Here is a 57,671-nt window from a genome sequence, read left to right on the forward strand (position 1 = left end):
ACGACCACCCGAATTCAATAAACGACCACCCGAATTCAATAAACGACCACCCGAATTCAATAAACGACCACCCGAATTCAATAAACGACCACCCGAATTCAATAAACGACCACCCGAATTCAATAAATGACCACCCGAATTCAATAAACGACCACCCGAATTCAATATATTTATTGCATAAATTCTCAAAACCTCACCCCAAACCTGATTTACTAAGGTTTTAGCTTTAGTTTTACCCCACCCTAACCATCACTGCGATTAAGTAGGTAATCTTTGGGATTTAAGAAGAAATTCGACTTGTGTGTACACGGTAGCCGCTTGCGGGGAAAAGACTAAGAATTATTACAAGAGGTTCAGCTATTCTTGAGATAGCCACTCTTTTCTTTTTACTCGATATTACATTTAAATTTATTAAGAAAAGTTAATGAAAGCTGGACAAATTGATACAGAAGTGGCAAGGCTAGAAGCCCTCCGTCAGTATCAAATTCTTGACACCGAACCGGAAGAAGCTTACGACAATCTTGCTCAGTTAGCAGCATTTATTTGTGGTACGCCCATATCCTTGGTAAATTTCATTGATGAAAACCGTCAATGGTTTAAGGCAAAAGTAGGTTTAAATGTATCAGAAATGCCCCGGTATATTGGGCTATCCTACCTTTGCCAAGAGCGGCGTAATGTCGTAGTGGTTCCTGATACCCTAGCTGATGAAAAATTAGCAAATAATGCGGTAGTAACTGGCTATCCCCATGTGCGGTTTTATGCAGGTGTACCCCTAATTACCCCGCAAGGAGATATGCTGGGAACTCTGTGTGTAATTGACCAAGTTCCACGGGAATTGAACCAAAAACAAGTAGAGGCGCTTGTGGCTTTGAGCCGCTTGGTAATCGACCAATTAGAACTCAGGCGTCATGTAAGTGAGGTATCTCAAGTTACCGAGAAGCTCGTGGCGTATGAGCAAGCTGCACACGCCGAGTCAGAATTGGCCAGAATCCGCATTGCTAATTTGCTCGAAAGCATCACTGATGCGTTTTTTGCCTTAGATAAAAAGTGGCGATTCACCTACATTAATGGTCAAGCAGAATTACTGTTGCAAAAAACCCAGAGTGAATTATTAGGTCAAAGCATCTGGGAGGTATTTCCAGAACTCATAGACACAACATTTCATTGTGAGTATCACAGAGCAATATTAGAACAGGTGAGTGTGGAATTTGAGGAGTTTTATCAGCCACTAAACTGCTGGCTTCAAGTCCACGCTTATCCTGCAAAAGACGGCTTGTCTGTATATTTTCAAGACATTACTGAACGACGGCGAACAGCAGAAGCACTACGAGAGAGTGAAGAACGCTGGCAATTAGCATTACATGGTAATAATGATGGTATTTGGGACTGGAACCTTAAAACTAATGAAGTGTTCTTCTCAACTCGGTGGAAGGAAATGCTCGGTTATAAAGACCACGAAGTTTCCAACGGTTGGAATGAATGGACAAAACTAATCCACCCGGATGAGCGAGATTGGGTACTTCAAGCTTTCCAAGACCACTTTGCCAAGAAAATACCGTTTTACGTCTGTGAATATCGAGTCCAATGCCAAGACGGCAGCTATAAATGGATTCTAGATCGAGGACAGGCACTTTGGGACGCATCGGGTGATATAGTGCGGATGGTAGGTTCCTATACTGATATCACAGATCGCAAGCAGGCAGATGAGGAATTAAAGCGGCAGAATTTGCGATCGCAATTATTTGCTGAAATCACTCTGAAAATTCGAGAATCTTTACAAATAGACGAAATCCTCCAAACCACAGTTACTGAAGTACAAAAACTACTACAAGCTGACCGAGTTTTAATTTTTCAACTAGAGTCTGATGGTTCGGGAACAGTAGTGCAAGAGGCGGTGCTACCTGGTTGGCCGGTAATTTTGGGAAGAAATATTTTTGACCCATGCTTTAAGGAAGAATACATAGAAAGATATCGCCAAGGAAGAGTCAGTGCCATTGAAGACGTTGAAACCGCTCACATTCAACCATGCCATCGAGAATTTCTTCAGCAGTTTGCTATCAAGGCTAACCTTGTAGTGCCAATTCTCGTTAGGGACAGCATTTGGGGCTTGTTGCTGGCTCATCAGTGTGCTGCACCTCGACGGTGGAATAACTTTGAGACGGAGTTGTTAAAGCAATTAGCTAACCAAATTGGGATTGCTTTATCTCAAGCGCAACTATTAGAAAAAGAAACCCAGCAAAGTCAGGAACTCGCTCGTTCTAATGCAGAATTGGAACAGTTTGCCTACGTAGCTTCCCATGACTTGCAAGAGCCATTGCGGATGGTAACGAGTTATTTACAACTACTAGAGCGAAGATACAAAAATCAACTAGATGCTAATGCCGATCAGTTTATCAACTACGCAGTAGATGGGGCCCGGCGGATGCAGACCCTAATCAATGATTTGTTAAATTATTCTCGCGTCAGCACCCGTGGACAGCCCTTTATGCGAGTAAATTGTAGCGTTGTCTTAGAACAGGCGATCGCTAATCTGCAAATTGCGATCGCTGACAGTAAAGCAATTATCACTCACGATCCTCTACCTGAAGTAATGGCTGATGCTACCCAATTGATACAAGTATTTCAAAACCTGATTGGCAATGCGATCAAATTTTGCCGTCATCAGCAGCCACAAATTCACATCGGCGTAGCGAAGCCAAATGCAAATCCAGACGGGGAAAGTTTAAATGTTATCCCGTCGGTAGATGAATGGTTGTTCTGGGTACGCGATAATGGTATTGGTTTGGAATCCCAGTATGCTGAACGTATTTTTATAATTTTTCAGCGATTGCACGGTAGAGATAAGTATCCGGGTACTGGAATTGGTCTGGCAATTTGTAAAAAAATTATAGAACGCCACGGCGGCCGGATCTGGGTTGAGTCGAAACTGGGTGAAGGCTCGACTTTCTACTTCACAATTCCAGATAGAGCAGGTAAGCAATCGTGGGCATCATAACACCGATTATGCCTATTGAGGTTTTGTTAGTAGAGGATAATCCTGGCGATGCCCAACTCACACGCATCGCTCTGGAAGATAGCAAAATTTCGATTCACTTGAATGTGGTCGAAGATGGGGTGGAGGCAATGGCATTCTTGCGAAAGCAGGACAAATACGTTAAAGTAGCCCATCCAGATATTGTGTTGCTCGATTTAAATCTCCCCAGAAAAGATGGGCGGGAAGTACTGGCAGAAATTAAAGGAGATGAAAACCTCAGACGAATTCCTGTAGTAATTTTGACGACTTCCCAAGCTGAAGAAGACATCCTCAAAGCCTATAATTTATGTGCAAACTGTTATATAACTAAGCCAGTAGATTTCGATCAATTCGTTAAAATTGTACAATCAATAGAAAATTTTTGGTTTGCGATCGTAAAACTGCCACCGGAGTAGTGGAAATGGCAGGTAAAAATATTAAAGTCTTATTAGTAGAAGATAACCCTGGCGATGTCTTCTTATTACAAGAGTTTTTAAAGGAAGTTACTACAGTTGTAGTTGATTTAATGCCCGTTGAGAGACTTTCGGAAGCACTCAACTACTTAGCTAAAGAACTTTTTGATGTAATTTTGTTAGACCTCTCGCTGCCAGATAGCCAGGGACTAGAAACCTTTGTCATCGCTCACCATCAAGCAAAAGCCACTCCGATAATTGTGCTAACGGGTATAAATGATGAAACCCTCCCAATTAGAGCAATGCAAGAAGGGGCGCAAGATTATTTGGTCAAAGGGCAAGTAACTGGCGACTTGCTGGTGCGCTCCATGCGTTATGCCATCGAACGGCAACGGGCAGACAACGCACTGCGACAGAGCGAGGAACGATTTCGGGTAGCCTTGAAAAACTCTCCCATCTTCGTCTACAACCAAGATTGCGAGTTACGGTACACCTGGGTTTACAATCCCTCCAATGGATTGACTGTTGAAGAAATGTTGGGCAAACAAGACTTGGATATTATCCCAGTTGAAGATGCTCAACGTCTCACCACAATTAAACGTGGAGTATTAACCACTGGCATAGGAACGCGAGAGGAAGTATCAATAACAATCAAAGATACAACTCGATATTACGATTTGACAGTTGAGCCATTGCGGAATGAGTCGCAAGAAGTTGTTGGCGTCACATGCGCCAGTATTGATATTAGCGAACGACAAGCCGCACTACGCGAACAGCAAGCTGCGCTACGCGATCGCAAATTGGCAGAAGAAAAAATCCGCGAACAAGCAGCATTACTTGATGTCACCACAGATGCCATTTGCCTGCGAGATTTAAACAATGAAATTATCTTCTGGAACAAAGGCGCAGAAACACTTTACGGTTGGAAAGCTACAGAGGCTTGGGGCCAAAATGCTAGTGAGCTTTTGTATGACGAATTTTCACCAGAAATCGAAGCAGCTCTTTTACAAGTTGTTAGTAAAGGAAAGTGGCAGGGAGAGTTAACTAAACTTACCAAAACTGACAAGGAAATCCTTGTTGCTAGTCGCTGGAGTCTGGTGTGCGATGAACAAGGGAAACCCAAATCAATTCTCACCGTTGACACAGATATTACCGAGAAAAAACACCTAGAAGCCCAATTGTTTCGCGCCCAACGCCTGGAAAGTATTGGCACTTTAGCTAGCGGCATTGCTCACGACCTCAACAATATCCTGACACCGATTTTGGCAGGAGCGCAATTGTTACCACTCAAATTTCCTAATGCAGATGAGCGAACTCGCCATCTACTAGAAATTTTGGAAATTAACGCTAGACGCGGTGCTGATTTAGTCAAACAGGTGCTGTCCTTTGCGCGGGGTGTAGAAGGGAAGCGCATCACTTTGCAACTCAGACATCTGATTGTGGAACTAGCCAAGATTCTCAAAGAGACATTTCCCAAATCTATAGAAATCAGCACTGATGTACCGCAGGATTTGTGGATGGTTTCTGGAGATAGCACACAACTGCATCAAGTGCTGATGAACCTCTGCGTTAACGCCCGCGATGCTATGGGCAATGGCGGTAGTTTGACTATCTCTGCTGAGAATTTGCTGATTGACGAAAATTATGCTCGCATGAACCTGGAAGCCAAAGAGGGGCCTTACACAGTGATTACTGTCTCCGATACTGGAACTGGGATTCCTAGAGAAATCTTAGATAGAATTTTCGAGCCATTCTTTACCACAAAAGATGTGGGGCAAGGAACAGGGTTAGGACTTTCCACCGTGCTGGGGATAGTTAAAAGCCACGGAGGTTTTGTGGACGTGTATAGCGAACCAGGAAGTGGGACTAGCTTTAAGGTTTACTTGCCAGCAGTGGGGGGAATGGAAACATTTACTCCAGAAGAATTGCCACCACAGACAGGACATGGAGAATTGATTTTAGTTGTGGATGATGAAACTGCCATTCAAGAGATTACGAGAACATCACTAGAAGCTCACAACTATAAAACCCTAATTGCCAGTGATGGCATTGAGGCGATCGCGCTGTACGCTAAAAATAGGGACAAAATTAGTGCTGTACTAATGGATATTATGCTGCCCTCGCTAGATGGTTTAACAGCCATCCGTACCCTACGAAAAATCAACCCCCACGTCAGAATTATTGCCAGCAGTGGACTTATGTCTGACAATAAGCTCAGTGCAGTAGCTGCTATTGGTGTCAATACGTTTTTGTCGAAGCCTTATACTGTTAACGAATTATTGCTTTCTTTACATAAAGTACTATCGTAACTCAATTAATTACGTAAATATACTGTCATTTGTAAGTACAATAGGCTGCTTTATTGATGTGGGTGCAAATTGCTTGGATTTGATATGATTGAGCATCGCATCGGTTAAGGCACTTCTCTTACCGATACTGGGAACTAGGTACTGGGGACTGGGAAGAGTTTTCCTAACCCAATGCCCAATGCCCAATGCCCAATGCCCCATGCCCAATTCCTTATACTATGCCTCGGTTTCTTAGGTTAATCATCAATATAGTAGTCTTAAGTGCATTGTTACTTATATCACAGCAAGTTTGGGCGCAAGTTTGGCGTCCGGTTCGCGGTGGTATCCCTTTCGGTATCAGTGGTATGGCTTTGATAGAGCAACAAAGCAATACGCTAGATTTTCTGATTGCCCATGACAACAAACAAAAAAACCAAGGTCGTTTAGCAATCATCAGCATTAAGAGTAAAAACCAACCTGAATATTTCCCATTAAGCTGGCCAAATAACATAGAATTGCCCATCGACTTAGAAGCTTTAACATCTGTTCCAGAAAAAACAAAGTTCTCTTTTATCGCTTTAAGCAGTTCTGGAAAAGCTTATTACATTAGGTTAGAGCCTGCCAATAAGACCATCTCTATTATCAAGGAATTCAATTTACCAGGAATTATTCAAGGAAATAATTTTGAATCATTTGGATTGCAAAATATAGACGGCAAATTAGTTGCTATCTGGGGACATAGAGGTGAAGGAGAACAACCAGCAACTATTTTTTGGGGAATGTTTGACTTAGCTAAATATCAAATTACTCTCGCAGGTTATGCCAATCTAAAAGTACCGTTTCCATCTGGCAAAGTTCGTCATATTTCAGATATTAAGGTAGACCCCGTAGGAATTGTATATATCACCTCAGCAAGTGATGCTGGAGATGATGGCCCATTTCAGTCAGCTGTGTATGTCGCTGGTTACCTGGGATTGCGTGGTAACAAAATTGCATGGCGGCAAAATCCTCAACTTGTTCCCCTCTACCGCTCTAATTACCACAAAATTGAAGGTATGGAACTTATTTCCGGTGCAGAAGGCGGTGTGATTGTTGGTACAGATGATGAGAATTTGGGTTCCTATATATACATTGTGGGTGGAAGTAGCTGAACTATCTCCAATGATTATGAGAATAGGCGGACATTCTGTCTGCCTAACCACTTTTAACTTGTTGAGGGTGCGATCGCACTTCTAAATTTAAATAAAATTAGTTTTATAAAATTAATGTTTCGAGCTATCTTCATTCCCCACAGCGTTTCCAGTTTCAAATTCCGAATGGAATTTATCAGGAGTCATACCTTCAAGCAACTCATCAAGGGTATACTTTTTTCTTTTTTGTGGTGTAATTATAATATTATTACCTTCCACACTAAGGTCTATAGCTGTCCCTTCCGTTACATGTGCTTGTTCAGCTACCGCTCTTGGAATCCGAATAGCTAAACTATTTCCCCATTTAGCAACAACTGCGGTCATAGCTATCTCCAAAAATTTTGTTAGCGATCTACACGCCCGAACTTTAGATTTTTGGAGTGAAACACTTTTAAAAATTTTTCTAAAGTATATGCATTGAAGATACATGTTTGATTAGCGGCTGTCAACGTCCCCTTGTAGCTTTATTTGCGATCGCCTAGCAACTTCCTTAAGGAGTATCAAGGGTTACAGTGCGATCGCAACTTGGTTTAGGTTGACCATTATCTTATCGATAACGCCCACTCATTAATTACCCCTACACATTAAATCTGAACAACATTACATCCCCTTCCTGCACAACATACTCTTTCCCTTCACTGCGAACCAACCCTTTCTCCTTGGCAGCATTCATCGAACCTGTTGTTACCAAATCTTTATAAGCGACAGTTTCGGCGCGAATAAATCCCCGCTCAAAATCACTGTGAATTACACCGGCAGCTTGAGGTGCAGACATTCCAGCATTAATTGTCCAAGCGCGGGTTTCTTTGGGGCCACAAGTGAAATATGTCCGCAAGCCTAGAAGCATATAAGTTGCCCGAATCAGTGATTTCAAACCGCCTTCTTCCACACCTAAAGACGCGAGGAAATCTGCTTTATCTTCCTCTGGTAATTCCACTAATTCAGCTTCAACTTGAGCCGAAACTATCACAACTTGGGCATTTTCAGTTGCTGCAATTTGCCGCACTGTTTCGACAAAATGATTACCAGTCGCCAATTCATCCTCAGATACATTCGCGGCGTAGATAATCGGTTTATAAGTGAGCAGTTCTAATCCTTTAATAATTTCTGTTTCTTCTTCATTCAAGCTTACCTGACGCACCGATTTACCTTCATTTAAAGCCGCAGCTAATTTTTCTAAGACTGTGATTTCAAACTGTGCATCTTTGCTGGTACGAGCTTGTTTGCGAGTGCGGTCAATTCGCCGCTCAATTTGTGCTAAATCTGATAAACCCAGTTCTATATTAATGATTTCAATATCTCGTGCTGGGTCAACAGAACCAGCAACGTGGATAATATCGTCATTTTCAAAACAACGTACCACATGGACGATCGCATCAACTTCCCGGATGTGGGACAGGAATTGATTTCCTAATCCCTCACCCTGACTTGCACCTTTAACTAAACCGGCAATATCTACAAATTCAACCCGCGCCGGGATAGTTTGTGCCGAACTGGCAATCTTAGCAAGAACATTTAACCGTTCATCCGGTACTGCGACAACGCCGACATTCGGTTCAATCGTGCAAAAAGGGAAGTTAGCTGCTTCAGCTTTGGCATTAGCAACTACAGCATTAAATAAAGTAGATTTTCCGACGTTGGGAAGTCCGACAATTCCGGCTCTTAGCATTTTGGATTTTAGATTTGAGATTTTGGATTACATTACCAAGTTAATCTAAACAGGTTCCGGTATGGTTTGAGGAATCGGCCCTGGAACCGTCTGAGGAATGGGAGCAGGTACTGGTTCTGGTACAGGCCCCGGTAACGGTTGAGGAATCGCTGGCCCTGGTACAGGTTCGGGACTAGGTAGCGGATTCGGCTCAGGATTGGGACTAGGTAGTGGACTTGGGCCAGGAGTAGGAATTTGTGGTTCGGGTATAGAAATCGCTGTGGGATTAATCATGGTAAATCTAAATTAAATTATTCAACCTTCCCACGCTAGATGACAACCTCATCTGTTGACATCTCCCCAAATAGCTATACCCACGAACACATCCTTTAATAATCTACCCCTCTTCTCATTCTCTGCGTCCCTCCGCGCTTCCCTTTGCGCCCCTCTGCGTTTAAAATCCAACCTCAATCCGCCACCATTTGTACTAAACTACTCCCCCTCCACCTTTTCTACCACCTCTGGCACTGGATCATAACCACCTGGATGAAACGGATGACAGCGCAAAATCCGCCGAGTTGCCATCCACCCACCACGCAACACTCCAAATCGTTCAATAGCTTCAATAGCATACATCGAACAAGTTGGTTGAAAGCGACAAGTTGGGAGAAACAACGGCGAGATAAACATTCGGTAGCCCCGAATCAGCCAAATAAATAATAATTTCATTGCAGCTACCCAAATCTTATAAATTAGTAACAGGGGTAAAAATTTTCATTTTGTTGCATCTTTGTTAATTACATTTTCTGACTTCACCTCAATTCCGGTTTTATGGCTGCAAATTGCGATAGCTGCAATTTGGGTGTTACTCATCCTCCTGATTGCATGGGTGGTAAACCGCTTTGCCGACAAGCCAGAAATCGTGCGGAAGATAGTTCATATTGGCACTGGTAATGTGATTTTAATCGCTTGGTGGCTAGATATTCCCGCAAGCGTAGGGATTACAGCTTCTATTTTAGCGAGTGCAATCACCTTATTATCCTACCGATTGCCCATTCTTCCTGGTATTAATAGCGTTGGACGCCAAAGTTTAGGGACGTTTTTTTACTCTGTCAGTTTCGGTATTTTAGTTGCCTGGTTCTGGTACTTGCAACAACCCCAGTACGCAGCATTAGGAATTTTGATCATGACTTGGGGAGATGGACTAGCAGCCTTAATTGGGCAACGCTTTGGGAAACATAAGTATAAAGTTTTTGGGACAGAAAAAAGTTGGGAAGGCTCCCTAACTATGATGATCGTTAGCTATGTCGTCAGTAGTTTGATTTTAGTTGGAACTCAAGGAAACAGTTGGCAAACTTGGGCAGTATCACTGTTAGTAGCAGTTATCGCTACGGCTTTAGAAGCTGTTTCATTTTTGGGTATTGACAATTTGACAGTTCCCTTGGGCAGTGCAGCCCTTGCTTTCTTTTTATGTCAGTTAGTTTTGAGTTAGTAATTGCCTTGAGTACTATTCCTAACGCTCTTTTATTACTCTGAAAAAATAAAATATTTGTAGGTTGGGTTGAACAAAGTGAAACCCAACAGAATCAAGGATTCTTGGTGTTGGGTTTCGTGACTCAACCCAACCTACCCCTAGATTTATAAAAACTAATAGACAACAAAGGTTTCTGATTTTTATCTCGTGAGAGTCATAGAAGAGTGCTAATTGAGCAAATAAAAGACAGTGCCAAAAATTCATCGTTAGTTAATAAATATTGTGCTTCTCAGTTGAGTCCAATACGGGTAGGTAAGTTTATAGAAAGGACTTTAGTCCTTATTTTATAAGCACTAAAGTCCTTACTACAAACACTCAAAACTAACTTAGACATGTACTAGGTGCGAAACTGATTTACTGGTTTAGCAGTCCGATCGCCATTTCAAGGTGCATCTTAGCCTTGTGCAAGTTAAGCAGGCTCTCTTGGTCGTATCTGTCAGGGTAGCTCATAGCCTTTCCCTCCATTGTTACCTTAATCAGGGCTGCTTGCTCATCTGTGGGTGAATTCATCTCATCTACCACACCTTCAAGGAATTGAATAACGCTAAAGCCTGGTGACTTCAACCCTCTTCCCTGCCTTATTTGAGCGAGTGCTATCTGTGGGAATGCCATCAAGGTAACAATCCAACTGGTCTTGTACCCTCCGTTCCCAGTAGGCTTCAATCCGTAACGCCTACACAAGTCTCTCAACTCAGCAATGGTTTTGATTTCGAGTTCTGACCTTGTGAACATAAAATAGAGTTACCCATTTGTAAAAGTGGTATCGGTGAGTTACAAGTTTTCCAGGCAAGTACTCACCGATTAATAACTCTATTCCGTTGTTAACATCGACTTCAAGCTATATTTACGTTTATACATAAATGGCTAAAGCTAAGGGTAAACCTGAAAATTTTGGAAACCAACCAAGCAAGGAATTAACCGAACAATTAAACTTTCGAGTCACCAAGGAAATGAAGGAAGAGGTAAAGGCTAAGGACGACCCTCCTGAGTTCTGTCGCCAAGCTATCCAAAAAGCACTGAATGAAGATAGGGAGAAGTAGTTAAAAGTTATTGTTTTCGTATCGGCTCAATCAATAAAAAATAAATCTTTTTGAATATATTCAATATCACCCATTACTTAAAAATTGAGCCGAGTCCATTACCGCGATCGCTCCAAAATCCAATCGAGTAAAATCGGATTGACTAACTCCGGCGCTTCATCCTGCGGACAATGCCCTACTCCTTCTAAAGGAATAAACTTTTCTACTTGCGGAAAGTTAGCTAATTCTCTCCCTAACTTAATTGGTTCCCACGGATCAGCCGTTCCCCACAAGATAATCGCAGGACATGCTAACAGTGGTAAAAGGTCTTCAGGTAGTGGCCCTGTGGAATAAGAAGTAAAAGCAAGGAAAACAGCGACAGCCCCCGGATCGCTTGCTGGTGAAGTGAGAATATCTACCAACTCATCTGTCACCATCTCAGCATTCGCATAAGCTTGCAGTAGAATTTTCCGCACCGTTTTCGGTTTGGCGAGTTGATTGAAAAAGAAATCGCCAACTGGTTTAATAGATAACAGACGTTGTAGCACAGGCGCTCCGAAACGACGAGATAAAGGTAAAGTTACCCGTTTGCGATCGTGCAACAGCCGTAAAGAACAGTTGAGCAAAGCAACTCCCAAGGCAATATCTGGGTTGCTTACTGCTGCTTGCATGGCTACAATACAGCCAATAGAATTTCCGACTAAAAAAGCTGGCTCACCCACTACTTCGCGGCAAAAATCTGCCACTTGCTGTCCCCAAGTTTCTAGTGTATAGGCAATTTTTTCACCAGGTTGAGGTTTTGCGGAAGCACCAAAACCAATCAAATCGATCGCATAAACACGGCAACTTTGTGCTAACACAGGAATATTCTTTTGCCAATGCCACCAAGAAGCGCCAAATCCATGCACAAGGACAACAGCTGGCCCAGTGCTTCCTTGGGTTTGATAGCAGATAGGAAAATCTTGCCAAATCCAGGTTTTTGTAGAGGTAAGTGCTGTTTTTGAACTTGAGGTTGTCATGGTAAATTTGATGATAGAAGGGTAAAAGCCTTTCAGCAGCAAGACGCAAATAAAATTGTTTTAGATTTGAATAAAATTTATCAGATTTTCAAACTAAATCCTTTGCTCTAGTGATAGCTTAGACAGACACCACGAAAACTTCTAGGCTGATAGTTTTATCCAGCATAGAGAGTTTCCGTCTTGTTGATAGAGGTAATTTACTCACAATTTAGATTATGTCAGTATTAGAAATCATAACTTCTATAATGTGAGTAATATTTTCGCTATTTTTTAGATGTGAGTGAATTAGGATCACTGCTAGATTCAGTAGTTTCACAATTTACGATCGCAAATTTGGTATATAACATTGTCGAATATGAGGCATCGGCTAAGGGGTGGTTTGCAACTGGAAACTGACGCTGAATTTAACAATATTTTTCTTGTTCCTAGTTCTGCGAGCCAGAAATCATGAATCTACTAGAAACAATCGATACTCCCGTTGGGAGCTATGCACCCGATTTTGAACTGCCAGGAATTGATGATCAAGTACACCATCTCAGGCGTTATCTTGAGAAGTTCCAAGCAGTGGGCGTTATTTCCATGTGTAACCACTGTCCTTATGTAGAGTGGTACATAGACAGGTTAAAAAACATTCAAACCAAATTTGCCCCGAAAGGCTTCACATTAATTGGTATGAATGGTAGTGATGGTAATCACGGCACTAGGACAAGCTTTGAAAATATGAAAGCTTTTGCCCAGCGTCAGGATTTGAACTTTCCTTACCTGTGGGACTCGACGCAAGATGTAACCCGGAGTTTTGGTGCTACAAAAACACCAATGGCATTTTTAATAGATAGTAATGGTATAGTACGATACAAAGGTAAAATTGACGATCATCCCCAAGATCCATTATCGGTGGGAGAGGATTATTTGAGAACTGCGATCGCTTCTCTGTTTCTTGGTCAAGAAATAGATATACCAGAAACAGAACCAATAGGTACTACATTGATTTGGCGTAACTAGACATAGATAGTCCCTGTAACTGCTATCTTAAATTGGAGGCAATTGCAACTTTTTTGATAAAGCGGAACTTCATGGGAACGAATTACCGACGGGTTTTACTCAAACTGAGCGGTGAAGCCTTAATGGGCAACATGGGCTATGGTATTGATCCCGAAGTGGTCAAAGGCATAGCACAAGAATTAGCAGAGGTGATAGCCACTGGTACTCAAATCGCCATAGTTGTTGGCGGCGGCAATATTTTTCGTGGCGTTAAAGCAGCGTCGGCGGGGATGGACAGGGCAACCGCTGACTATATTGGGATGATTGCCACGGTAATGAACGCCATGACGCTGCAAGATTCGCTAGAACGCATAGGAGTACAGACGCGGGTGCAAACTGCGATCGCTATGCAAGAATTAGCAGAACCGTATATCCGTCGTCGTGCCATCCGCCATCTTGAAAAAGGGCGGGTGGTAATTTTTGGTGCTGGTTCTGGAAATCCCTTCTTTACTACAGATACTACTGCGGCATTAAGAGCCGCAGAAATTGATGCAGAAGTGATTTTTAAAGCCACCAAAGTAGACGGAGTGTATGATGCTGATCCTCACATTTATCCTGACGCCAAGCGTTACAATAGCCTTACCTACGCGCACGTTTTAGCGAAAGATTTGCGGGTGATGGATAGTACTGCGATCGCCTTGTGTAAAGAAAATAATATCCCAATTCTGGTATTTGACCTAACGGTGCGAGGTAACATCCACCGAGCAGTCTTGGGAGAATCGATCGGTACCCTTGTGGGAGGTTCTTGTGATATTAGCTGACGCGAAAAGTAAAATGCAAAGTTCTGTTGATTCAACTCAACGAGCTTTTAACACGATTCGCACTGGTCGCGCCAATGCGAGTCTATTAGATAAGGTATTAGTGGACTACTACGGTTCGCCCACGTCCTTAAAATCACTGGCAAATATTAGCACGCCAGATGCCTCGACAATTCTGATTCAGCCCTACGAGCGTAATACCCTAAACATTGTTGAGAAGGCGATTTCCCTCTCAGATGTAGGTTTAACCCCCAGCAACGATGGTTCTGTAATTCGGCTGAATATTCCGCCTTTGACAAGCGATCGCCGTAAAGAATTTGTCAAAATGGCATCTAAATATGCTGAAGAGGGTCGTGTTGCTATTCGCAACATCCGCCGCGATGCCATAGACGCGATTCGCAAGCAGGAGAAAGCCGCTGAAATCTCCAAAGATGAATCAAAAGACCAACAAGATAGCTTGCAAAAACTGACAAACGAGTACACTGCCAAAATAGACTCACTTTTGGCAGAAAAAGAAAAGGACATCTCGACTGTTTAAAGTCTAAAGTCTGAAGCATAAAGGCTGAAGGATGATGGTTAAATTCTTCAGCCTTTATCATTTATTAGGGTTTTTAACAAAAATTGATCAACTATCTCAATAGAAAATCACTAGTTCAGGAGCAAAAATTCAGCCTTATGTACGACTGCATCATCGTCGGCGCTGGGCCAGCTGGTGGAACAGCTGCATATCATTTAGCCAAACAAGGTCGCTCAGTATTAGTGTTAGAAAAAGAATCCCTACCAAGATATAAGCCTTGTGGGGGTGGTGTATCTCCAGCGATCGCTCAATGGTTTGACTTTGATTTTAGCCCAGCGATTTCTGTAAAAGCCGACTCCCTTCGCTTTACCTGGAAATTGGGCGACCCTGTGGAAGCAAAAATCGCAACAATTGAACCAGTCTGGATGGTGCGACGAGATATTTTTGACCATTTTCTCGTGCAGCAAGGGCAGAAGCAAGGGGCTGAACTACGAGATAATACTGAAGTCACGGGTATTGAGTTTCAAAGCGACTATTGGCAAGTTAACACAGCCAATGGGCCAGTTACAGGTCGCTACTTAATCGCGGCTGATGGTGTCAAGGGACCAATGGCAAAATGGCTAGGCTTCAAAGACCGTAAACGCCGTTTAGCAGGAGCTTTGGAAGCAGAAGTTCTCGCAGATGTCAAGGACAAATCCACAATTCACTTCGAGTTTGGCTTAGTGAAAAATGGTTACATGTGGAACTTTCCGAAGGCGGACGGTTATTCAATTGGTGTCGGTACGTTTATCGGTGGACAACCTCAAGACTTTAAAAAGATTTTAGATGAGTACGCGCGATCGTTTGATCTAGATATCAAAACTAGCAAGCAGTATGGTTATCCCCTTTGCTTGTGGGATGGCAACCAACAGTTGCATACTCAAAATGCGGTTTTGGCTGGGGAAGCTGCTTGTGTAGTTGATCCCATGACAGCAGAAGGCATTCGTCCGTCAATTTTTAGCGGTTTGATGGCAGCAGGAGCCATTAATCAGGCTCTTTCTGGTGATACCAACGCTTTAGAAAAATATAGTGAAGCCATTAATGAAGAATGGGGTACTGAGATGGCTTGGGCGCAAAAATTAGGTGGAGCATTCTATCGCTTTCCTGGCATTGGCTACAAAGTTGGTGTTAAGCGCCCCTCGGGTGCCCAAATCATGGGTAAGATTCTATGTGGAGAACTACGCTATGGCGACGTTGCCGGTCGCGCTCTCAAGCGTTTAATTCCTGGTTTTGGAGGTTAAATATTAGGGATTAGGTAACGAATTTCTAGTGGACAAGACGTACACCCCAAAAAAAATTAATCATCTCTTGTGGGGTGGGCGTCTCGCCCGCCCTATTTTCACTTTATTTTTGAATTGTTAATTATGGTTAAAAATACCTAGAGAAAAGCCAGATAATCACACCAGTTCCCAATACACAAATAATTCCCGCCAAACCAGCTAGGGGTTTTTTGTTCTTACCTGTGAACCAATCAGAGACTTTACCTGTATAAGTAATTAATTCTGCTGTGTCTATGGTAGCGATCGCCCATATCCATCCCGCGTGCAGTCCCCAAGCTAAACCCAAATTATTGCGATCGGCAAAGCGTGCCAACACCAGCACTATTCCCATCAGCCACAATCCAGGGAGTTGAGGTGCGGTTTCGCGTTGCTCCCAAACTAGGTGTAGCAAGGCAAATATCAAGCTAGAAATTGCTGCTGCTACCCAAACGGAATAATCTTGTGCTAATTCAGTAAACAGGAAACCGCGAAAAACTAACTCTTCTATCCCACCGACTAATAACGCTATCAAGAAAATCGGTAGCAAGATGGGTAGTAGTAACTTGAAATTCGTCTTTTCAAAAGAACACCAACCTAATCCGAATTGCCCACTAAATACAAAAGCTAGGCTCATCACTCCCAAAGCAAAACCTAGTGCTAAAGAACCAAGAGTTGAAAGATTCCCAACAAAGCCGTAATCGGAAAAAGATTTATTGGTAAGCCAAGTAACTCCCCATAGAATTAGGGGAGCTAATAGATAGAGTGACACCAATAACGGCATCTTTTGCTCTGGCTGCAAAGCTTTAGGGGGTTGCCAATTGAGCAATATTGCTGATACTGTTGCCACTGGCAACCAGCAAACTATCCAAAAAATAAAAAATGCCATCACTACAACTAGTGCTGGTGCATTTTCCATAAACGCCAGTAAAGCGTTGACAGGAGACTCAAAGTAAGTTATCAAAATAAACAAAAAAAACACGATAGACTTCTTGCACTATAGATTTCTTGCTGATTAATCAAGACTCTACTAAATTTGGTGACTTTTGCAAGGGGTCTAATCGTATTCTTCACTTGTGACAAAATTTTCTTCTAAATAGAGCTACTAGTACATCTCGGCGTAAATAAGCTACCCATTTGAAACGTCTAAAACCCTTATGCAATGGTAATTACGAATTACGTTAGCGAAGCGGTAGCGATAGCGCAGCGTTAGCGAGTCATCGAGCGTCGGAACGAGCGTCATTACGAATTACGAATTACGCGAAGCGGTACTAGTTTGCTGTCGAGGTAAGGACAAGTTATCATCACCTGAAACTTATCCCTACCATCAGCAAATTTACTCTTCGTCTTCCAAATCTTCGTCCGATTCGTCGGAGTCTATATCTTGTGAGGTTAGTTTTTTGTCACTTTCACCGAGTTGAATCAGGTGAATATGTTTGTATCCCAACCTAATTTCAAACTCATCTCCAGCCTTTAAGCCCATTGCTTTGGTATATGTGGCACCAATCACAATCTGACCATTTTGATGGACACTAACGCGATATGTCGGTTCACGACCACGACCATCTTTAGGTGCTTCTGGACTTAGAGGAATCCCTCTAGCCGATAGCAAAGCGTCATAAAAATCAGTGAGATTGACACGAACCTGGTTATTCTTAGTAACAGTGTAATAGCCGCACTGTTTAGCTCTTTCTCGGCGTGGTAAAGTGGAAAGTTCTTTTACTTTAGCAAGTAGTGCTTTTCCGGTTAATGGCGCTGTTGCAGTTTCAGTCATTATGCTCAAATTATCCTTACTCTCTCCAAACTGATAAATGATGTAGTCAAATGCTGGCATTTGGCTTTTTAGCATTTGCATAGAGCTACTTAGGACTCTAGTGTAACGGGTCAATTCCTGCCGATAGGAGCCAAAAGCACTTCTATATATGGTTGTCCACAACCAATTAGAGGTCATAGTTGCCATAGAAATTCATTTTGCTGATTTCACGGCACTTTTAACCATTATTCGCCATCAGAAATGAAATTATTTTCTCTTTTGGCGCTACTGTAGCGGTGTAACTTTCAGCCACCTTTACAAATTGGGTTAATTCTACTCCAAATAAGTCGTAGATCCCAAAAAATGCAGGTTTTCCACTTCTAGTGCTTGCCCTTTTGGCCAATGAGCAGGTAGAGTTTTCTCTACTCGTCCTCTTAAGCTTAGGACAGCATAGTATTTCAATAGAGTCCTATGGGCATAAGCCCTTTCGTCCTGCCAGTAGAGACGCGAATTTTCTTGTCTCTACATTACGAATCAACAAAGCAGTAGTAGCCGCGCTGATACGGCTATTTATTCTGTTTTGTGTCTTCGTAATTTTATATTAAATACTAGCATGGACTAATAATAGCAAAATAGTTGTTTAATTTTGAATTAAAGTTGCTGGTAAATTTTTATTTAAATTCCTGGACTTAAAGCTTAGAAAAAGCAGTGAGGATTTTCCTAACCCTTTATTACAAGCGTGAGTATTGCCATCTGCCTTTTATAAAAATTTATCTAATTTAGACGAGCAGTTTTGACCAATGTGTTAAATTCAAGATTTTCTTGATTGAGAGGAGGCAAAAATCTAAAAGTCTCACGCATCCGGGATTCCCGGTACAATAACTTTTATTTTAAAGTGGTGAGGATTTTTCCTCAGTTTATTATCTTTTGCTCAAAAGCAGTCAGATAATTTTGTACGTCTGTCTATGGGAAGAATAAATCTCTTAACATATACCTAACGCTTGATTGCCACTACTATATATTGAACATGCCCTTTTACACTTATATATAATCAAAAAATTCCGTCAAGCGGTAGCTTCTGCTAAATTTTCTAGTTAGTTGCTCTGACTCAAGTTGACATCAAGACGTGTCGCTAACCTGACATGCATTTAATTGGGATATGATCGCTAGGTCAGAGATGAAGGTAAACTGCTCTTTCCTTTACATTCCTAAACAGGTAAATTCAATGCAAAGCTATGATTACATTTTTGGCGTTTTATCTGAGAATTTGACACAAATCTTGCCTATAGCGCTGCTACAAGTAAAGTTTGAATGGTTATCGTTAAACTAGAATCAGTCGCTCTTTCATAGTCAGCCTATTAACACCAGGCTTTGAATGAACAGCAAAAAAGTATAGCTCACTTTTCAGAACTACCTGCCTTGACTCATGATTTTTGAGGCTGGTGAAGCAATTTTAAAATTTTGGTTAGTCGTCATGGAAGTTATTTTTAAGATCATTCGACAGCAACAAAATTCCTCCCCTGTTGTGCAAACCTACCTTATAGAGGCAGAACCAGGTAATACAATTCTGGATTGCCTCAATCATATTAAGTGGGAGCAAGATGGAACTTTGGCGTTTCGCAAAAATTGCCGTAATACAATTTGTGGTAGCTGTGCTATGCGAATTAATGGGCGTTCGGCTTTAGCTTGTAAAGAAAATGTTGGCAGTGAACTTGCCAGATTACAACAAATACCATCATCCCAAACTAAAGTAAATCCCATTCCCGAAATCACGATCGCTCCTTTGGGGAATATGCCTGTGATTAAAGATTTGGTTGTAGATATGAGCAGCTTCTGGAATAATCTAGAAGCAGTTGCTCCTTATGTGAGTACGGCAGCACGACAAGTACCAGAAAGAGAGTTTTTGCAAACACCACAAGAGCGATCGCGCCTCGATCAAACTGGTAACTGTATTATGTGTGGTGCTTGTTACTCTGAATGCAACGCCCGTGAAGTTGATCCAAACTTTGTTGGCCCCCATGCCCTTGCCAAAGCTTACCGGATGGTAGCAGACTCCCGCGATAGCGACACTGAAAATCGTTTAGCAAGCTACAACGAAGGTACTAAAGGCGTATGGGGTTGTACCCGTTGTTTGTACTGCGATTCAGTTTGTCCAATGGAAGTTGCACCATTAGAACAAATTACCAAAATTAAACAAGAAATTCTCACCCACAAACAAGCCAGTGATAGTCGCTCAATTCGTCACCGAAAAGTATTGGTGGATTTAGTTAAAGAAGGTGGTTGGATTGATGAACGTCAATTTGGTTTACAAGTTGTTGGTAACTATTTTAAGGATTTAAGAGGATTACTCAGTCTTGCACCCCTCGGTTTGCGGACGATCCTCCGGGGTAAGTTTCCCCTATCATTTGAACCTTCTGAAGGGACGGAACAAGTGCGATCGCTCATTGAATCTGTGCAACAGGTAGAAAACAAAAGTTAGGAGAGGCGATTAATCGCGTCTGTACAGGAGTTAGGAATTTTAACTTCTAACTCCTAACTCATAACTCCTAACTCTATTTCAACGTGGTTCTTGAGGTATATTCAATGGCTGTCCATAACGGTCGTATACTAAAACATCCCACTGCCCGTTGTTACTGGATTCAAAAGCAATCCTACTACCATCAGCGCTAATTGTAGGGTTGCGGACTTCAGATTGTAGGTTATTAGTCAAATTTCGGGATTGGCGTGTTTCCCTGTCGTAGAGAAAAATAGCCGATCGCCCCTGACGGCTAGCACCAAACACAACATAACGACCATCTTGTGAAACGCTAGGATGAGTTGCGATCGCATCAAAGGAATTTAAACCTGGCAAATCAACCAAATCACGAGTCACCGTATCAAACATATAAACATCTTGGCTACCGCGTCGGTCAGTAATAAAAACAATGTATCTCCCAGAAATCTGGGGGTTTAATTCCGACGCTAAACTATTGAGACTCCGCCCCCCCGGATCAAAGGGATAACTCAAAAGGCGAGGGTAGCCAAAACACCCAGTCAATAAACTTAAGGATAAAAAAACAGGTATAAAAAAAACACGTTTCATATAATTTAGTCATTAGTCATTAGTCATTAGTCATTAGTCATTAGTCTCCTAACTCCTAACTCCTAACTCCTAACTTTCTCCCCTACGGAGGTGAACCTACGGTTGCACCATTAGGAATATCTAACTCAATATTTGGCCCTCGGTCTAGGACTTCAATATCCCACTGACCACGACTAGCGGTTTCAAAAACAACATAACGTCCATCTGGGCTGATATTTGGTTTTCTGACCCAGCCGCGATAGGTTGGTGTGACGATTTGCGACTGTTGCGTAGCGCGATCGTAAAGCGCCACCACTGGTCTACCTTGGTCGCTAGTAAGATAAGCAATGTAACGCCCTGTATAGCTCAAGCTAGGACTTTCAGCAATTGTCTCCGCTCGGTTTATGCCTGGTGTGCTAATAAACAGTTGCCTCTCCACATCGAAAACCAGTAGCTGCTGATTACCATTCCGATTAGATACAAACGCTAAAAAGCGCCCATTTCCACTCAAAGCAGGTTGCTCCTCGGTGTAGCGACTGTTGAGGGAAGTAGGCCCTATAGGAATATTGTTAGAACCACAAGATGCAAGCAAACTAGTTAAACTAAAAACCAGGCTCCAATGAATTGGTCTTTGGAGCCAAAATGTAGGCGTAAATTTTTCCACCTCAACTGTTTTCCGTCGCCTTTAAACCTACTTCCACATCAACTCTTTTAAACATCGTCATCAAGATCGGTCGAATTATCTCGCCCCTCACTTGGCATTTCAACCGGGTTGTATGGCACATAATCAGTTGGGATCGCCTCATCATCTTCGCGCGGTCTTCGAGGAGTTGAGTCAGTTGGTGGACGACGCCTTCTTGGTCTGGGAGCAACATCATCTTCACGATTTTCTGGACGCCCAGACCCGTTATTATTACGGCGAGAAGGTTTTCTGACTTCCCCTTCCGAACTTTCCCAATCATCAACTTGCCTAGATGAAGAACCCCAATTTTCTTCTTCAGAGCTTTCAGAAGGGCGATTCACAGGACGGCCAGAAGTCCGCCGCCGCGTTCTATCAGCTGGAGCCTGTCTTTCACTACTGCTGCTGTTGCGGCGTTCTGAACGGCGGGGGGGTTGCTCTTCGTAGTAATTATCACGAGTGGAAATCTCATCCCTGCTACCCCGAATCCGGGCACGCACGGGGCGTTCCTCCTCGTCTTCATAAGGCAATGGATCTAAGTCTGCATCCATTTCAGCTTGATACTTTCTGCGATCGTTGTACGAATAGCGATCGCTAACCGGTCGGTCTTCGTCCACAATCGGAGTGTTACGCTTTGCTTGCTGGGTAGCTATACTCCGCAGACGAATACTTTCAACTGCAAAAAACACAGTTGTGCCAACTAAAAGCAATTGACCAAATTGTAGAATCGGGTCTAACCGCCATCCTTGAAACACGAGAATGAAGCCGCAGAGCAAGCCGACTGCTGCAAAAAAGATATCTTGATCTCGTGACAATTCTGGACGCACAGTGCGGAGAAAATACAGTGCTGCCCCAGCCACAGCCAGGAAAATTCCTAGAATACTGGCTGAGTTTGCCCCAAAATTTACCTGAGCCAGAAAACTGGCTGAGTTCAGCCCAAAATTTATCATTGCTATTTTCCCAATATCAAATCTATGTTAGCGAGTCACAATTAAAATCACTACTGTAATTAGAGACGATATATTGAAGCTTCAAAGCCTCTGGCAAAGAAGCTCTGAAGCTGTTCACCGAAAAATTAAAAAACCTATGTCTGTCAGCTACAACTGCCACTAGCGGCAAACACTGCTGCTTTTAGTGCAATTATAAATACCTGACAGACAATCGGTTATGAGAGTTGAATTAACTCTCACAAGCATTATGAACGCTGGATTTTATCTTTTTGGCTAATGAAAATTAGACCAACCGTAGCGGGGATTACAACAATTGCAGTACCCCATAGCAGACTCCAAAGAAAATTTGCTAAAGAAGGCGTCATACTTCTAAACCTTTTTTTACACACTTCATCCTAATTTTAATAGTGTATTACTTTCTTGAGAAGCCTCTAACTCTGAACTGCCAAACTTGGTAACTGCTGTGAGCGAGTTTGCTTTTGTATTGCACAAGGAAATGGCATCATTTGGTTAAAATGATGATAAGAGTGCTTTACAAAGCTTCAAATTTTGTGGCGTTAGCGAAGCGCGGCTTGCCGTTCGCCTAAGTTTTTCTTTCTTTACGATAGATAGTATCTTAAACCAATGACTGGTGTTGACCTGACTGCTTGGATTCTTGGCCCTGTGTTAGGGCTGATGACATTTTTATTTATATTTCGGATCATTCTCACTTGGTATCCGCAAGTGAATCTGAATCGTTTGCCCTTTAATTTAATAGCTTGGCCTACCGAACCATTTTTAGTGCCATTGCGAAAACTGGTACAACCTATAGGCGGAGTGGACATTACACCTATTATTTGGGTTGGTATCTTCAGTCTGGTGCGAGAAATATTACTAGGTCAACAAGGATTGCTGACTATGCTATCTCGTATTAATTAGGGATGGGGCATTGGGAATGGGGCATTGGTTATTAATTTTTGTCCCTCACTCCCTCACTCCCTCACTCCCTCACTCCCTCATCTCCCCACTCCCTACTCCCCTAGCCGTTCATCTCCTGGACAAAACTTGTATAGACATTACCCTGCAAAAATTGTGGAGTTTCCATAATTCTTTGATGAAACCCAATGGTGGTGGGTAGTCCAGTGATGGCACATTCCCGGAGTGCGCGTTTCATGCGGTTAATGGCAGTGGGTCGGTCTGGGGCCCAAACAATTAACTTGCCGATCAAAGAATCGTAGTAAGGCGGGATTTGGTAATCTGTGTAAACGTGGGAATCAATGCGAACACCAGGGCCTCCAGGGGGGAGATAGCCACTTATCCGTCCCGGAGAAGGGCGAAAGTCGTGATCTGGGTCTTCAGCGTTGATCCGGCACTCAATCGAATGACCCCGCAAAACTACTTGCTCTTGGGTAAGTTTAAGTCTTTCCCCTTGGGCAATCCGAATTTGTTCGGCAACCAAGTCTATTCCAGTAATCATCTCTGTTACAGGATGTTCTACTTGAATCCGGGTGTTCATTTCCATAAAGTAGAATTTACCGGATCTATCCAAGAGAAACTCGATAGTACCCGCCCCACTGTAATTAATGAATTGGGCAGCTTTGACAGCAGCTTGTCCCATTTTCTCACGCAGGTCTTGGTCGAGAGCCGGACTTGGTGCTTCTTCTAGTAGCTTTTGATTCCGGCGTTGAATTGAGCAATCCCGTTCGCCTAAGTGGATGACATTACCGTAGTTATCCGCCAAAATTTGAAATTCGATGTGGCGGGGACGTTCAATAAATTTTTCTATGTAAACGCCAGAATTACCAAATGCTGCTCCTGCTTCGCCTTGGGCTGCTAAGAAAAGTTTGACAAATTCATCTTCAGAACGAACTAGGCGCATACCCCGTCCACCACCCCCGGCTGTGGCTTTGATCATCACTGGATAGCCGATATCCTTGGCGAATTTTAATCCTTCTTCCTCGGATTCTACCAACCCCTCAGTACCTGGTACTGTTGGAACTCCAGCTTTTTGCATGGTTTCTTTGGCAGTGGATTTATCCCCCATCAGCTTTATAGCTTCTGGAGTTGGGCCGATAAAAGCAATATGATGGTCGGCACAGATTTCCGCAAACCGGGCATTTTCTGCCAAAAAGCCATAGCCTGGATGAATCGCAGTCGCATTGCGTGTCAGTGCGGCAGCAATAATATTGGGAATATTCAAATAACTTTTACTGCTAGCAGGTTCGCCAATGCAAACCGCTTCATCAGCAAGTTGGACGTGGAGAGCATTCCGGTCAACGGTGGAATGAACCGCGACTGTCGCAATCCCCATTTCTTCACAGGCGCGGAGAATACGAAGGGCGATTTCTCCCCGATTGGCAATTAATATTTTGTCAAACTTCATTTTTTAGTTTCGATATCATTACCAGTAGATTGACATTTTCTCTGATCCAACTTGAAACGACGCCTTCGCATTATTTCAAATTATCACAGGAGATTCGCCACCCTGATTCTAAGCAAACTTCCATATTGCAGGCTTGCTGCCTCTACGGGTCTTACTAGACTAACAACATTGCTGCTGTAAGTCTTAGCTAGCTTACCAAACTGGGTTTTTGCGACGCCGATAGCGAACGCGAGTGCGTCTCCAAGAGTTGCGTTAACGAGTATTCGTACCCCTACGGGGATCTTGCTACGCGCAGCGTCTCGTAGAGAGCGTCATAGCCCGTCGTAGACATCGCCTACGGTGGATCGCACCGCACCTCCCACAGTCGCTCTACTCTTTTTAATATCACTTGTGCAGATGCTAGATTTCTGTCAGTCTGATACAGCCTTGAGGAAATTTATATTTTTGAGAAATATAACTTTAGATATCACCTTACTATAATTATTTTCTTATGCTATAGTCTATCTTTAGACAAGCCGTGCGGATGTGGCGGAATTGGTATACGCGCACGCTTGAGGTGCGTGTGGGCAATGCCCTTGCGAGTTCGAGTCTCGCCATCCGCATATTTTGTTGATTAGTCAAGGGTCAATAGTCAAGGGTCAATAGACCTTAGACTGTTGACCCTTAAATCTAGAGGGTCATTAGTCATTAGTCATTGGTCATTGGTCAAAGGACAAAGCGCAAAATCTCTTCTTGCGAAATTAGACGCTTTGCGGCTTGCCCAGGCATCAGAAATTTGTAACAGAGGACAAATGACAAATGACAAATGACTCTATGGTTTTTTATGCTTTTATAGAGATACGTGAAGTTTTGTAAAAAGCATTGACTATTACTTTTACGCCGACAAACAACTTAACACTGCCAGCAGCTTGGCATCGCCTCACTCCGATTTGGCAAGGAGGGGAGGAAATAATTCAAAAAAGTTTACCTCATACTCAGCTAGCACCTGCTTGGCAGCTAATGCTTTTGGGTGACGGCTCTCCAACACGTCACCTAGAATTGCTTACAGGTGAGCCTGTAGAAGTAGATGTCATTGATATGTCATTGATTGGCATGGACTTAGATGGCGCTCCTGATTTAATTCAAGCTGTTCCAGGGCCGCGATTACGGCGGCAAGTGTGGCTGCGTACCGCTTCTGGTCAGCGATTAGCCTATGCTACCTCGTGGTGGGAAGCTAGTCATGTAGATGAGTATTTGCAAAATCGTTCATTACCAATTTGGGCGAGTTTAGCTCGTCTTCGCACAGAACTGTATCGGGATGTTCGAGGAATTTACTATGGTGACTCATCGGCGCTAGAGTCTGGTTTTGATGTAACTGGGCCTTTTTGGGGTCGCCATTACTTGTTTTGGCATCATGGACAGCCATTAACCTTAATTTATGAAGTTTTTTCGCCTTATTTAACTAAATATTTGGGAGCTATGCAATTAGATTCCAAATATCAGTAAGAAGGCATAATGTGGTGCGATGGCGTAGGCGATCGCTACCGAGCAAAACCAAGTAGCTCAAATCATACAATGAAATTATCAAATCTGGTAGTAGTGCCGTTAAACTAATAAGTTTTCGGTGAAGGTTTGTCGTTGTTAGGCGATCGCATCCTCTCTAAAATAGAGTCATTCCCCAAGTTCAACCATGATTCCACTCAAAACCCAACTCACCCTCGAAGAATTTCTCGCACTTCCCGAAGGAGATATTACCTACGAACTCATTGATGGAGAAGCTGTTCCCAAATTCAAAAACGATGAGATGGCACCAAAATTTTTTCATAGTTCTATAACAGGTGCATTATTTATACTATTGTCTACATGGGCGCAAGGAAAGGGGCGGGTTGTAATTGAATGGGCAATTAAGCTAACACGAAATCAACAAGACTGGGTTCCTGTAGCAGATTTGACTTATGTTTCTTATAATCGTCTTTCTGCTGATTGGTTGCAAGATGAGGCTTGTCCTGTTCCACCCGAATTAGTCATTGAAATTATCTCTCCTGGTCAAACTTTCGGAGAAATGACAGAAAAAGCCACTGATTATCTAAAAGCTAAAGTTCAACGAGTTTGGATTATTGATTCTAGAGCAAAAACTATTACTATTTTTTATCCTGATATTCTCCCTCAAACCAAACGCGGTACTGATAGTTTAGAAGATTCTTTATTTGAAGGGTTGCAAATTACACCTAAAGAAATCTTTCAACAAGCAAGAATTTCCTACTGATGTTAGCAACAAAGACACGAGGAAAGGTTTAATGAATACTGTTGTGCTAAATCTAGAACCGATTGCTCATTTAAGCGATGAGCAATTTTATCAATTGTGTATTGCCAATCGTGATTTAAGCCTGGAAATGAATGCAACCGGAGAATTAATAATTGTGCCAAATCTAGAACCAATTGCTCATTTAACTGATGAGCAATTTTATCAATTGTGTATTGCCAATCGTGATTTAAGCCTGGAAATGAATGCAACCGGAGAATTAATAATTGTGCCACCAGTAGGAGGAGAAAGCGGAAATCAAGAAGCAGATTTAATTACAGACTTAAATAATTGGAATCGTCAAGCAAAATTAGGGAAAGTTTTTAGTTCTTCAACTATCTTTATACTTCCCAACGGTGCAAAACGTTCCCCTGATGCTGCTTGGGTAAAATTGGAGCGGTGGGAAGCTTTAACGCCAGAACAACGAAAAAAATTTCCGCCACTTGTACCCGACTTTTTGATTGAACTGCGATCGGAGACAGACAGCCTTGCACCGATTCAAGAGAAAATGCAGGAATACATTAAAAATGGTCTACGCTTGGGTTGGCTGATTAATCCTCAAGATCGTCAAGTTGAAATTTACCGATTTTTGAAAGCTGTAGAAGTTGTACAAATGCCAGCGATTGTTTCTGGAGAAGATATATTACCTGGATTTGAGTTGCAAGTATAGGAAGGTTGCAAATTACACCTCAAAAAATCTTCCAACAAGCAAGAATTTCCTACTGATGTTAGCAACAAAGACATAAGGAAAGGTTTAATGGATACTGTTGTGCTAAATCTAGAACCAATTGCTCATTTAACTGATGAGCAATTTTATCAGTTGTGTATTGCCAATCGTGATTTAAGCCTGGAAATGAATGCAACCGGAGAATTAATAATTGTGCCACCAGTAGGAGGAGAAAGCGGAAATCAAGAAGCTGGACTGATCGCTGATTTAGAAATTTGGAATCGTCAAGCTAAATTAGGGAAAGTTTTTAGTTCTTCAACTATCTTTATACTTCCCAACGGTGCAAAACGTTCTCCTGATGCTGCTTGGGTAAAATTGGAGCGGTGGGAAGCTTTAACACCAGAACAACGAAAAAAATTTCCGCCACTTGTACCCGACTTTTTGATTGAACTGCGATCGGAGACAGACAGGCTTGCACCGATTCAAGAGAAAATGCAGGAATACATTAAAAATGGTCTGCGTTTGGGTTGGCTGATTAATCCTCAAGATGCAAGAGTTGAAATTTACCGACTTTTGAAAGCTGTAGAAGTTGTGCAAATGCCAGCAATTGTTTCTGGAGAAGATATACTACCTGGGTTTGAGTTGCAAGTATAGGTAAATGATAAGCCTGACGGTATAGCAAAGCTATATCGCATTGTCCCAAAAAATACTGCACTTGTGAGGTGGGGCGATCGCGTACCCACCCGCCGTAGGCGATCGCATATCGCAACCACATAAAGCCAAGTCGCTGAAATTGAGTTGCAGTTTTGCCCAGTTAGTTATATTCTCAAATTGCTTGGAATAACAGATTTACTTGCGGAAACTTTCCGACAAAAGAATTAATCTCAGGGAAACGTCCTACGAAATTCAAAAAAGCGTGTTAAAAATGGTAACTGAACTAAAAACATAGCTTTTAAAAGACTAAAGAAAGTTGATTACCGAAGTATCATCAACATCTAGGGTGGAAAAATTTAATCTAATTAGCTGCCCTAAAGAATGGTTAAACCTGTTGGTGTACTTGACTAATCAAGCAAGTAATAAGTTTGCAAGTATAAGGTATAGGTTTCAATGGCACCGCCTCTTGTGTCTGTTCCGATGAAGAAAAATAAGAAACCGTCTCTGGTGCTGACGCTCTCGGTTGCTGGGCTATTGATTGGTGCGGGGAGTGCAGCATACTGGTTGTTAAGCCAGAGACAACGATCTTCTAGTGATTTGCTAGTAGGTGCAAATATTATTCCTGGTGATGCCCTGTTTGCGGTTTCTCTGACAACAGATCCCCAGCAGTGGCAGAAATTGCGGGAGTTTGGGACAAAAGAAACCCAAGCAGAACTGGACAAAAATTTAGTTGAATTGCGCGATCGCTTTCTAACTAACAATGGTTACGACTTCCAGAAAGATATCGCTCCTTGGGTAGGCAATGACGTTACGATCGCAATTCTTGCCCCAGCAATAGCGAGTAAAGCTGCACCCAAACCAGTTACCACCAATGAAGATACTGCTAGCGATCAGCAGTCGATGGTAATGGTATTACCAGTGAAAAACCCAGAAATCGCCAAAAACATTTTGGCACAACCTAAAACCCTTAAACAACGCAAATGGATTGACCGTATTTATCAAGGGATCGCCATTAAACAGAGTGAGGGACAAGCAGGAGAAAACTTCTCAGCAGCATTACTAGATGGGCGTTTTTTAGTTATAACTGATAGTCCTAAAGCCACAGAACGAGCAATTGATGCTTACAAAAATCAAACATCCCTAGCCACAACAGGGGGCTTTGCTGAGAACTTTCCAAAAATTGCCGACTACCAACCCTTTGGACAGTTTTATATCAATGTGCCAACAGCAGCTAAAATAGCCGCAGCTTCTCCAAACCGCCCTTTACCTGCTCAAGTTTTGGCTCAACTGCAAAATAACCAAGGTTTAGCGGGGACAATGACCTTAGAGGCAGAAGGAATCCGCTTCAAGGGCGTTTCTTGGTTAAACCCTAATAGTCAACGGGTGCTGGCGGTAGAAAACAAAGCTGGGAAAATGCAAAGCCGCGTACCAGCAGAAACCTTAATGATGCTATCTGGTGGTAACTTACAGAGGTTGTGGGGAGATTACATTTTAACATCTCAGAGAAATCCCCTCTCGCCGATCGCACCAGAACAGATCAGAGGTGGTATAAAATCGCTTACCGATCTCGATTTAGATAAGGATTTGCTCAGTTGGATGAAAGGCGAGTTTTCCTTATCACTAATTCCTACTACTCCAAAACAAGGCTCACCAGATGATTTTCGTGTCGGTTTACTGTTTATGGTACAGACAAGCAATCGCCAATCAGCTGAAGCATCCATAAAACAGCTCGATGAAGTGATGAGAAATCAATACCAGTTCCAAGTCCAACCGGCAAAAGTCGCAGGTCAACCCGTTGTTAACTGGGTTTCACCCTATGGTACTTTAACTGCCACCCACGGCTGGTTAGATGGAGATGTCGCCTTTCTAGTAGTGGGCGCTCCCGTTACTGATAAAATTCTTCCCAAACCTAACAACACACTAGCTAGCACTCTTCCATTCCAACAAACAGTTCCTACAGAACCAAATCCAACAAATGGTCAATTTTTTCTGGATGTCGAACGAACTGTGAAAAATTTCCCTTTACCAACTCTAATTCCCAATCAACAAACTTTGCTAGCTGCAACGCGCTCAATTGGGATGACATCCGCCGTCAGCGACAGTCGCAGTAACATCTACGACATTTTTCTAGCACTCAAAAAAGTTAGGAACACAACTCCCTTGCCTAGTCCAGAAAGTAATAAGAGCAGTTCTGTTACACCACCTACGACTTCTCCATAACAGCAATATGAAAAGTTAGGAGTGATATCATGTCCGCATAAATAGTTATGCTAACCATAGCCATTACACCCCACCCCCAGCCCCTCCCCGCAAGCAGGAGGGGAGACAAAGCTACGCTTTGGCGGGGTGGGGTTCTTCGGGTTTAATAAGCAATCAAGCGGACATGATATGAGTAGTAGAGACGCGATTAATCGCGTCTGTACAGGAGTGAGTAGACGCGATTAATCGCGTCTGTACAGGAGTGAGGAGTTGTACTAATTCTCAAAAATCTTGCCATACAACAATCTTCGCGTCTGGTGTGTCTTTACTTCAGAGCGATATCATCTGTAGCAACCTTAAAAGGAAATGCTATTAAAAATTATTAATTTATAACTCATAACTCATAACTCCTAACTCCTAACTTTCCCCTGTCCCATGACCCTCTAAGCATATAGGATCAGAACAGTCAGAATCCATATTTTAAATCATCCACGGAGAGAAGACTTTATGAATTTGGTTGTACTCCAGAACTGGCTGGACAATGCCTCTTTTGCCATATTATTCCTAACAATGCTCGTGTATTGGGGAGGAGCGGCTTTTCCGAATCTGCCTTATCTAGCCGCTTTGGGGACAGCTGGGATGGCGATCGCTAATTTGTGCATGGCGACTCTACTAGGGGCACGATGGATAGAAGCTGGTTACTTTCCCTTAAGTAATCTCTATGAATCCCTGTTTTTCTTAACTTGGGGAATTACCACCGTCCATCTAATTGCTGAAAGTGGTAGCCGTAGCCGCTTAGTAGGAGTTGTTACAGCTCCTGTGGCAATGTTGATCGCTGCTTTTGCTACCATCACATTACCATCCCAGATGCAAGCGTCAGAACCGCTAGTACCTGCCTTGAAGTCAAATTGGCTGATGATGCATGTCAGCGTTATGATGTTGAGTTATTCTGCTTTGATGGTGGGTTCGTTATTAGCGATCGCTTTTTTAGTTGTGACTCGCGGTCAAAACATCCAACTACAAGGTAGTTCTGTAGGTACTGGTGGCTATCGCAGCAACGGCTACCGCTTAAACAAAGCATCTGAGCTAATTTCTCAACCATCAGCCCCTTCTGCCGAAAATAACGGCTTTGCTCGTTTTGAAACTAGTAGCAACGGCAACGGTAACGGTAACACCGCAGTTTTGGGTTTAGTAACTACCTCTGAGCCTCAAATAGCATCTGCCGAACCTCTTTCACCCCAGCGCCTTAGCCTTGCCGAAACCCTCGACAACATCAGCTATCGCATCATCGGGCTAGGATTTCCCCTGCTGACAATTGGTATTATTGCCGGTGGCGTTTGGGCAAACGAAGCTTGGGGTTCCTACTGGAGTTGGGACCCCAAAGAAACTTGGGCATTAATTACCTGGTTAGTTTTCGCCGCCTATCTTCACGCCCGAATCACTCGCGGTTGGCAAGGGCGTCGTCCCGCAATTTTAGCCGCCACCGGCTTTGTTGTGGTTTGGGTTTGCTATCTCGGTGTGAATCTTTTGGGTAAAGGTTTGCATTCTTACGGTTGGTTCTTTTAGTAACCTCATCCGTAACCCCTCTCCTCTGGTGGCTACCGTCTATACACCAGTGATCGAATTACCCAAAATAAAAGAAAAACCTCACCCTGTCCTATCTTTAATCCCTCTCCTTAATAAGGAGAGGGACAGGTTTGGCGTAGCAAAACCAGGTGAGGTATCTTAGGGGCTGGGCAAAAATCTTAAATTGCATCAAAGACTTGTGTGTACACCATAACCTCTGGCAAAGAGGGACAAAGGAGCAAATTTAAATTTACTATTATTTATCCAACAGAATTCAGGAGTCAGGAGTCAGAATTCAAAATGACTTCTCTACGACTGGCGGATAGCGCAGCGTAAAGCCTTCTCTACGAGAGGCAACGCCTTCGGCATGGCAACGCTATGAGCGAGTCGGCGATAGCGCAGCGTAAAGCCTTCTCTACGAGAGGCAACGCCTTCGGCATGGCAACGCTATGAGCGAGTATTCGAGCGTCGCGTCTGAATAATCGGCGTTTTTGCACCCCCACAAAACAAGAAAATTTGGTGCTTAACAAGAAAGTGGCGGGTCTGAATCCCCGACTGATAGCGTAGCGATAGCGATAGCGTAGCGTCGGAACGAGCGTCAAGATTGCTGACTCCTGAATTCTGATTTCTGAATTCTTCTTCAACTCTTGGGAATTATTTCGGATGAACTGCTAAATCTGTGGAAAGTATAGATTTAGTGACAGGAGATTTTTATGGAAGATGGATTCGAGAGACTAAATCACGATGAAGTTGTGTCTATAGAACCAGACACCTTTAATAAATTAGATATTGCTAAAACTTTTAAAGTCCGTGATTTGATTACAGCAATTAAGGAATATATTGGAGCAGAAGAAACAGATGAGGTAAATTTGTATACCCAAGGATTAAATTGTGAGGTTTTGCAATTCAGTACTCAAGGATGGAAAAAAGGAAAAGTGAGACTTGCTTTAGAATTTTGTCCTGATGAATCAGAATCACCACTTGATGAAATTTTTCAAAAGCTCAAACAAGTAGAAAACTAATACCCAATGAGCAAGGGTACTAAAGTCTGAAAACCTTAGTCTTTTTCTACTAGTTTACAGGTAAAAAATCACAGTCCACTTCAGTGGACTTTGGCTATTAGCCCAGAAATTTATTTCTGGGCGGGCGGAGCCATCGCTTCCTATACAAAAGCTCTAGAATTCAGAAATGGAAAAATTTTTCGGAGAGTGACAGAAGAAGGGTATTCACCCTGTTGTTCTGTCAAATGTCCTAACCACCACAGAGTCATTGCTTTGCTTTGGACATCACCAATGCGTTCGTAGTAACGCAGCGTATGCACACTAAGATTGGTGAGTGCTGCGACTTGCTCAATAGTAAGGTCTTTTGTCATCACAAAAACCAAGGTAGCTCTTAGAGTGCGGTCTAAGTCAAGTTATACCAATTTTAAAAATGATTGTGACAGATGGACAGAGAAAACCCTGATACACTAAGCGGTTTCCAATCCAAAATCTAAAATCCAAAATCCAAAATGGTATTATTTTCTCCCTGATGTTACTATTTGTCAGATGATGCGGTTTTTAACTTCAGTTTGGATCTCCTCAAAATGCTGTTATGTCGGCATAGTCACAGCATATTAGCGATTCGTGATACAAGCAGATGCACGCCGATACAATAGAAAATTATCTGTGTCCGTCTGCGGTAAAAAACCAAAATGGTATGGACTCCTCTACACGCAAAAATCCATCGCACCATCCGATCGCGCCACTTATTTGAGCGCAACCAGCGTCTATTAATCGCTGTCTCCGGCGGACAGGATTCTCTGTGTTTAATAAAATTACTTTTAGATTTACAATCCAAATGGGGATGGGATTTAGGTATTGCCCACTGCGATCATCGTTGGCGTTCTGACTCCGAAGCTAATGCTCATCACGTTGAAAATTTAGCTAAAACTTGGGGTATAGCCTTTTATTTAGAAACAGCGAACGAACCTATAAATAGTGAAGCTGCTGCACGCGATTGGCGCTATCAAGCTTTAAGTGCGATCGCCAAAGCAAATAATTATCAATATATAGTTACAGGACACACCGCAAGCGATCGCGCCGAAACTCTCCTCTACAATTTAATTCGCGGTACTGGTGCTGATGGTTTGCAAGCCCTAACTTGGCAACGCCCGCTAACTACAGGCATTATGCTAGTGCGTCCACTTTTAGAAATTACTCGCACACAAACAGAGCAATTTTGTCAAGAGTTTAAATTACCAATTTGGGAAGATTCCACCAATCAAGATTTGCAATATGCCCGCAACCGCATTCGCCAAGAGTTAATACCATATTTGCGGGAAAATTTCAATCCCCAGGTAGAATCAGCCTTAGCCCAAACAGCAGAACTTCTCCAAGCGGAAGTGGAATATTTAGAAAAATCTGCCCAGGAGTTGCGGGAAGAGGCGATGAACATGGGACATAAAGAAGATTCTCTTCCTCCCTTGAGATTCAATCGTCGGGTATTGCAGAAAGCACCATTGGCACTGCAACGTCGAGTGATGCGTCAGGTGTTGCAGCAAATACTGACTGATGCCCCTAGTTTTGAACACATCGAAAAATTAACGGCTCTAATTATAGCGCCCAACCGATCGCAAACTGATCCATTTCCTGGTGGTGCGATCGCTCAAGTAGAAGGCGACTGGATCTGCTTGAAATAGTTATTTAAAGTCTTTTTGTTATCAGGGACGATGCACATTATTAGTTTTATAATTTTAAGAGAATATGGAGAAAACCATGCAGACTGTCAGGAAGCACTAAGTAATTGGTATAAAGTTGTTACTAAAGCGAAATGGTTAAATTTAGTTGAAGTACAGCAGGTTTTTCCTAAAACTGAAGCTGTTGGTAATTTTACAGTTTTCAATATTAAAGGAAATAAATATCGCTTGATTGTTAGTATAGATTATGAAGGGCAGTTAATTTATATTAAGTATATCCTCACCCATGCGGAATATGATAAGGATAACTGGAAAGATGACCCTTACTTTTAATCCAGATAAATACAAAGAATTATTAACAGCTTATCTTCCCAAGCTGATAAAAAGTGAAGTTGAAAATGAACAAGCTTTAAAGATAGTAGAAGATTTAATGCACCGGGAACGTACCCCAGAAGAAGACGAACTTTATCATTTATTAATTACTTTAATTGAAAAGTTTGAACAAGAATATTATCAGCCAAGCCAGCAGAATAATCCTGTATCTATGTTGTTATTTATTTTAGATGAATCTGAGAGAAGTAGAGATGATTTAGTAGCGGTTTTAGGGACAGAAGATTTGGTTGATAATATTTTAAATGGACAACAGAAAATAAATACAGAACAAGCGCGTAAGCTGGGAGAGTTTTTTCATATAGAATCTAGTTTATTTATGAAATAATAACTAAGTTCGTAGTTCCTACTTGGGCTTTAGCTTGGCTAAAGCCCAAGTACTTGCTAAGACGCTAGTAATTGTGGCTGAGACATTAAACTCTGGAGAGTATGACGCATTTGAGCGATCGCTTGGATTTGATAATAACCAGTTTCCTGGAATTGCTCTAAAGATTCTCCAATTCCTTGCAGCTTTTGCCGTAATCCATCTAAAGAATCCTGAATTGGTTGTAGTGCTTCTTGATAAAGATTCACTCGACCACAGCATTCAGCAGTTGTTCTTCTTAGGGATAGTAAGTTTTCCTCGATCGCTTTCAGTTCTTGGTGCTTTTCATCTAGATCGTGAGTTTGATTGTCAATCATTCCCTGATTTAGCTCAATACCAGAACGAATCTGATCAATCTCACGTTCCAGCTTTTGGATTTCCTGTGAATATTGTTGTCGCTGGGTTTCAATTTGTAACAGAATCGGTTCTAAATTAACTTTATTACCCTCTTCTTCATCAACAACAGTATGTCCTTGTCGCCGTAGCAATACAGCTTGGTGTTGCTTGAGAAACTTTTGATGCTGTAACATATTGCGGCGTTGTCCCACCAAACTGGAGTTTAGCATCTGATAGAGGTCTTTTTCATCCGTTAGTTCCAGTTCCAAATTGATATGGTCATGGTCAGATGCGTGATTTAATTTATTTTGCAGTTCTTCTATAGCTTCTTGTTTATATTTCAGTTCTTGTTCTTGATCGTGAACAAAGCTAGCGTCTATTTCTAACTTATACTGCAAGTCTTGAACTATCTTTTGCAGTTCTTCTAAAGGCATTTTCTCTAAAGCTTCCACATCAGCTTGCTGGCCGAGAACTACACCACCAGACGTTGCGGACAAAGAGTGAATTTGTTGATATAACTCTTCGGCGTTGCGTAACTGCTCTTTGATTATCCGAGCATACTCTTGCTTGCTGGTAAGGTCTGCTGTGTTTATCTGCAATTGGGCTGTTTGCTGGACTAGAGAATTTTGTGCTTGTTGCAGTGCATTTTGGCGATCGCTAAAGGTTTGTGACAATAGCTCGACTTCTTCTTGCTGTTGTGCGATCGCAGTTTTTTGCTCCTCCAGTTTTTGCCAGTGCGGGGTAAGAATAGCTTGCTGCTTTTCGACCAATTCAAAGGCCAGATGGAGGTGTTCTCTTACTGTTTCCGTGGGAGCAACACGACTAGACAAGCGATCGAGTAACTCACTCATTACCCGACTTTGCTCCTCATCTAAAACCGTCCCCTGTGGGAAATCCGCAAGACGTTCCTCCAGACGGCGCTGCTCACCCCGCAAATGCTCCCAAGCGCCTTCCAATTCTAGGCGATTGCGCTCAACTTCTGTTTGTAACCGTTCAATTTCCTGGCGGGATGTGTCAACTTCCTGTTTTTGCTCCTCTAGTTGTTGCAACTCTTCCTCCAATAGTTGCAACTGTTCTGAGCGTACTTCCATGTCCATTTCACGGCGATTCAACTCTTGCGCCTGAAACGTCAGCGATTGCTTCCACTGATCAATTTCATCTTCCTTGAGCTTAAATTTCTCCAATTGGCGGGAAAAATTCTGCAAAATGTTGACTAGTGGCCGCCCTGCTTCTTGAATCCGCTGCACTTGACGATTTGGATTCAGTTCAACCAGTACCAAAGCACCATCATTTAATTTGCTTGCGTCTTCAGCGGCAATCACTTCTTCCGACACAGGACTCCAATTCTGGTCAGTTCGCTGGCAAGCTAGTAGTTTCAGTTCAGTTTTGCCACCGCCACTGAGTAAACCACCTTTCTGTTTTTGTACTTCTGCTAAATACAGCACACCGTTAGTCCTTATTGATGCACTTAAAGTTTATGTTTTGGGATATACCTTAAATAATTCTGTTAACTTCTCTCACTGAACCGAAGTTTAGGAGAACAAGACAGACAAAACTATAGACGCCAGATATTACGTCTTGATATTTATAAAAGCGAGTTGGTCGCGCCTTTATATTTTGTACTGATGACAGTGATGATGACTTCCGTGTTAACACTAGCTTTGTCAAAGTGTATTACGAAAGATTAAACTTTATAGCTGAATCTATAGCAATTCTCCTTTGGATGCAACAGATCGTAGGGAACATTGCTTGTATGTGTCAACTTAAGCCCAAACCCATTTAAAAATAATATTAACCGCATTAGAAGGAGTATTTTTTAGCTAAATGCAGGGAAATTTAAATGAAATTGATATTTGCAGTATCTTGCAATTGATTGAGTTGGGACAACGAACTGGGCAGCTATGGGTGAGAGCTACTAGCTCTCACCATAACAACAAACTGAGTGGAGAGGGAGCAAGCATTTATCGCCTCAAACAACAGTCTTGGTTCGTCTTTTTCCTCAATGGTCAAATTATCTATTGCCAAGAAGGTGAGAGTAGTTTATCCAGAATTAACGATTATTTACGTCATTATCGAGTCGAGATGCGACTTACCGACAAACAAATTGCCTCTTTATCATCAACCGACGCGCCAGAGTATGCTTATCTGTGGGCACTCTTGGAGCGAAATATTATCAACCCCAAGATAGCTGGTAGTATCATTCACGGCTTGGTACATGAAACCCTCTTTGACCTGCTGAGTTTACACCAAGGGAACTTCATTTTCCATCAGGGTGCGGCACTTGCCCCGCAATTAAACACTTTCGAGATTGCTCCATTTGTTACAAAAATTACGAAGCAGGTGCAAGAGTGGAAGCAACTGTATCCACACATTCAGTCTCCAGAACAATTGCCAGTACTATCTGACAAAGTTCAGCTACAATCCTCCCTACCAGAAGCAACTGTGGAGAAATTACAACATTGGGCTGATGGTAAAACATCCTTGCGTCAACTAGCTCGCTATCTCAACCGAGACATTTTGACAGTCGCTAAGGCAATATATCCATACGTGCAACAGAGTTGGTTACAGCTAGTATATTCAGTTACGACTGAACCAGATCCCCACACTGATAACGGGGAATTGAAGGGAAAACACAGGGGGCGAATAGTATGTATTGACGATGCGATCGCCATCGGTGAAACTATAAATTCCATCTTACAAGCACAAGGTTATGAAGCGATCGCTCTCACCAATCCTTTAGAGGCACTGAGTCTGGTTTTTCAACTAAAACCGGATTTAATTTTATGCGACATTGCCATGTCGGAATTGGAGGGGTACGAGGTTTGCGCCATGCTGCGACATTCAACAGCATTTCGGCTCACACCAATTATCATGCTCACTGGTAAAGATGGATTTATTGATCGAGTCAAAGCTAGTATGGTCGGGGCAACAGATTATTTAACAAAACCATTTACAGACACTGAGTTACTTATGCTCGTAGAGAAATATATCAACAACCAATGAAAATTGGGGATTGGGGACTGGGGATTGGGCATGGGGCATTGGGCATTGATCATATCTCCCTCATCTCCCTCATCTCCCTTATCTCCCTCATCTCCCTCATCTATGGAGCATATAAAGTGATCCAAGATTTGTTGATCTACTAAAAGATGAGTTAAAAGATGTTATCACAGAGTCAGCCAACTTAGTGAAACGTCAATATCCAGGAAAATAGTGAGAACATACAATTAATTTATACAGTTAATACTTGCGGGGGAATCAAAGAATGTTCCAAATAGGAACGTTTACATCAGGGGGTAAATAGACACTTATGAGTACAGTTCTGATTGTGGAAGACAGTATCGCGCAAAGGGAGATGATTACAGACCTCCTGAAAGCAACTGGCCTAACAGTAACCCATGCCAGTGATGGATTAGAAGCATTGGAGGCAATTCAAATAGCACCTCCCGATTTAGTGGTATTGGATATTGTCATGCCCCGAATGAACGGCTACGAAGTTTGTCGGCGCTTAAAATCCGATCCAAAAACCCAAAATGTCCCTGTGGTTATGTGTTCTTCCAAAGGCGAAGAATTTGATCGCTATTGGGGCATGAAGCAGGGTGCAGACGCTTACATAGCCAAACCTTTTCAACCAACCGAGTTGGTGGGAACAGTCAAACAACTGCTGCGAGGATAAGGACAAAAGCAATATGGTCAGCAAACCGGACTTTTTAAGTGGCAGTGGTCAAGACCATTTCCGACCAGAATTACAAGTAGAAAGTCCTGAAGGTGAGTTACATTTGAGGTTTTACATTCCCTCGCATCAGGAGTTTGCACTACAAGCAACTGGCATTCGGGAGGTAATTGAACTAAGTCCTGATAGAATCACTCCGATTCCTAATGCTTCTCCTTTACTTTTGGGTACTCTAAATTTACGAGGTCGAGTTATTTGGGTAGCTGATTTGGGTCAATTTCTTGGGGAAGCAAGTGCATTAAACACGGATAGAGCTGAAATTTCGGTGATTGCCATTGAAGAGCAAGACACAATAGTGGGTTTAGCAGTAGAGGAAATTGGTGGCATGGACTGGTTGGATGTCCAGAATCTCATGCCACCAACTAGTGTTCCAGATACTATGGCTCCCTTTTTACGTGGAGAGTGGTTATTAGATGCTAAAAACAATCAGTGTCTACGACTGCTCGATCAAATGGCAATTTTACGGAGTGCTAGGTGGGCAGGATGAAATTGGAGGAGGAAATGGCAGCAAGTATTGATAATTACGAGCCAACATATCAACAGGCGATGACCGCCTATGTTCAAAGGAATTATGAGGTTGCCGCCACTTTAGTTGACCAAGTGGTGCAAAATTTACCAAATGACCCCAACTCCCATTTGCTAAGGGGTCACATTTACTATGTTTTACAGCAGTACGATGTAGCAAAAGAAGAATATCAACAGGTATTACGCTTGACTGACGATCAAGAAATTATTGGTTTTGCCAATAATGGAATTGAGAATATCAATCAATATTTACAATCATTCGGTGGGGAAATTGATACATCAGATAGTCAAGAGCAAATTAATTCCCCAGAGATGTCTGATGCACTGGTATATAGCGAACAAGAATTAGAAGATTTGGGCGCTAGTAAGGATTTTGACAGCAATAACCTTGATTTGAACTTTTTTGGAGAGCATCAAGAACCTGTAAATGGCGTTGAGGAACTATCTTCAAAAAGTCCATTTGATATACCAACAGAAGATAGTATTGGAACGAGACAAATATCAGATTCTTCTACAGCTTATGGTGACGATCCTTTTGCTTTCAATGAAGAACTACAGGAACAAGAGTTAAATAACAGCAAATGGGAGGAGAAAGCAGAATTAGAGTTGCCTGCTTTCTGGCAGGAAGATATATCAGAAGAGAACTACGAAGAATCATTAGTAAATAGTCATTTTTCAGATAATGGGAAAAATTCCGATCGCGGGAATTCAGCTATTGACAATAATAACTCTTCATCTTCTAATTCCAAAACTGGGAATAACGAGAATAATTTCCCTGATTTATTGAGTGAGCCAAAGTCCCCAGAGCTTAGTAATGAAGACTTGGAATATACAAAATCTAGTTTGGGAGACGAAACTTTATTTATTGTTCAAGAAGAACTTAAAAATAGTTCATCAACAAATAGCAACAGTCAATATGATTTGCCTGAAACCGAAGCACCCGATTGGTTGAAATCAAAAACTTTTGCAGATGAAGAAGCTTTTGCGCCGAATTTATCTGATGATGCTTCGTCTTTTAGCAACAATTTTTCTGTAAAAGAAAAGCAGTTTAAATCAGGCGAAGTTATCGGTAAAAATAGCTTTGATGACGATGATAATTTTGATATGGAAGCATTTGAGTCTGCCTTTGGCTCAGAAGGGTTAAGCCCTTATGAAGACTCAAACAATATACTGAATGGAGAAAATTCTAAAAGCAATATAGAATTTTTAGATGACTTTGAGGAATTTGATGATTTAGGTAACATTCCAGGGTTTGACCTGCTCGAAGGAGATTCTAACTTCGCTGATCTAGCAATGCATTCTGCTTCATCAGAAACTAGTGGCAGTGGACGTTCTCAAGTCGTGGAAGCTTCTGCAAGTAGTGCAGCTAGCGATCGCGAAGAGGAATTATTCACAATGACTGGTTCCCATGAAGAAGTTCCAGTCTTTAGCCAAACAGATGTCTCAAAACTAGAACCCAACGTCAGCGTTGAGCAAGGATGGTTAGCACCATTAGAAAATGCCTCCATAGAAAGGAAACAATGGTTAATTGCTGGAAGTGTGGGCATTGTCTCGGCACTGGTTGTAGCCACAGTTAGCTTTGTCGCTACCACATTTTCGCCAGCCCAACAACGAGAATCAGTGCGGAACACAGGTTGGGCAATGTCATTAGCAGCTGGGATTGCAGGTTTTACCACCGCAGGTGTCATGGGAAATCTTGCACTCAAACAAATTCGGCGCACAACTGATGATCTCCAAGCTCAGTTTGAGGCTGTGCGTCAAGGAAATTTGAATGCTCAAGCCACAGTATTTTCCGAAGATGAATTGGGCCATTTAGCTACTGGCTTTAATGAAATGGCACGGGTAATTTTCACGACTACAAATGAAGCCCAACGGAAAGCCGATGAACAAGAGGAAGCCAAAGAAAACCTGCAACGCCAAGTGATTCGCCTTTTGGATGATGTGGAAGGAGCTGCTAGAGGTGATTTAACAGTCCAAGCGGAAGTGACAGCCGACGTATTGGGAGCGGTAGCTGACGCCTTTAACCTGACAATTCAAAACCTGCGGGATATTGTGCAACAGGTAAAAGTGGCGGCGAAGGATGTAACAAAAGGTGCAACCAACTCTGAAACTTTTGCGAGAGCCTTATCTAGTGATGCTTTGCGCCAAGCAGAAGAGTTGGCAGTGACGCTCAATTCTGTACAAGTAATGACTGACTCGATTCAGCGGGTAGCAGAGGCGGCGCGGGAAGCCGAAACGGTTGCGCGTGATGCTAGTACGATCGCTCTCAAAGGTGGCGAAGCAGTAGAAAATACTGTGGCGGGGATTTTGGAAATTCGAGAAACCGTTGCCGAAACCACTCGAAAAGTGAAGCGGTTAGCGGAATCTTCCCAAGAAATTTCTAAAATTGTGGCGTTGATTTCCCAAATTGCTTCGAGAACAAACTTACTGGCACTCAATGCTAGTATTGAGGCGGCAAGGGCGGGAGAAGCTGGACGCGGGTTTGCGATCGTAGCAGACGAAGTGCGCCAGTTAGCAGACAAATCTGCTAAATCTCTGAAGGAAATTGAACAAATTGTGATGCAAATCCAAAGCGAAACAGGCTCTGTAATGACCGCGATGGAAGAAGGCACACAACAAGTAATTAAAGGTACAAAATTGGCAGAAGAAGCGAAGCGATCGCTCGAAAACATTATTCAAGTGGCGAATCGCATCGATATTCTTGTACGCTCAATTACCAGCGACACTGTGGAACAAACTGAAACTTCCCGCGCCGTCGCTCACGTAATGCAATCAGTAGAACTCACCGCGCAAGAAACTTCCCAGGAAGCACAGCGAGTTTCAGGTGCGCTACAACACTTAGTTGGTGTATCCCGTGACTTGATCGCCTCCGTTGAACGTTTCCGAGTGGAAACTACGGAAACCAGGTAACAAAGTTAGGAGTTGGGAGTGAGGAGTTAGAAATAAAAATCACAACTCACATCTCATAACTCATAACTCATAATTCATAACTCATAACTCATAACTCATAACTTTTGCTATGCTGCCGGAACAACAACAGCGGATTTTGGGTTACTTTATCGAAGAAGCCAGGGATCACCTGAATACCATTGAGCAGGGCTTGCTGAATTTAGAGGGTACACTGAACGACCCGGAAATGATCAGTGAAGTCTTCCGGGCGGCTCACTCCATCAAAGGAGGAGCGGCGATGCTTGGATTGACTAGCATCCAGCATACCTCTCACCGTCTGGAAGATTGTTTTAAAGTTCTCAAAGATAATCCGGTTCAGATTGACCAAAAGTTAGAGTCTTTATTTCTTGGTGTATCTGATACCCTGAAAGCGCTGTTAGAGCATTTGAGCGGGCCTTATGGTCTTTCTGAAGATGCAGCTAATACTTTGATGTCAGAAACTGAGCCAGTCTTTCAATGGCTGTATCAGCATCTGGAACTACTTGTAGAACAAGGAAAAAATGGAGTAGCTAGCACAACAGAACGACACACAACCTCTGTAGAGAATGTCTCCACACTTACAGAACTTTTCCTGCGGCGAGATATTCCCAGTTTGCCAGAAGACACCCATCAGGAATCTCCAGAAATATCACTCTCAGTAACACCCCAAGAGGTGCGAGACAATGCTGCGCGATCGCCTCTCACCGCCAAAGAAAATAATTGGGGCGAATTTCAAGCCCAGGTGCTGCAAAGACTGCGGGAAATGTTGCAACTGTTTAAGCAAACAACAACACCCTCAACTCGACAAAACCTTCAGGAATGCTGTTACCAGTTAGTTAGACTTGGTGAAACTTGGAATTTGTCCAAGTGGTGTGGTTTGTGTCAAGCAGCAGCCAGTGCGATCGGCAATCCTGAAAATACCTATCTCACTTTAGCTAAAATTGTCATTACCGAAATCAAGCAAGCTCAAGAATTAGTCTTGCAAGGTAGGGAAGCCGAAATTGCAATTAGTCAGCAACTAGAAGCGCTTTTGAACTTTGCAGAAATTGAGTTATTAGAAGTTACCCCTAATTTGTTTGACGAACAGTCTGCGGCTTTGACAGAATTATCAATTGCCTCAGAGCCAATTCGATCTGCTAACAGCGAGCCGTTAGTCATAACTAACCTAGCCCAGACAACTGAAGAACTTAATCTAGACGAGGATACTAGCGATCACGCAACGTTAGCAAGTCCGCGAGCGTCTGGCTACGCCAACGTCAAGGGCGATCGCCCCTATATTCAACAAGGGACACCACTAAACGCTGCTACTCACACTAGTCTTACTTTCACCACACATGAAGAAGTACATCCAATCAGTAGCAATCTTGACCCCAATGGCCCAGAGGTAGGAATAGCTGAGTTAAATACCCTTGCCGATTTATTTGACGGTGATACTCCCGAACTAGATGAAAGCTGGCATCAACAAGAAACCTTAGATATTGTTGCCACGGATGATTTTGGAATTGATTTCAGCAGCACAGACGCTGAGGATGCTAATAGCGATTTATCCGATTTCCTCTCTTTTGATGAAGATACAAGCAACGAGCAGCACCCAACAACCACAGCCACTACAGAAGATTTATCTTTGTTATTTGGCGACAATTTCCTAGAAAAAGAGAATTCAGAATCGCAAAATCAACAAACATCTCCTACGACTTTAGAGTTAAGCGATATTAACGTACTTGATATAAATTTAGACTCTTCTTCCCAAGATTTACAAAAATTTATTGATATTTATAGTGATACAAACCTGCTTCCTGATGTCAACAAAAACGATGTGGTTGAAGATTTATTGACACTGACGCTAGATGATGATATAGAACTATTACCTACAGGCGAAGTAACTCAACCAGAAACAGAGGTGAACGCCTCTGTGAAACTATCTACCAACCAACAAAACAGTTTTGATAACTTATTCTTAGAAACTAGAAATGCAAATTGGGTAGAAGAAATTACCCCTAGTGACTACGTAGAATTACCCCAGGAAACAGGCTTGTCTTTAGACAGCCTATTTGCTGAAATGGAAGAACAGACACTACTGCCTACAAGTGAACCAGAACTTGGTGATTTATTTGATACATCTCCAACAACAGCACCTGAGTTTTCTGAATCAGAAAATGATCTGAGCAACTTCTGGAACCAGGAAACCACAGAGGAACAGGACGAATTCAATTCCTTAATTGAGCAAAATGTGGAAAGGGCGTTAGAAGAGAGTTTGTTTGCTGCAACTAATGACATTTTTGCCGACAGTCAGCAGCCAATACCTTCTCCTATAGCCAGTTTTGACATAGAAGAAGATTTTGATCTCAATTTCCAGCACCAAGAGCAGCTAGATTTGATATTCTCATCAGATTCTGGAGATGATTTATTTGATGAGTTAACACCGAGTAACCCAAGTATTTCCCCTGCAATCAGCGATCGCATACAGCCCTTTGCGCCTGAAACGCCTTTGTTGGCGCAGCATCTAGGGGAAGAAATTATCAAGCGATCGCAACAACCAGAAGCTTTAGATTTTGTTCCAGAATTTACTAATCAGCCCTCAGAGATATCTGCTGTTGATCTGGAACTTGATTCATTCAACCCTTTCGATGAAAATCCGCAACTGCTGTTTGAGGATGTAGCTACATCCACTTATATTCAGATGGAAACCACAGATAATACTGTGGATGAACTATCAGCTACAGAAAATATCAACTTTGGGGAAACTTCAGATTTAGGATCACTTCAACCACAGCCAGATGATTCATTCGACTCTTTCGATGAAAATCCGCAACTGCTGTTTGAGGATGTCGCTACATCCACCTATATTCAGATGGAAACCACAGATAATAATACTGTGGATGAACTATCGGCTATAGAAACTTCTCTTGATATTAATTTTGGGGAAACTTCAGATTTAGCATCATTTCAAGCACAGCCAGATGATTCATTCGACTCTTTCGATGAAAATCCGCAACTGCTGTTTGAAGATGTCGCTACATCCACCTATATTCAGATGGAAACCACAGATAATAATACTGTGGATGAACTATCGGCTATAGAAAATATTAATTTTGGGGAAACTTCAGATTTAGCCAAGACTTGCCCAGAAGTTTTAGGTACTGAGCCGAAGAATAACTTAGAAACTGCCTTTGAGTTCCCAGAAAACAGAGATATTGAAGATACAGAGCTTGGTTTTGCAAATGATTTATTGTTTACAGAAACTGCTATATCAGAAGCAATAAACCAGGAAGAATTAGGAGAAAGTGCGACAACAATTGATTCACAAACGGTTATTCAGGAAGGTGTAGAAACCGATTTGTGGGATCTAGCAGAGACATCTGACACTGGTACAGGTTCAGAGGGCGAAAACGCTATTGTTACCTCAATTGAAGAATTGGTAACGACAAAAAACGTTGAAGTAGTTGCTCCAGAAGATGACTTTGCAGACTTGGAAGCATTACTAGGAGAGGAAGTAGCACTTAACCCCAAAGCTAAGGAGATACCAGAAGTAGATTTTGCAGCTCTGGAAGAATTGCTAGGTACAGATAACAACAGCGATGTCTACGACGGGCTACGCCAACGCCAGCCCTTCAACAATCAACCAGTCTTGGCGAAAAATGCCATTCCATCACCAGCTACAGATGAATTTGGTGATTTGGAGAAGTTGCTGGCAGAAGCGGATCAAACAATATCCCATTCACCATCAGTAAAATCTAACACCAACAAAATTCCCCGTCCCTCTACTCGTCGAGCTGCGAGATTTGAAGAAACGATGAAGGTTCCAGTTAAGCAACTGGACGATATGAGTAATTTAGTTGGGGAGTTGGTGGTAAATCGCAATACCTTAGAGCAGGATCATGAACGCCTGCGGCAGTCATTAGATAACTTGCTAATTCAGGTACAACAACTCTCGGATGTAGGCGCAAGAATGCAGGAGTTGTACGAGCGATCGCTACTAGAAGCTTCTCTATTAGCTGGACGCAAAAACAAAGACTCCGGCTTACAAGCAGCTGATTCCAATGCCGATAGGGGTTTTAGCGAGTTAGAAATGGATCGTTTTACTCCCTTCCATACCCTGTCCCAGCAGATGATTGAACGCATTGTGCGAGTGCGTGAGTCGGCAAGTGACATTGATTTTGTTACCGAAGAAACCGAGCGAGTAGCAAGGCAGTTCCGCCAAGTAACTACCCAGCTACAAGAGGGATTAACAAGAGCGCGAATGGTGCCTTTTGCCCAAACTATCGATCGCTGGCGGCGAGGAGTGCGCGACAACGCCATCAAGTGTGGCAAACAAGTGGAGTTGGTGATCGAAGGTGGCGATACCTTAATTGACAAGATGATTTTGGATCATCTGACCGATCCGTTAACTCACATGCTGAATAATGCGATCGCTCACGGTATTGAAACGGCAGAAGAAAGGCAAGCTGCTGGTAAACCAGCCATAGGAATCATTACTATCCGTGCCTTCCACCAAGGCAACCAAACGATCATTTCTGTAGGCGATGATGGCGCAGGTATCGATTCAGCAAAGGTTAAGGCTAAGGCGGTGAAGATTGGCATGATTACACAAGCGCAGGCAAAAGCCATGTCTCGCCTGGAAGTCTACGATCTGCTGTTCCAGTCTGGTTTTACAATCAAAGACCAAGCAGATGAAATTTCTGGTCGTGGTGTGGGTATGGACGTAGTGCGCTCCGAGATTAGCGAAATTCGGGGGACAGTGAACACCGATTCTGCGATCGGAAAGGGAACCACCTTCACCATCCGTCTGCCACTGACTCTGAGTATTTGTAAAGCTCTCTGCTGCGTCTCTGATCGAGCCAGGATTGCTTTCCCGATGGACGGTGTAGAAGATACGCTGGATATACCAGTCAAAAATATCCAGCACGATGCCAATGGGGAATCATTTATTTCCTGGCGCGATACGGTGCTGCCATTCCGACCCCTTAAGGAACTTTTAACCTTCAATCGCCAGATCAGTCGCGGCAATGTCTATGGTGGCACTAGAGATGATGATATGGTTTCTGTGGTCGTGGTGCGATCGGCAAATACCCTAATTGCTCTACAGATTGACCTAGTGTTAAGCGAACAAGAAATTGTAATTAAGCAATTTGAAGGGCCAGCGCCTAAACCCATTGGTGTAGCTGGTGCTACAGTCCTGGGTGATGGTCGGATTATGCCCATTGCTGATGTACTAGAAATAATTGACATCTTCCAAGGACGGATTTCTACACAAATTGGTGGCAATTCTTGGCAACAGAAAGGGATTCCCGTAGACACCTCTCCTGCGAAGATTGACCCGACAGTGCTGATCGTCGATGACTCGATTACAGTCCGAGAGTTGCTCTCCCTAACGTTTAATAAGGCAGGTTATCGTGTAGAACAGGCGCGTGACGGCCAGGAAGCTTGGGATAAACTCCGCTCCGGTCTGCCTTGCGATATCGTATTTTGCGACATCGAAATGCCCCGTTGCGATGGTCTGGAGTTACTCTCCCGCATTCAGAAAGACTCTAACCTCAACCACTTACCGATCGCTATGCTCACCTCGCGGGGTGCAGACAAGCACAGACAAATTGCAGCTCAACTCGGTGCTAGTGGCTACTTTACCAAGCCTTATCTCGAAGAAGCTCTACTTGAAGCTGCGGCGCGGATGTTGAAAGGGGAGAAACTTGTTAGCAGTACGAGTAATGTTTAATAAGTAAGTAATAAAAGACCTTGGCAGTAAACCTGTCAAGGTCTTTTACTCAAACGAGATAAAAATTACGGTTATTTACTGGTTTTAAATCAAATCTTCATACAAAACTATCGGTTTTTTCGGTTTTTATTGAAACATGATGTTGCAACCCATATACTCATTATTAATCAAGACTATGATGCTATTTGCCTTATGCATAAGGAATCAAAGATCAAAAGTTTAATAAAATTAGGATTTGCTATCTCTGGCGTTGTTCTTTCTCTTGCAACTATAGAAGTAGCAAAAGCAGATATTGTACCAGGCACGCTTTCTACCGATGCGTTCGATTCTACACAAGGCACAGTGATCACGAATGACGACACAATCATTGATCCTATTAAGAGGATGTTTTAAAAGGGTCTTTTGTTCTCCTAGTTAGTACAGTCAAGTATCTCAGTACATGGCTAAAACCTTGATTTATCGTCGAAGTTAACCCAAGTGAGAACAGCAAAATTATACCTTCTGGGGCTTTTAAAACATCCTCTAACGCTTTTCGTACAAGTGGAGGGTTTGAGGACGGTCATACACTTATGCGTAATGGTGGTCTTGGCTCAATCAGCTTCATTGAGTTTGCCACTGCTTCCCCGGTTACAATCGGTGGTGTAAGGTTATTTGCCCACAATGATGGCGAATTTTTCGATTTTCGTCGTGCGATGAGCAATTTTTCACTCTTGGCTGACACAAATTCTGACAACGTTTTTGAGACTGTTGTAGCTAACCGAAATATTAATCCCAATTATGCGCTACAGACTGGTAACAATGCAGCACTCCCAGAAGACCTCGATCTGATAATCCCATCTCTTGTTGGCAATATAACCGCACAGTCTTGGCGGCTTGAAGTTACGCAAGGAACTAATATACAGCCTTTCGAGGGTGCTAGTCTGGTTGAGTTGGACGCTTTACCATCTATACCTACCTCTGTTCCTGAACCCACCTCTGCTAGCGGTATTGCTCTTGTCAGTGCTTTGGGAGCATGGATAAAGCGTAAACAAAAAGCTTCTAAATGTGCCTAATTTGAAATAAATAACGCACACTAAAGTAAAAACTTACATATTAACCCTCTTCTATCACTCTCAGAAAACAATAATCGAAGCAGAAAACTGAAACTATGACTAAATCAAGGTTTGAGGCTTTATTTTCTAATATAAATTCAAAAATGTAGCCCAAACCTGGAAAGTGAAGTCTCGTAAGCCTTGCAGCGATTGCTTTGTCCAAGAGTGATGGAAGAGGTGTATACACGGTAGGTGAACGGGGAGGGGTTGGGGGTGGGGTTCTTTTATTATGGGTAATTTGGCGGACATGATACAATACGGTTCAGTTAAGGCTAAAACTCTTTGTGAAAGTCAATTTTTTTTTTAACGAACCGCAGAGGCGCAGAGAACACAGAGAGAAGGAAGAAATGCTTAACTGAACAGTATTGGGACATGATATGAGGCAAGGAAAGCCAACATCTTTGAGAACGACGGATTTATCGAAGATTCCAATGTTAAGAAATAATTCGCTAACAGCATTCGTTCCTCAACCCAACATTTCCGGGCTTTGTTGCTTAACCAAACCTACAATTTTTCTTAACTGAACCATATTAATTTATTAACTTATAATACGCCACGACGGAAATAGAGCAACTATTTAAAATCCCTAAAGAGCTTATTCCATAATACTTTTGACTTTTGACTTTTGACTTCCGCCTTGGGTACTAGGTGCTTTGCAACGATAAAGTCGTGCGTTCAGTGACCCTACGCTCCACCTTCACTGAAATTAACTTTAGAAGGCAAATATTCAATCAGATTAAAGTATTACATTTTACTCATCAGATAAATACTTATTTAAGAGTAAATGCAAAAATCCATGCTTCAACCTTCAGTAAAAACTCTTGGTTATTAACAGCATGTATCGATTATTCATAGCTGCTTCTAGGTCGGTGACACTTTTAGATACTTTAGATAAAACCTCACTATATTTTATAGGTAAATACTCCCTTGTTAATCCTGCTAGAAAAATTGAGTGTTGTCACCAAAGCCACAAGATAAGCACGGATTAATATTTAATTATCAGTTATGATTTTAACTTTATTTAAAATTATCTAATCGTCTGTAAGCCTCTACAGGAAAGGCATTTAGGAAAAATTTTTGATTTTCCAGATGGTCTAAAAGTTGCAAATTTCATAGTGAATCAGTTTTATAAAAACAAATATTTTGCATAAAATAAGAACGGATCTCTGAGTAATACTTAGCAGCTAAAAACTATCAGTTTTGTAGCTCGGAGACAGAAACTAGTACTTTCATACTTTTCTTAAAAATGAACTGCTAGTAGCTCATTTTTCACTTAGAAATTAAGAATCAGGAGGATTAATCATGGCAGTAATTTGGATTCCAGGCCCAGAACCAACCAATAGAGCAGATACAGGTATTAGTGATGCCGCTTCTGATAACTTCAGTGGTTTTGGTGGAAATGACACCCTAATTGGTGGCGCTGGAAATGACACCCTAATTGGTGGCGCTGGTCGTGACTTGCTACAAGGTGGCGATGGTATCGACTTGCTAGCCGGTGGGGGCGGGAGCGATACCATAATAGGCGATCGCGGCAACGATATCTTCACTGGCGGAGGCGGCGACGACCGACTCATCTGGAACAACGGTGACGGTAGCGACAGAATTAGCGGTAACGCTGGCGATGACGTGGTTGAGGTCAACGGCGCCGGAGCTGCAGGAGACACCTTCCGCCTGGAACAAGACGCCCAAGGAAGAGCAATCTTTGATCGGCTTAACCTAGTTCCCTTCACCCTGACTGTAGACACCGCAGAGAGTTTTGAAGTCAATGGTGGCGGAGGCGATGACATCTTCGATGTTAATGACTTGGGGGAAACTAGCCTCAGTGCAGTCAGCTTTACAGGCGGTGCTGGAAATGACTCGCTTGATGGTAGTGGCACATCTACACCGTTAACTGGCTCTGGTGATAGTGGAAATGACACCCTAATTGGTGGAACTGGAAATGACACCCTAATTGGTGGCGCTGGAAATGACTTGCTACAAGGTGGCGATGGTATCGACTTGCTAGCCGGTGGGGGCGGGAGCGATACCATAATAGGCGATCGCGGCAACGATATCTTCACTGGCGGAGGCGGCGACGACCGACTCATCTGGAACAACGGTGACGGTAGCGACAGAATTAGCGGTAATGCTGGCGATGACGTGGTTGAGGTCAACGGCGCAGGAGCTGCAGGAGACACCTTCCGCCTGGAACAAGACGCCCAAGGAAGAGCAATCTTTGATCGGCTTAACCTAGTTCCCTTCACCCTGACTGTAGACACCGCAGAGAGTTTTGAAGTCAATGGTGGCGGAGGCGATGACATCTTCGATGTTAATGACTTGGGGGAAACTAGCCTCAGTGCAGTCAGCTTTACAGGCGGTGCTGGGAATGACTTGCTTGATGGTAGTGGCACAGCTACACCGTTAAGCGGCTTTGGTGGTAACGGTAGTGACAGCCTCTATGGTGGCGCTGGCAATGACAGCCTCTATGGTGATGCTGGTAATGACTTCTTAAGAGGTGGCGATGGTAATGATCTTCTGACAGGCGGTAGTGGTAGCGATCGCTTCGTGTTCAACTCAGGCGCTCAGTATAATGATGCAGCTCTTGGCGTAGATCAAATTACTGACTTCAGCCGCGCTTCTGACAGAATTGTCCTGGATCAGACAACTTTCCTCGGACTCAACAATCTGTCCGATATTCAGATAGTAGCTAATGATGCAGCAGCTGCAACTAGCTTTAGACTCATTACTTACAGTCTTGGAACTGGCAATTTGTTCTTCAACCCAAACTTGAGATCACCAGGCTTTGGGACAGGTGGGCTGTTTGCCAACATTGATAACGATAACGATCCATTCACAGCAGCGCCAGTATTGGCAGCTACGAACTTTGAGATCGTTGGGTAATCACACAGAATCTAAACATGTCTGCAAGTTTGCAGCTAGATCCCAATAACCGCAATCATCAGCATTGCTAATTAGGGAGCATCCCAATGCAAGCAAATTTATCAAGTTAGCAGGTAGTCATTGCGAATGGAGCGAACGCGAGTGCGTCTCTAAGAGTTGCGGAATGAAGCAATCGCAAAGTCTAGATGCTGCGATTGCAACTCTTAGAGACGCTACCGCGAACGCTTCATTTCATTACGTACCCTGCGGGAACGCCAAGGGCGAACGCAATGACAAAATATGTTTTTACACATTTGGGATGCTCCCGCTAATTAGGGATTTTTAATCCAATACGCTTGGGTTGAGCCTAAGCGTTACCCAACAAAGCCTTGATAATGTTGGGTTTCTTTCCTCAACCCAACCTACGCCAGTTTTAGTTTTTAGCCTTAACCCAGGCTTATTGGTTTTTAACCTTGTTTCATATTTGGTATTTCTTGTCAATGCGTAAGTTCTAACTAATAGCCCTTTCAAGGTGGGTAAAAATTTTGGTCAGAAAATTTCTCTTTAATCTCTTTACTCTGTGTTCTCTGCGACTCTGTGGTTAAATAAATTACTTTTAAACCGCAGAGCCACAGAGAACACAGAGAGAAAAAAACAGATTTTAGGAGTCACCTTGAAAGGGCTAGTTCTAACTAATTACCCGGACTTGATATTACGAATATAGATTGCTCTAAATTAATAATGGCTTCAGTTGGTCGATTTGTACTTTGGAAGAGTCCACCAATATTACCCAAGGTGAGAGCTTCAACAGAGCGATCGCCCACAGCACGCCAAAGGGGCAGAGCTTGGTTGTAAAAATTGAGTGCTTTTTGCTTTTCTCTTAAATCGTCGTAGACTCGACCGATGTTATTGAGTGTAGTCGCTTCACCTGAGCGATCGCCCACAGCACGCCAAAGGGGCAGAGCTTGGTTGTAAAAATTGAGTGCTTTTTGCTTTTGTCCTAAATCGTCGTAGACTCGACCAATGTTATTGAGTGTAGCCGCTTCACCTGAGCGATCGCCCACAGCACGCGAAAGGGGCAGAGCTTGGTTGTAAAAATCGAGTGCTTTTTGCTTTTGTCCTAAATAGGAGTAGACTAGACCGATCTCATTGAGTGTAGTCGCAACACCAGAGCGATCGCCCACAGCACGTTTTAGGGGCAGAGCTTGGTTGTAAAAATCGAGTGCTTTTTGCTTTTGTCCTAAAGCGGAGTAGACTGAACCGATGTTATTGAGTGTAGTCGCAACACCTGTGCGATCGCCCACAGCACGTTTTAGGGGCAGAGCTTGGTTGTAAAAATCGAGTGCTTTTTGCTTTTCTCCTAAATCAAAGTAGACTCCACCGATGTTATTGAGTGTAGCCGCTTCACCTGAGCGATCGCCCACAGCCCGCCTAAGGGGCAGAGCTTGGTTGTAAAAATCGAGTGCTTTTTGCTTTTCTCCTAAATCGGAGTAGACTGCACCGATGTTATTGAGTGTGCGAGCAACACCTGTGCGATCGCCCACAGCCCGCCTAAGGGGCAGAGCTTGGTTGAAAAAATCGAGTGCTTTTTGCTTTTCTCCTAAATCAAAGTAGACTTTACCGATGTTATTGAGTGTAGTCGCAACACCAGAGCGATCGCCCATAGCCCGCCAAAGGGGCAGAGTTTGGTTGAAAAAATCGAGTGCTTTTTGCTTTTCTCCTAAATCGGAGTAGACTCCACCGATGTCATTGAGTGTAGTCGCAACACCAGAGCGATCGCCCACAGCCCGCGAAAGGGGCAGAGCTTGGTTGTAAAATTCGAGTGCTTTTTGCTTTTCTCCTAAATCGGAGTAGACTCGACCGATGTTATTGAGTGTAGTCGCAACACCAGAGCGATCGCCCACAGCCCGCGAAAGGGGCAAAGCTTGGTTGAAAAAATCGAGTGCTTTTTGCTTTTCTCCTAAATCGTCGTAGACTCCACCGATGTTATTGAGTGTAGTCGCAACACCTGCCTTGTCGCCCACAGCCCGCGAAAGGGGCAAAGCTTGGTTGTAAAAATCGAGTGCTTTTTGCTTTTCTCCTAAACGGTCGTAGTTAGACCCAAGCCAAACCAGTGCAGTTCCTTCTAGTTTTTGGTCTTTGAGTTCCTGTGCCATAGTTGGAACTGGCTGTAATATTTGTATTGCCTGTTGGTGTTCCTGTTGCTGTGTCAGTTTTATCCCTTGCTCAAGCAGTCTTTCTGCTTCTTGCGCTTGCGAATTTTGAGTTTGTCCCCAAGTGGGTTGAGCCATCAGCATCACTGTTATAGGCGTTAGATAAACGCCCACAGCCAAAAGACTGGTGAGAATTTTTTTCATAGAATAGCGCAGAGGTAGCTGTTTTCAATTGGGTCTAGAAGCTGTCGTTACCAACATCGTGATATTTGTGATGAACATCGTGATATTTGTTATTAATATCGTAATGTTTGTGATGAACATTGCAATGTTTCTTATTAATATTGTGATGTTTGTGATGAACATTGCAATGTTTCTTATTAATATCGTGATGTTTGTGATGAACATCGTGATATTTGTTATTAACATCGCAATGTTCCTTATTAATATTGCGATGTTTGTTATTAACCAGAAGTGTCTGTCGTTAAGAACGTCAAAATGGTTAGGGGTATAGATGTACGCCCCTAGAGATGAAAGAATTCACGCTCAATAAGGTTTTGCCAGAATAGTGACCGTTCGTTGTTGCGAATTGAACTGGATTTCATCTACCACATATTGCCGATTTCTAGCCACTGACTGAATACCCTGCAACTGTGCTGTGGAAACTACAGGTGGTTTCAGTTTCACCACCGCTTGACCTTGAGTAGAATTTTTTACAGTAAAATTATTTATGGGTATACCACTCCAAGTTACAGCCTTACCTGTGGGACGGTCTCCAATACGCTTGGGTTAAGCCCAAAAAATAAAAATGTGTAGGTTGGGTTTCGCGTTGCTCAACCCAACAATAATCTCGGTGCCGTACTCTCGGCGGTAACACACCCTACATTGTTTACCTCATCTCCCCCATCTCCCGTATGACCCAAGCCCCAAATCCTAATCAGGAAACCAATATTTTAGGTAAATTCACAAGTGTACTTGGCTTGCTGGGTGCGGCGCTTTTCTTTGCAGGCTGGATTTACCGTTGGTCATATTTCTACTTTTTTCAGCTAGAAGTCAATACCCTCGATTTACCTGCACAGTCTTTTTTAATAGTTCCCCTGCAAATATTTCTCGGAGATGGCTGGGCAATATTTAAAACAGCGATCGCTTTTTTTATAGCTGCGATGCCTACGGCGGCAAGCTACGCAATTCAGGCTACATTATGGTTAATTAAAATCATCAGTGATACGGTAGTCTCTGTAAGCCAATTACTACTGAGTCGCATCATCTCTGCTACTCAACGCAAAAGCTCATGGACAGCGAAACAGCTTAAATCTCTGGCTGAATTTAGTTCTGGGCAACTGCGCTCAGTTGATTTTCTGCGATCGCTAGTCAATGAGATAGTCATAGTATCCTGGGTATTAATTGTGATATTTTGGTTAGCTCGTTGGCAAGGCATTGCAGATGCACAACGAGACGCTGGTCAAAAATCCACTTTGCCTGTGGGATAAGCGTTTTAGCTTAAGTTGACACCAATGAGCATTGCTGTGCCCCTACTTGCTTGGTCTATTTACTTGGATACTTATCACCTCTGCGTCAGGCAATCAAGCAATCATCTTCTCTAAAGCAACCTGCAAATCTTTCGTCAAATCGCTCACACCTTGTCTAGCCGTCAAACGATCGCCCTGACAATTTTTCCAGCGTTCGGTTACTGAAATTGGCTCCCCTACGGTGATTTGTGTCTCTCGCAAACCTAGCCGAGGTCGCCCTGGAAGTGTTGTATCCTGAATTCTAGAAAGCATATCGAATACAAGCAAAGCTGTTTCCGCAAACCGTTCCGCCGTCGGTTGTTCCTGAATATAAGTAGCTGTGACTGCAACAAAACTTTCCACTATCCGCATGTGCCGCATCCGCAAGTCTGCTTCTTGAGCAATCCAGTCTGCCAAACCGCGTTTAAAGGGTGGTAAAGCATTGATATCTGGCAAATCTTCCCGATATATGTAATTCCAGCCAGCCTCTTCCAAGCGGCGACAGCGATCAATGGAATTTCCCTGTGCTTGAACTCCAAAATATTGCTCGGCAACTTGTAAAGCCTTATCCAGTAAGCGATGAAGTCGAGCAATCAACACCTGATTAGAACTAGCAGATTCATCAGTTGAGATGGTTTTTGGGATGTCTTGATGATAGAAGCGACGATAAAATTCTTCCATCTCGGTAATCAGATATTCAGCCAACCTACACAGGCGTTGATAGTAAATCTCTTCGCCCTCACCCTGCTCAATTTCCATTGCAGGCAAGCCACTATCAGCTTCCAACTTACTCAGCAGCCAATCCAGTTTAGACCAAGGTGGCTCAACGTAGCGATACTGGATAGCGATCGGTACAATAATTACAGTCTCAGTCCGATTAGCTTTTTGCAAGTCTTCTACACACCAGAACCCCATTTGAGCAACACCAGGTTCCAAGGGGCTAACAATACCACTATGACCATTAGTACCGCCTTCCGGTGCCACTGCGATCGGTAGTTCACCATTAGCAAACAACTCCCGTGCTGTTTGAATAGCTTGCCGATCTAGTCGTCTACCGCGATGAATCGGCACACCCCCTATCCGTGAAAACAACCAACCTAGCCACTTTCCAGCCCAAACCGTCATACCCCGGTCATAGAGAAAATAGCTGTGAACAAGGGATTGCAGTGTAATACCTTTCTGACGAGCAACCTGTGGCACAATGCGGGAAAGCAAATACAGCATACACAGGGGATCTTCCACCTCTGGGTGGCGAAATGCCAGCAAAAAGCGAATTTTTCCAGCCTGGAATTGTTGATAAAGTTCAGCTAATACCTCAACATTCTTGGCTTCAACACGGACAATACCAGCCGTTAGCCAAGGACGAGTGCGGAACCGTAGTGCGATCGGCAGTAACCACCGAACAATCTGGAGTACCAGCAGGTTCAACCGTTGAGGAATAAATTTTAGTGGTGGTTGAGTAGACTGAATCGATCTAGGCAAGTCGC

48 protein-coding genes, 1 tRNA gene and 1 pseudogene are annotated in these 57,671 nt (G+C 42.9%); 32 read left to right on the plus strand and 18 right to left on the minus strand.

What is annotated here, in order from left to right:
• Window positions 1-424 precede the first annotated feature (424 nt).
• The 4 genes from LC586_RS18430 to LC586_RS18445 all read left to right on the plus strand — a co-directional run bounded on the left by LC586_RS18430 (window position 425) and on the right by LC586_RS18445 (window position 6,865).
• Entirely contained in the window at window positions 425-2,995 is a 2,571-nt protein-coding gene (locus LC586_RS18430; RefSeq protein ID WP_229486191.1) for a GAF domain-containing protein, read from the plus strand.
• 8 nt (window positions 2,996-3,003) lie between these two features.
• On the plus strand, window positions 3,004-3,429 hold the full coding sequence (locus tag LC586_RS18435) for a response regulator (RefSeq protein WP_229486247.1): 426 nt from the start codon (window positions 3,004-3,006) through the stop codon (window positions 3,427-3,429).
• 5 nt (window positions 3,430-3,434) lie between these two features.
• Window positions 3,435-5,735 (plus strand): hybrid sensor histidine kinase/response regulator, encoded by a 2,301-nt coding sequence (locus LC586_RS18440; protein ID WP_229486248.1) that lies wholly within the window; start codon window positions 3,435-3,437, stop codon window positions 5,733-5,735.
• A gap of 218 nt (window positions 5,736-5,953) precedes the next feature.
• Complete coding sequence (locus LC586_RS18445; RefSeq protein ID WP_229486249.1) at window positions 5,954-6,865, plus strand: hypothetical protein; 912 nt, start codon at window positions 5,954-5,956, stop codon at window positions 6,863-6,865.
• Between the two features lie 111 nt (window positions 6,866-6,976).
• Here the strand turns inward: LC586_RS18445 and LC586_RS18450 are convergent, their stop codons facing one another.
• The 4 genes from LC586_RS18450 to yidD form a co-directional block, all read right to left on the minus strand.
• A complete protein-coding gene (locus tag LC586_RS18450; RefSeq protein WP_229486192.1) occupies window positions 6,977-7,228 on the minus strand; it encodes an AbrB/MazE/SpoVT family DNA-binding domain-containing protein in 252 nt (83 codons plus the stop codon).
• A 253-nt stretch (window positions 7,229-7,481) separates the two neighbouring features.
• Window positions 7,482-8,573: a redox-regulated ATPase YchF gene (gene ychF / locus LC586_RS18455; RefSeq protein ID WP_152588415.1), complete on the minus strand. Its 1,092-nt coding sequence runs from the start codon at window positions 8,571-8,573 to the stop codon at window positions 7,482-7,484.
• A gap of 45 nt (window positions 8,574-8,618) precedes the next feature.
• Window positions 8,619-8,846: a hypothetical protein gene (locus tag LC586_RS18460; protein WP_196508711.1), complete on the minus strand. Its 228-nt coding sequence runs from the start codon at window positions 8,844-8,846 to the stop codon at window positions 8,619-8,621.
• Between the two features lie 198 nt (window positions 8,847-9,044).
• The gene (gene yidD, locus LC586_RS18465) at window positions 9,045-9,281 is read right to left on the minus strand and encodes a membrane protein insertion efficiency factor YidD (protein ID WP_229486193.1); all 237 of its coding nucleotides are present in this window, start codon (window positions 9,279-9,281) and stop codon (window positions 9,045-9,047) included.
• 61 nt (window positions 9,282-9,342) lie between these two features.
• Here yidD and LC586_RS18470 point away from each other — a divergent pair, with 61 nt between their 5' ends.
• The gene (locus LC586_RS18470; RefSeq protein ID WP_229486194.1) at window positions 9,343-10,044 is read left to right on the plus strand and encodes a diacylglycerol/polyprenol kinase family protein; all 702 of its coding nucleotides are present in this window, start codon (window positions 9,343-9,345) and stop codon (window positions 10,042-10,044) included.
• A gap of 396 nt (window positions 10,045-10,440) precedes the next feature.
• On the opposite strand, the gene LC586_RS18475 is transcribed toward LC586_RS18470, so the two are convergent.
• Window positions 10,441-10,818 (minus strand): hypothetical protein, encoded by a 378-nt coding sequence (locus tag LC586_RS18475; protein WP_229486195.1) that lies wholly within the window; start codon window positions 10,816-10,818, stop codon window positions 10,441-10,443.
• Between the two features lie 128 nt (window positions 10,819-10,946).
• Between LC586_RS18475 and LC586_RS18480 the strand changes: the two genes are divergently transcribed.
• A complete protein-coding gene (locus tag LC586_RS18480; protein WP_229486196.1) occupies window positions 10,947-11,126 on the plus strand; it encodes a hypothetical protein in 180 nt (59 codons plus the stop codon).
• Between the two features lie 98 nt (window positions 11,127-11,224).
• Here LC586_RS18480 and LC586_RS18485 read toward each other — a convergent pair whose 3' ends face one another.
• Complete coding sequence (locus tag LC586_RS18485) at window positions 11,225-12,124, minus strand: alpha/beta fold hydrolase (RefSeq protein ID WP_229486197.1); 900 nt, start codon at window positions 12,122-12,124, stop codon at window positions 11,225-11,227.
• A gap of 447 nt (window positions 12,125-12,571) precedes the next feature.
• On the opposite strand from LC586_RS18485, the gene LC586_RS18490 reads away from it, so the two are divergent.
• The 4 genes from LC586_RS18490 (at window position 12,572) to LC586_RS18505 (ending at window position 15,720) form a co-directional block, all read left to right on the plus strand.
• Complete coding sequence (locus LC586_RS18490) at window positions 12,572-13,126, plus strand: thioredoxin family protein (protein WP_229486198.1); 555 nt, start codon at window positions 12,572-12,574, stop codon at window positions 13,124-13,126.
• A 71-nt stretch (window positions 13,127-13,197) separates the two neighbouring features.
• Window positions 13,198-13,926 (plus strand): UMP kinase, encoded by a 729-nt coding sequence (gene pyrH, locus LC586_RS18495; protein ID WP_100898733.1) that lies wholly within the window; start codon window positions 13,198-13,200, stop codon window positions 13,924-13,926.
• Window positions 13,913-14,461: a ribosome recycling factor gene (frr, locus tag LC586_RS18500; protein WP_229486199.1), complete on the plus strand. Its 549-nt coding sequence runs from the start codon at window positions 13,913-13,915 to the stop codon at window positions 14,459-14,461. Before pyrH ends, frr begins: the two co-directional genes overlap by 14 nt.
• A 137-nt stretch (window positions 14,462-14,598) precedes the next feature.
• A complete protein-coding gene (locus tag LC586_RS18505) occupies window positions 14,599-15,720 on the plus strand; it encodes a geranylgeranyl reductase family protein (RefSeq protein ID WP_229486200.1) in 1,122 nt (373 codons plus the stop codon).
• A gap of 127 nt (window positions 15,721-15,847) precedes the next feature.
• Here LC586_RS18505 and LC586_RS18510 read toward each other — a convergent pair whose 3' ends face one another.
• Together LC586_RS18510 and LC586_RS18515 are read right to left on the minus strand one after the other, a co-directional pair.
• Window positions 15,848-16,717 (minus strand): CPBP family intramembrane glutamic endopeptidase, encoded by an 870-nt coding sequence (locus LC586_RS18510; RefSeq protein ID WP_229486201.1) that lies wholly within the window; start codon window positions 16,715-16,717, stop codon window positions 15,848-15,850.
• Between the two features lie 354 nt (window positions 16,718-17,071).
• A complete protein-coding gene (locus LC586_RS18515) occupies window positions 17,072-17,509 on the minus strand; it encodes an AbrB family transcriptional regulator (RefSeq protein WP_094350106.1) in 438 nt (145 codons plus the stop codon).
• Between the two features lie 1,453 nt (window positions 17,510-18,962).
• Here LC586_RS18515 and LC586_RS18520 point away from each other — a divergent pair.
• A complete protein-coding gene (locus tag LC586_RS18520) occupies window positions 18,963-19,967 on the plus strand; it encodes a succinate dehydrogenase/fumarate reductase iron-sulfur subunit (RefSeq protein WP_229486250.1) in 1,005 nt (334 codons plus the stop codon).
• Window positions 19,968-20,045: 78 nt separating this feature from the next.
• On the opposite strand, the gene LC586_RS18525 is transcribed toward LC586_RS18520, so the two are convergent.
• The 4 genes from LC586_RS18525 to psbX all read right to left on the minus strand — a co-directional run bounded on the left by LC586_RS18525 (window position 20,046) and on the right by psbX (window position 22,543).
• Complete coding sequence (locus tag LC586_RS18525) at window positions 20,046-20,570, minus strand: TolB family protein (RefSeq protein ID WP_229486202.1); 525 nt, start codon at window positions 20,568-20,570, stop codon at window positions 20,046-20,048.
• Between the two features lie 82 nt (window positions 20,571-20,652).
• Window positions 20,653-21,213: a TolB family protein gene (locus LC586_RS18530; protein WP_229486203.1), complete on the minus strand. Its 561-nt coding sequence runs from the start codon at window positions 21,211-21,213 to the stop codon at window positions 20,653-20,655.
• Between the two features lie 47 nt (window positions 21,214-21,260).
• Entirely contained in the window at window positions 21,261-22,178 is a 918-nt protein-coding gene (locus LC586_RS18535) for a Ycf66 family protein (protein WP_229486204.1), read from the minus strand.
• A gap of 245 nt (window positions 22,179-22,423) precedes the next feature.
• Entirely contained in the window at window positions 22,424-22,543 is a 120-nt protein-coding gene (gene psbX, locus LC586_RS18540) for a photosystem II reaction center X protein (RefSeq protein ID WP_174709687.1), read from the minus strand.
• 259 nt (window positions 22,544-22,802) lie between these two features.
• Between psbX and LC586_RS18545 the strand changes: the two genes are divergently transcribed.
• The gene (locus LC586_RS18545; protein ID WP_229486205.1) at window positions 22,803-23,096 is read left to right on the plus strand and encodes a YggT family protein; all 294 of its coding nucleotides are present in this window, start codon (window positions 22,803-22,805) and stop codon (window positions 23,094-23,096) included.
• 100 nt (window positions 23,097-23,196) lie between these two features.
• Here the strand turns inward: LC586_RS18545 and accC are convergent, their stop codons facing one another.
• A complete protein-coding gene (accC, locus tag LC586_RS18550; protein WP_229486206.1) occupies window positions 23,197-24,540 on the minus strand; it encodes an acetyl-CoA carboxylase biotin carboxylase subunit in 1,344 nt (447 codons plus the stop codon).
• 519 nt (window positions 24,541-25,059) lie between these two features.
• On the opposite strand from accC, the gene LC586_RS18555 reads away from it, so the two are divergent.
• The 8 genes from LC586_RS18555 to LC586_RS18590 all read left to right on the plus strand — a co-directional run bounded on the left by LC586_RS18555 (window position 25,060) and on the right by LC586_RS18590 (window position 32,929).
• Window positions 25,060-25,142 (plus strand) — tRNA-Leu (locus LC586_RS18555).
• 259 nt (window positions 25,143-25,401) lie between these two features.
• Window positions 25,402-26,025: a chorismate lyase gene (locus LC586_RS18560; RefSeq protein WP_229486207.1), complete on the plus strand. Its 624-nt coding sequence runs from the start codon at window positions 25,402-25,404 to the stop codon at window positions 26,023-26,025.
• Window positions 26,026-26,209: 184 nt separating this feature from the next.
• Window positions 26,210-26,785 carry a Uma2 family endonuclease gene (locus LC586_RS18565; RefSeq protein ID WP_229486208.1) on the plus strand — a complete coding sequence of 192 codons (576 nt, stop codon included), beginning with the start codon at window positions 26,210-26,212 and terminating at the stop codon, window positions 26,783-26,785.
• A 127-nt stretch (window positions 26,786-26,912) separates the two neighbouring features.
• Window positions 26,913-27,491 (plus strand): Uma2 family endonuclease, encoded by a 579-nt coding sequence (locus tag LC586_RS18570; protein ID WP_229486251.1) that lies wholly within the window; start codon window positions 26,913-26,915, stop codon window positions 27,489-27,491.
• Window positions 27,492-27,578: 87 nt separating this feature from the next.
• On the plus strand, window positions 27,579-28,142 hold the full coding sequence (locus LC586_RS18575) for a Uma2 family endonuclease (RefSeq protein WP_229486209.1): 564 nt from the start codon (window positions 27,579-27,581) through the stop codon (window positions 28,140-28,142).
• 453 nt (window positions 28,143-28,595) lie between these two features.
• A complete protein-coding gene (locus LC586_RS18580) occupies window positions 28,596-30,362 on the plus strand; it encodes a DUF3352 domain-containing protein (RefSeq protein WP_229486210.1) in 1,767 nt (588 codons plus the stop codon).
• 486 nt (window positions 30,363-30,848) lie between these two features.
• A complete protein-coding gene (gene ccsB / locus LC586_RS18585; protein ID WP_229486211.1) occupies window positions 30,849-31,907 on the plus strand; it encodes a c-type cytochrome biogenesis protein CcsB in 1,059 nt (352 codons plus the stop codon).
• A gap of 713 nt (window positions 31,908-32,620) precedes the next feature.
• Complete coding sequence (locus LC586_RS18590) at window positions 32,621-32,929, plus strand: KGK domain-containing protein (protein ID WP_190937299.1); 309 nt, start codon at window positions 32,621-32,623, stop codon at window positions 32,927-32,929.
• A 140-nt stretch (window positions 32,930-33,069) separates the two neighbouring features.
• Here LC586_RS18590 and LC586_RS18595 read toward each other — a convergent pair whose 3' ends face one another.
• The gene (locus LC586_RS18595) at window positions 33,070-33,279 is read right to left on the minus strand and encodes a MerR family DNA-binding transcriptional regulator (protein ID WP_229486212.1); all 210 of its coding nucleotides are present in this window, start codon (window positions 33,277-33,279) and stop codon (window positions 33,070-33,072) included.
• A 321-nt stretch (window positions 33,280-33,600) separates the two neighbouring features.
• On the opposite strand from LC586_RS18595, the gene tilS reads away from it, so the two are divergent.
• The 3 genes from tilS to LC586_RS18610 are packed head-to-tail and all read left to right on the plus strand — an operon-like array spanning window position 33,601 to window position 35,302.
• Window positions 33,601-34,587, plus strand: coding sequence for a tRNA lysidine(34) synthetase TilS (gene tilS, locus LC586_RS18600; protein ID WP_229486213.1), 987 nt, complete (start codon window positions 33,601-33,603; stop codon window positions 34,585-34,587).
• 30 nt (window positions 34,588-34,617) lie between these two features.
• A complete protein-coding gene (locus LC586_RS18605) occupies window positions 34,618-34,917 on the plus strand; it encodes a type II toxin-antitoxin system HigB family toxin (RefSeq protein WP_229486214.1) in 300 nt (99 codons plus the stop codon).
• Complete coding sequence (locus LC586_RS18610) at window positions 34,901-35,302, plus strand: helix-turn-helix domain-containing protein (protein WP_229486215.1); 402 nt, start codon at window positions 34,901-34,903, stop codon at window positions 35,300-35,302. The genes LC586_RS18605 and LC586_RS18610 overlap by 17 nt, the downstream gene beginning before the upstream one ends.
• Window positions 35,303-35,358: 56 nt before the next feature.
• Here LC586_RS18610 and hmpF read toward each other — a convergent pair whose 3' ends face one another.
• Window positions 35,359-37,119, minus strand: a complete 1,761-nt coding sequence (hmpF, locus tag LC586_RS18615) for a pilus motility taxis protein HmpF (RefSeq protein ID WP_229486216.1) — start codon at window positions 37,117-37,119, stop codon at window positions 35,359-35,361.
• A 379-nt stretch (window positions 37,120-37,498) separates the two neighbouring features.
• On the opposite strand from hmpF, the gene LC586_RS18620 reads away from it, so the two are divergent.
• The 8 genes from LC586_RS18620 (at window position 37,499) to LC586_RS18655 (ending at window position 52,544) form a co-directional block, all read left to right on the plus strand.
• Window positions 37,499-38,677 (plus strand): response regulator, encoded by a 1,179-nt coding sequence (locus LC586_RS18620; RefSeq protein ID WP_229486217.1) that lies wholly within the window; start codon window positions 37,499-37,501, stop codon window positions 38,675-38,677.
• Between the two features lie 307 nt (window positions 38,678-38,984).
• Complete coding sequence (locus LC586_RS18625) at window positions 38,985-39,350, plus strand: response regulator transcription factor (protein WP_069073698.1); 366 nt, start codon at window positions 38,985-38,987, stop codon at window positions 39,348-39,350.
• 13 nt (window positions 39,351-39,363) lie between these two features.
• A complete protein-coding gene (locus tag LC586_RS18630) occupies window positions 39,364-39,894 on the plus strand; it encodes a chemotaxis protein CheW (protein WP_100898751.1) in 531 nt (176 codons plus the stop codon).
• Window positions 39,895-39,908: 14 nt separating this feature from the next.
• Window positions 39,909-42,842: a methyl-accepting chemotaxis protein gene (locus LC586_RS18635; RefSeq protein ID WP_229486218.1), complete on the plus strand. Its 2,934-nt coding sequence runs from the start codon at window positions 39,909-39,911 to the stop codon at window positions 42,840-42,842.
• Window positions 42,843-42,951: 109 nt separating this feature from the next.
• Window positions 42,952-48,573: a hybrid sensor histidine kinase/response regulator gene (locus LC586_RS18640; protein WP_229486219.1), complete on the plus strand. Its 5,622-nt coding sequence runs from the start codon at window positions 42,952-42,954 to the stop codon at window positions 48,571-48,573.
• Between the two features lie 192 nt (window positions 48,574-48,765).
• A complete protein-coding gene (locus LC586_RS18645) occupies window positions 48,766-48,966 on the plus strand; it encodes a hypothetical protein (RefSeq protein ID WP_229486220.1) in 201 nt (66 codons plus the stop codon).
• A 176-nt stretch (window positions 48,967-49,142) separates the two neighbouring features.
• Window positions 49,143-49,625 carry a PEP-CTERM sorting domain-containing protein gene (locus LC586_RS18650; protein ID WP_229486221.1) on the plus strand — a complete coding sequence of 161 codons (483 nt, stop codon included), beginning with the start codon at window positions 49,143-49,145 and terminating at the stop codon, window positions 49,623-49,625.
• Window positions 49,626-50,966: 1,341 nt separating this feature from the next.
• Entirely contained in the window at window positions 50,967-52,544 is a 1,578-nt protein-coding gene (locus LC586_RS18655; RefSeq protein WP_229486222.1) for a calcium-binding protein, read from the plus strand.
• Window positions 52,545-53,242: 698 nt separating this feature from the next.
• Here LC586_RS18655 and LC586_RS18660 read toward each other — a convergent pair.
• Window positions 53,243-54,880, minus strand: a pseudogene (locus LC586_RS18660) (tetratricopeptide repeat protein); the annotation flags it as partial.
• Window positions 54,881-55,222: 342 nt separating this feature from the next.
• On the minus strand, window positions 55,223-55,366 hold the full coding sequence (locus tag LC586_RS18665; protein ID WP_229486224.1) for a hypothetical protein: 144 nt from the start codon (window positions 55,364-55,366) through the stop codon (window positions 55,223-55,225).
• Between the two features lie 224 nt (window positions 55,367-55,590).
• Between LC586_RS18665 and LC586_RS18670 the strand changes: the two genes are divergently transcribed.
• Window positions 55,591-56,166: a hypothetical protein gene (locus tag LC586_RS18670; protein WP_229486225.1), complete on the plus strand. Its 576-nt coding sequence runs from the start codon at window positions 55,591-55,593 to the stop codon at window positions 56,164-56,166.
• Between the two features lie 93 nt (window positions 56,167-56,259).
• Here the strand turns inward: LC586_RS18670 and LC586_RS18675 are convergent, their stop codons facing one another.
• The gene (locus LC586_RS18675; protein WP_229486226.1) at window positions 56,260-57,666 is read right to left on the minus strand and encodes a lysophospholipid acyltransferase family protein; all 1,407 of its coding nucleotides are present in this window, start codon (window positions 57,664-57,666) and stop codon (window positions 56,260-56,262) included.
• Window positions 57,667-57,671 lie beyond the last annotated feature (5 nt).

This window comes from Nostoc favosum CHAB5714 (genome assembly GCF_020829495.1).
In the GTDB taxonomy this organism is placed as follows: Bacteria; Cyanobacteriota; Cyanobacteriia; order Cyanobacteriales; family Nostocaceae; genus Nostoc; species Nostoc favosum.

Bases quoted from the DNA above. Each gene is read 5' to 3' on its own strand.
- LC586_RS18570 (WP_229486251.1), top strand. From the start codon at position 26,913: ATGAATGCAACCGGAGAATTAATAATTGTGCCAAATCTAGAACCAATT.
- ychF (WP_152588415.1), bottom strand. From the start codon at position 8,573: ATGCTAAGAGCCGGAATTGTCGGACTTCCCAACGTCGGAAAATCTACT.
- ccsB (WP_229486211.1), top strand. From the start codon at position 30,849: ATGAATTTGGTTGTACTCCAGAACTGGCTGGACAATGCCTCTTTTGCC.
- LC586_RS18445 (WP_229486249.1), top strand. From the start codon at position 5,954: ATGCCTCGGTTTCTTAGGTTAATCATCAATATAGTAGTCTTAAGTGCA.
- LC586_RS18450 (WP_229486192.1), bottom strand. From the start codon at position 7,228: ATGACCGCAGTTGTTGCTAAATGGGGAAATAGTTTAGCTATTCGGATT.
- LC586_RS18620 (WP_229486217.1), top strand. From the start codon at position 37,499: ATGCAGGGAAATTTAAATGAAATTGATATTTGCAGTATCTTGCAATTG.
- LC586_RS18605 (WP_229486214.1), top strand. From the start codon at position 34,618: ATGCACATTATTAGTTTTATAATTTTAAGAGAATATGGAGAAAACCAT.
- LC586_RS18625 (WP_069073698.1), top strand. From the start codon at position 38,985: ATGAGTACAGTTCTGATTGTGGAAGACAGTATCGCGCAAAGGGAGATG.
- LC586_RS18440 (WP_229486248.1), top strand. From the start codon at position 3,435: ATGGCAGGTAAAAATATTAAAGTCTTATTAGTAGAAGATAACCCTGGC.
- LC586_RS18595 (WP_229486212.1), bottom strand. From the start codon at position 33,279: ATGACAAAAGACCTTACTATTGAGCAAGTCGCAGCACTCACCAATCTT.
- LC586_RS18575 (WP_229486209.1), top strand. From the start codon at position 27,579: ATGGATACTGTTGTGCTAAATCTAGAACCAATTGCTCATTTAACTGAT.
- LC586_RS18505 (WP_229486200.1), top strand. From the start codon at position 14,599: ATGTACGACTGCATCATCGTCGGCGCTGGGCCAGCTGGTGGAACAGCT.
- LC586_RS18485 (WP_229486197.1), bottom strand. From the start codon at position 12,124: ATGACAACCTCAAGTTCAAAAACAGCACTTACCTCTACAAAAACCTGG.
- LC586_RS18635 (WP_229486218.1), top strand. From the start codon at position 39,909: ATGGCAGCAAGTATTGATAATTACGAGCCAACATATCAACAGGCGATG.
- yidD (WP_229486193.1), bottom strand. From the start codon at position 9,281: ATGAAATTATTATTTATTTGGCTGATTCGGGGCTACCGAATGTTTATC.
- LC586_RS18565 (WP_229486208.1), top strand. From the start codon at position 26,210: ATGATTCCACTCAAAACCCAACTCACCCTCGAAGAATTTCTCGCACTT.
- LC586_RS18610 (WP_229486215.1), top strand. From the start codon at position 34,901: ATGACCCTTACTTTTAATCCAGATAAATACAAAGAATTATTAACAGCT.
- LC586_RS18630 (WP_100898751.1), top strand. From the start codon at position 39,364: ATGGTCAGCAAACCGGACTTTTTAAGTGGCAGTGGTCAAGACCATTTC.
- accC (WP_229486206.1), bottom strand. From the start codon at position 24,540: ATGAAGTTTGACAAAATATTAATTGCCAATCGGGGAGAAATCGCCCTT.
- LC586_RS18435 (WP_229486247.1), top strand. From the start codon at position 3,004: ATGCCTATTGAGGTTTTGTTAGTAGAGGATAATCCTGGCGATGCCCAA.
- LC586_RS18590 (WP_190937299.1), top strand. From the start codon at position 32,621: ATGGAAGATGGATTCGAGAGACTAAATCACGATGAAGTTGTGTCTATA.
- LC586_RS18525 (WP_229486202.1), bottom strand. From the start codon at position 20,570: ATGAAACGTGTTTTTTTTATACCTGTTTTTTTATCCTTAAGTTTATTG.
- LC586_RS18430 (WP_229486191.1), top strand. From the start codon at position 425: ATGAAAGCTGGACAAATTGATACAGAAGTGGCAAGGCTAGAAGCCCTC.
- LC586_RS18515 (WP_094350106.1), bottom strand. From the start codon at position 17,509: ATGACTGAAACTGCAACAGCGCCATTAACCGGAAAAGCACTACTTGCT.
- LC586_RS18650 (WP_229486221.1), top strand. From the start codon at position 49,143: ATGCGTAATGGTGGTCTTGGCTCAATCAGCTTCATTGAGTTTGCCACT.
- LC586_RS18645 (WP_229486220.1), top strand. From the start codon at position 48,766: ATGCATAAGGAATCAAAGATCAAAAGTTTAATAAAATTAGGATTTGCT.
- psbX (WP_174709687.1), bottom strand. From the start codon at position 22,543: ATGACGCCTTCTTTAGCAAATTTTCTTTGGAGTCTGCTATGGGGTACT.
- LC586_RS18545 (WP_229486205.1), top strand. From the start codon at position 22,803: ATGACTGGTGTTGACCTGACTGCTTGGATTCTTGGCCCTGTGTTAGGG.
- pyrH (WP_100898733.1), top strand. From the start codon at position 13,198: ATGGGAACGAATTACCGACGGGTTTTACTCAAACTGAGCGGTGAAGCC.
- LC586_RS18535 (WP_229486204.1), bottom strand. From the start codon at position 22,178: ATGATAAATTTTGGGCTGAACTCAGCCAGTTTTCTGGCTCAGGTAAAT.
- LC586_RS18520 (WP_229486250.1), top strand. From the start codon at position 18,963: ATGGAAGTTATTTTTAAGATCATTCGACAGCAACAAAATTCCTCCCCT.
- LC586_RS18655 (WP_229486222.1), top strand. From the start codon at position 50,967: ATGGCAGTAATTTGGATTCCAGGCCCAGAACCAACCAATAGAGCAGAT.
- LC586_RS18490 (WP_229486198.1), top strand. From the start codon at position 12,572: ATGAATCTACTAGAAACAATCGATACTCCCGTTGGGAGCTATGCACCC.
- LC586_RS18580 (WP_229486210.1), top strand. From the start codon at position 28,596: ATGGCACCGCCTCTTGTGTCTGTTCCGATGAAGAAAAATAAGAAACCG.
- LC586_RS18460 (WP_196508711.1), bottom strand. From the start codon at position 8,846: ATGATTAATCCCACAGCGATTTCTATACCCGAACCACAAATTCCTACT.
- LC586_RS18640 (WP_229486219.1), top strand. From the start codon at position 42,952: ATGCTGCCGGAACAACAACAGCGGATTTTGGGTTACTTTATCGAAGAA.
- LC586_RS18480 (WP_229486196.1), top strand. From the start codon at position 10,947: ATGGCTAAAGCTAAGGGTAAACCTGAAAATTTTGGAAACCAACCAAGC.
- LC586_RS18475 (WP_229486195.1), bottom strand. From the start codon at position 10,818: ATGTTCACAAGGTCAGAACTCGAAATCAAAACCATTGCTGAGTTGAGA.
- LC586_RS18670 (WP_229486225.1), top strand. From the start codon at position 55,591: ATGACCCAAGCCCCAAATCCTAATCAGGAAACCAATATTTTAGGTAAA.
- tilS (WP_229486213.1), top strand. From the start codon at position 33,601: ATGGTATGGACTCCTCTACACGCAAAAATCCATCGCACCATCCGATCG.